We start from the raw sequence: 57671 nt of genomic DNA, 5'->3' as shown, positions 1-57671 counted from the left end.
CCGTTGAGTGCAACTTTGTAAGGACGCGGTTGAGGCATGGGGTTCTCGATAGACGCGGGCAGACGAAATTCTTGTTAACAACACAACCTTGTAGCAGCTGGCGCAGCCTGCGTCCGGCCGCGAAGCGGTCGTGAATCTGACAACGCGTTCTTCAACGTGAACGTAGTGTCTGATTCAACGACCGCGTCGCGGCCGGACGCAGCCTTCGGCAGCGGCTACACAAATTGTGCCTTAGTCTTCCAGCAGCTCTTCAGCCTGACCCAGGATGTTTTCCAGGGTAAAACCAAACTCTTCAAACAAGGCTGGCGCAGGCGCCGACTCGCCGTAAGAGGTCATGCCGATCACGCGGCCTTCCAGGCCCACGTATTTGTACCAGTAGTCCGCATGCGCGGCTTCGATGGCAATACGGGCGCTGACCTGCAACGGCAGAACCGCTTGCTTGTAACCGGCGTCCTGCGCATCGAACACGCTGGTGCAAGGCATCGAAACAACGCGCACATTGCGACCTTGTGCAGTCAGCTTGTCATACGCCTGAACCGCCAGACCGACTTCCGAACCGGTGGAGATCAGGATCAGCTCAGGCTCGCCCACGCAATCCTTCAACACGTAACCGCCACGGGCGATGTCGGCGATCTGGCCGGCGTCACGCTCCTGATGCTGCAGGTTCTGACGCGAGAAGATCAGCGCCGAAGGGCCGTCCTTGCGCTCGATCGCCAGCTTCCAGCAGACCGCCGATTCAACGGCATCGGCTGGGCGCCAAGTGTCGAGGTTCGGCGTGCTGCGCAGGCTGGTCAGTTGCTCGACCGGCTGGTGAGTCGGACCGTCTTCGCCAAGACCGATGGAGTCGTGGGTGTAGACGAACACCACGCGCTTCTTCATCAGCGAAGCCATGCGTACCGCGTTGCGCGCGTATTCCATGAACATCAGGAAGGTCGCGCCGTAAGGCACCAGACCGCCGTGCAAGGCGACGCCGTTCATGATTGCGCTCATGCCGAATTCGCGCACGCCGTAGTACATGTAGTTGCCGCTGGCGTCTTCAGCAGTGACGCCTTTGCAGCCACTCCACAAGGTCAGGTTGGAACCGGCCAGGTCAGCCGAACCACCGAGCAGTTCCGGCAACAACGGGCCGTAGGCGTTCAGCGCGTTCTGGCTGGCTTTGCGGCTGGCAATGGTTTCGCCTTTGGCCGCGATTTCAGCAATATATGCCGAAGCTTTTTCAGCGAAGTCAGCCGGCAGCTCACCGCTCAGACGACGCACCAATTCGTTGGCCAGCTCAGGGAATGCGGCGGAGTAGGCAGCGAAACGCTGATCCCACTCGGCTTCGGCCGCGAGACCGGCTTCCTTGGCATCCCACTCAGCGTAAATATCGGCCGGGATTTCGAACGGGCCATGATTCCACTTCAGTGCTGCGCGGGTCAGGGCGATTTCCGCGTCACCCAACGGAGCGCCGTGGCAGTCTTCTTTACCTTGCTTGTTCGGCGAACCGAAACCGATGGTGGTCTTGCAGCAGATCAGCGTCGGCTGCTCGCTTTTGCGCGCTGTTTCGATGGCGGTCTTGATTTCTTCCGGGTCGTGACCGTCGACGTTGCGGATCACCTGCCAGTTGTAGGCTTCGAAACGCTTCGGCGTGTCATCGGTGAACCAGCCTTCGACTTCGCCGTCGATGGAAATGCCGTTGTCATCGTAGAAAGCGATCAGTTTGCCCAGACCCAGCGTACCGGCCAGCGAGCCGACTTCGTGGGAAATGCCTTCCATCATGCAGCCATCACCCAGGAACACGTAGGTGTGGTGGCCGACAATATTGTGGCCAGGACGGTTGAATTGACCCGCCAGGACTTTCTCTGCCAGGGCGAAACCCACGGCGTTGGCCAGGCCTTGGCCCAGTGGACCGGTGGTGGTTTCAACACCCGGGGTGTAGCTGAATTCCGGGTGACCCGGGGTACGGCTGTGCAGCTGACGGAAGTTTTTCAGGTCTTCGATCGACAGGTCGTAACCGGTCAGGTGCAGCAGGGAATAGATCAGCATCGAACCGTGACCGTTGGACAGCACGAAGCGGTCACGGTCGGCGAACGAAGGATTGCTCGGGTTGTGCTTGAGGTAGTCACGCCAAAGTACTTCGGCGATATCCGCCATACCCATAGGGGCACCCGGATGGCCGCTGTTGGCTTTTTGCACGGCATCCATGCTGAGGGCACGAATGGCGTTGGCACGCTCACGACGGCTTGGCATCGCTGTTCTCCTGGGGATTCTGAATCAAGAGTGAATAATACGAAACGGAAAAAAGGCGAGCATTTTCCCTCACCGACCCGCCTCGGGGCAATGACGGATAGTCATATGGAAGCGTTTTTCCCATGCATAACGAAGGTTTCGACAGGTGAAACCTTTCCGCTGTTCGTTTGAAGGGTAAACCGAAGGTCGGGAAGTGCCACCTATCGAGCAATATCAAAACTTTTTGATATTGCTCTTGCGATGCTCCCGACCCGTGACTAGACTGCCGGCCTTATGAATTTACGCGTGCCTTCCATTCAACATGACGATTGCGATGAGCTGGCGGCCCTGTGTAAGGCCGGCGGCGATCCTCTGCGGCTGAATGTATTGCGCGCGCTGGCCAACGACTCGTTCGGCGTGCTGGAACTGGCGCAGATTTTCGCCATCGGCCAATCCGGCATGAGTCATCACCTCAAGGTGTTGGCCCAGGCCGATCTGGTGGCGACGCGCCGGGAAGGCAATGCAATTTTCTACCGCCGCGCCCTGCCCCACACCGATTTGCTCGGCGGCAAACTGCACGCCGCGTTGCTCGACGAAGTGGACAACCTGACCCTGCCGACCGATGTGCAGTCGCGGATCGGTCAGGTGCATGGCCAGCGCGCAGCGGCCAGCCAGGACTTTTTCTCACGGGTCGCCGAGAAATTTCGCGCCCAGCAGGACTTGATCGCCGGCCTGCCGCAGTACCGCGACAGCGTGGTGGCATTGCTCGACAAGCTGAGTTTCGGCGACGGCGCGACGGCCATCGAAGTCGGCCCGGGCGACGGCGCATTTCTGCCGGAACTGGCGCGCCGCTTCCGCCATGTCACTGCGCTGGACAACAGCCCGGCGATGCTTGAGCTGGCGCGTCAGGTCTGCGATCGGCAAGCGCTGGCTAACGTCAGCCTGCAACTGGCCGATGCATTGAACGGGGTTAATCTTCAGGCCGATTGCGTCGTTCTGAATATGGTGCTGCACCATTTCGCCGCACCGGCCGAAGCGCTCAAGCACATGGCCACTTTGCTGCAACCGGGCGGTAGCCTGCTCGTGACAGAGTTATGTAGCCACAACCAGAGTTGGGCCAGGGAGGCCTGCGGTGATCTGTGGTTGGGGTTTGAACAGGACGATTTGGCCCGTTGGGCCACCGCTGCGGGACTCGTTCCCGGGGAAAGCCTCTATGTAGGCTTACGTAATGGTTTCCAGATCCAGGTCCGCCATTTTCAGCGACCGGCTGGCGACACTCACCATCGGTAAATTCAGGAAAAAATCGAGATGAGCGAATACTCCCTCTTCACCTCCGAGTCCGTGTCCGAAGGGCACCCGGACAAAATCGCCGACCAGATTTCCGATGCGGTGCTGGACGCCATCATTGCCGAAGACAAGTTCGCCCGCGTGGCGTGCGAGACTTTGGTGAAAACCGGCGTGGCAATCATCGCGGGTGAAGTCACCACGTCGGCCTGGGTCGACCTGGAAGAGATCGTGCGTAATGTGATTCTCGACATCGGCTATAACAGCTCCGACGTCGGCTTCGACGGCGCGACGTGCGGCGTGATGAACATCATCGGCAAGCAATCCCCTGACATCAACCAGGGTGTCGACCGCGCCAAGCCTGAAGATCAGGGCGCCGGTGACCAGGGCCTGATGTTCGGCTACGCCAGCAACGAAACCGACGTGCTGATGCCAGCACCGATCACCTTCTCGCACCAGTTGGTGCAGCGCCAGGCAGAAGCGCGTAAATCCGGCCTGCTGCCATGGCTGCGCCCGGACGCCAAGTCGCAAGTGACGTGCCGTTACGAAGGCGGCAAGGTTGTCGGTATCGACGCCGTGGTTCTGTCGACCCAGCACAACCCGGACGTGTCGTACAAAGACCTGCGCGAAGGCGTAATGGAACTGATCGTCAAGCACGTGCTGCCTGCCGAGCTGCTGTCCAAGGACACCCAGTTCCACATCAACCCGACTGGCCAGTTCATCATCGGCGGCCCGGTGGGCGACTGCGGTCTGACCGGACGCAAGATCATCGTCGACAGCTACGGCGGCATGGCCCGTCACGGTGGCGGCGCGTTCTCCGGCAAGGATCCATCGAAGGTTGACCGTTCCGCTGCCTACGCCGGTCGTTACGTGGCCAAGAACATCGTCGCGGCCGGCCTGGCCGAGCGTTGCGAGATTCAGGTTTCCTATGCGATCGGTGTGGCTCAGCCTACGTCGATCTCGCTGAACACCTTCGGCACCGGCAAGATCAGCGACGACAAAATCGTCAAACTGGTTCGCGAAGTGTTCGACCTGCGTCCCTACGCAATCACCACCATGCTCGACCTGCTACACCCGATGTACCAGGAAACCGCAGCGTACGGCCACTTCGGTCGCACCCCGGCAACCAAGACCGTTGGCGACGATACGTTCACCACGTTCACCTGGGAAAAAACCGACCGCGCCGACGCTCTGCGTTCCGCTGCCGGCTTGTAATTTTTCCGGGCGGTACACAAAACCCTGCACGGTTCGCCGTGTGGGGTTTTTTATTGCCCGCGATCGGGCGACCGTTTGATTTTCGCGCTTGGAAACACCAGGCAAAACACCTGCCGCGCCGGGTAGAAAATCCTGACTAACCTTCAAGCATCCCACTGAGCAAGGATGCTCTCGATGCTGCCATACCTGTTTCTCGTACTGCTGGCCTTCACTGTGTCGACTGCCAACGCCAATCCTGACGAATGCCCTGACTGGGCCGCATCCCGCGCCACTCATGAAATCGACGTACTCCAGCAGCAAATCAACCGCTGGGACGACAGCTACCATCGCGATGGTCAGCCCCCGATTGCCGATGAACTCTACGATCAATCTCGCGCGCGGCTGAGCGAATGGCGTCGATGTTTCAACATGGAACACTTCAGCGATCCCTTGCGCACCGCCGGCGGCACCGTTGCGCACCCCATCGCTCACACCGGCCTGGACAAGTTGCGCGATGTTCGCGCCGTCAAAGACTGGCTGCGTGATCGTAGCGATGTCTGGGTCCAGCCGAAAATCGACGGCGTGGCGGTGACGCTGATCTATCGCGACGGTGTGCTGCATCAGGCGATAAGTCGCGGCGATGGCGTCAATGGCCAGGACTGGACCGCGTCGGCGCGGCAGATCGCGGCAATTCCGCAAACCCTGTCTCAATCCACAGATTTGCTGGTGCAAGGCGAGCTCTACTGGCGCCTGAGCGACCATGTGCAAGTCCGAAGCGGAAGTCTCAACGCGCGCTCTACCGTAGCCGGGTTGATGGCACGCAAAGTGTTGCCGCCGGAGCAGGCGGACGGCGTCGGCTTGTTTGCGTGGGACTGGCCGCAGGGCCCGGCGAGCTTGCCCGCACGCGCAGCGGCGCTGGTCGAATTGGGTTTCGCCAACACTGCCCAATACGCTCAACCGATTAGCCGGTTTGCCGACGCCGAGCACTGGCGTGATCACTGGTATCGCTCGGCCCTGCCCTTCGCCACCGACGGCATCGTCCTGCGTCAGAGCCAGCGACCGTCTGCCGAACGCTGGCAGGCAAAAGCGCCTTACTGGGCGGTCGCCTGGAAATACCCGTACGCTCAGGCGCTGGCCGAGGTGCGTAAGGTCAATTTCAAGGTCGGCCGCACCGGCCGCATCACCCCGGTGCTCGAACTCAAACCGCTCACGCTGGACGACCGACAGATCAAACGCGTCAGCGTCAGCTCGCTGCAACGCTGGGCGGAACTGGATGTTCGCCCGGGCGATCAGGTTTCCATCAGTCTGGCGGGCCTGACCATCCCAAGGCTCGACGGCGTGGTGCTGCGAGCCGCCGAACGCCCCGACCTGGCCGCACCTTCGGCGGCCGATTTCCATGCATTGAGCTGCTGGCAACCCACGCCCGGCTGCGAAAGCCAATTCCTCGCGCGATTGACCTGGCTTAGCGGCAAGAAGGGGCTAGCCTTGCCTCATGTCGGACCGGGCACCTGGGAGAAACTTTTAGAAACAGGCCGCCTGAACGGCCTGCTTGATTGGTTGGCCCTCGATGCTCAAGAGCTTGCTACCATTGATGGCTTCGGCGAGCGCAGCAGTGCCCGCCTCTTGAACAGCTTCAACGATGCTCGACAACGCCCGTTTGCGCAGTGGCTCCGCGCCTTGGGTTTGCCTCCGACCGGTCAGGCGGCACTGGCTGATTCTTGGCAGACACTGGCGCAGCGATCAAGCGAGCAGTGGCAAGCCGAGGCCGGCATCGGCCCGGGACGCGCAGCACAGTTGAGTGCATTTTTCCGCGACCCGCAGGTTGTGGCGTTGAGCGAAACATTAAGAGTGGCCGGGGTCGCCGGGTTTTAACCGCCGCCGACGCCGACCAACCGGGAACCCATTGCTGTCGATGAGCTCAAACAGCCCATCCCAAAGCGATCCGACTGCCTTTCACGTGGAGTTTTTATGAAACGATTTTCACCGCTTGCCCTGTTGACCCTTTGCAGCGCGCTGGCCACTCCATTAATGGCCGCTGAAGAAGCCCCGGCCGTCACCGGTTGCGCCGCCAAGAAGCAGACCATCGTCACTCAGATCGAGCAGGCCAAATCCCACGGCAACACCGAGCAGCAAGCAGGCCTGGAAAAGGCGCTGAGCGAAGTCACCGCCCATTGCACCGACGCTTCGTTGAAGAAAGAACGTGAAAACAAGGTGCTCGACGCCAAGCACGAAGTCAGCGAACGTCAGGCAGACCTCGACAAAGCGATGAAGAAAGGCGATCCGGAGCGGATCAACAAACGCAAAGACAAACTCGCCGAGTCGCGCAAGGAATTGCAGAAAGCACTCGACGAACTGGATAAGTAAACCCCGGTGTGAGCGACGGGCTTATGTGGCGAGGGGGCTTGCCCCCGTCAGCAACGCAGCGGTCGTACCCGGGAGAGCGGCCTGCAGAAGAGCCACGCTCTAGGGCTGCTTCGCCGCCCAACGGAGCAGTGGGACGTTTCTCTAAACCCCCTCGCCACCGGAATGTATCGCCTATCAATGATCGCGAAACTCTTTATGGCACGCACTACAGGCATCTTCGACTTTCTGCACCGCAGGCCCCAGGTTGCTGACCTTGTAAGGCTGCACCTTGCTGGCGATCACCAGTTCACCGGTGGCCGCCTCAAGATTGCGGGCCATTTCCTGAAAGCGCGCCTGTTTCTTCCAGACATCATCGGTGGCGCTGGTGTGATCTTCCTCGCGAACCTGTGGAAAATGTTTCCACGGCTCATGGGACAACGCATCAAGCTTCACCGCGCCGTCGGCGAATTTTGCACCGTCAAACGCAATGCGCCCACGCAACATCCCGCCAAGGTCTTCCCCTGTTTTGAGCATCTGCTTGAAGATCGCTTTGCGCTGTCCCAGCGGCGAATTGGGGTCGACACCACCGCACGCAGACAGCGTCAGGCAGGCCAGCAATACAACGGACATTCTTTTAAAAGTCATGGTGGCTTCTGGTCACGGAAACGGCCGCCAGTATCCTCGCGTCACCGGCAAACACCAATAGCCCTATTATCATTACGGGTTGTCTGAGCGCATGGAGCACTCACACGACCGACTAAGGAATCACTCCATGAACAGCCGTTTCAAGGCATGGCGCCCCAGCCTGGCCTGGACTTTCCCGATGGTGGCCGTGCTCGCAGGCTGCACCGGTGGCGATCCCGAAAAACCAAAAACCCACGCCTTGGCGACCTATGCCAGCGCCACTTGGGAGGCTCTGCCAGCGGTGACCGACGCCGACCTGGTTGCCGGCTTCGGTTCGTGGCGCAGCGCCTGCACACGACTCAAGGCCGACCCGGTCTGGGGCGCCACCTGTGCAGCCGCCGCCAATGTGCCGCAGACCGCCAACGACATTCGAGGCTTTCTCAAACAGAACCTCGATGTCTACGGTTTGCGCGCCGCCAAGGACAACCCCAACGGCTTGATCACCGGTTACTACGAGCCGGTTTACCCCGGCAGCCTGACTCAGACCAGCGTCGCCAATATTCCGGTGTACGGGGTGCCGGAAGACATGATCATTGTCTCACTGGACAGCCTCTACCCGGAGCTGAAAGGCAAACGCCTGCGCGGGCGACTCGAAGGCCGCGTGCTCAAACCTTACGACGACGCGGCAACAATCGGAACCAAAGGCGTCAAGGCGCCCGTGGTTGCGTGGTTGACCGACCCGATGAACCTGCAGTTTCTGCAGATTCAGGGTTCTGGCCGAGTCCAGCTCGACAGTGGCCGGCAGTTGCGCATCGCCTACGCGGATCAGAATGGCCACCCCTATCGGCCAATCGGCCGCTGGCTGATCGAGCAAGGCGAATTGAAGAAAGAAGACGTGACCATGGGCGCGATCAGCGACTGGGCCAAGGCCAATCCATCGCGCATCCCCGAATTGCTCGGCAGCAATCCGAGCTACGTGTTTTTCACGCAAAACCCTGATAGCAACGAAGGCCCTCGCGGCTCATTGAACGTGCCGCTGACTGCGGGATATAGCGCTGCAGTGGATCGCAAGGTGATACCACTGGGCAGTCTGTTGTGGCTGTCCACGACCAAACCGGATGGCACCGCGCTGGTACGACCGGTGGCGGCTCAGGACACGGGCGGCGCGATTGCCGGCGAGGTTCGTGCAGACTTGTTCTGGGGTACCGGTGAGGCGGCCGGTCAGTTGGCCGGCGACATGAAACAGCAGGGGCAGATCTGGATGCTGTGGCCTAAAGGCGCGGCGTTACCGCAAGTGCCTCAGGTGGCGGATGCGGTGAAAGCCAAGCCTTGAGTGCTGCAGCGTTTGATCGATAGCTTTCGCGAGTAAGTCCGCTCCCACAGGATTTGCGCAATACCTGTGGGAGCGGGCTTGCTCGCGAAGGGGTCGTCACTAACAGCGCAGATATCTCAGGCAGACACCACAAACAAACTCACAATCAACCCCATCCCCACAAACCACACCAACGAGCGCAAGATCGCCCAATCCGCCAGATAGCAAATGATGTAGAGCAAGCGGCTGGTGATAAACACCACCGACAGCACATTGATCGTCACCAGCTCCGCGTTGCCCGCCAGGTGCGCAACGATCACCGCCGCAGCAAATGCCGGGGTCACTTCAAAACTGTTCAATTGCGCGGCGTGCGCGCGTCGACCCAGACCGTTCAGCGATTCCATGAAATCCCGTGGATCATGGTTGTCCTTGATCCTGAAACCTCCACTGATCTTGGCCACGACCGTGCACACATAAGGCAGGAAAATCGCGATCAAAATGCACCACAGAGCTACCGTCATAGAGCAATCCCTTCTTCAAGTTGTCGAGCGTCGAGACTTCGTCGACGCTGAGCCAGTCAAAACTTCATCACCAATATGCCGATCAATACCAGTCCACAGGCTAAGAGCCGCGGTCTGCCGAAAGGTTCTTTCAAGTAACGCATGCCGAACAGCACGACCAGAATGACACTAATCTCGCGTAACGCCGCCGCTTCGGCAATCGAGCCCAGTTGCATGGCCCACAACACCAGAGCGTAGCTGAACAATACGCAAAACCCGACCGCCAGCCCCAGGCGCCATTGCTCGCGCCAGAACACCTTGAACGCCGGCCGCTTGCGCACCCACGCCAGTAACGGGAATGGCCAGGCGCTGAGCAACGTGACCCAGACCAGGTAGTCCAGCGGGTGCGACCAACGCCGCAGAGCCTGGCCGTCGATGTAGGTGTAGCAGCCGATGCACAGGCCGATCAGCGCCACCACTGGCAACATTGTCCACGGCAAGCGTGCGCCTCCACCGCCCTGCCACAGCAGGCAGAGCATGCCGAACGGGATCAGCAGAATTCCGAATATTTGCTGATTGGTCAGCACTTCGCCGGCAAAGATCAGCGTCAAGGCCAGCACCACCAGCGGCGATAAACCGCGCATCAACGGATACACCAGACCGAGATCGCCGACGCGATAGGCCTGGATCAACAGGTAGCGGTAGAGCAACTCGAACGCCGCCGAAGCGAGAATCCACGGCCAGATTTCAATAGGCGGTAATGCCACGAATGGCAGTGCCACGCCGACCACGAGCAGCGCCACGCTGTCCATGCACGCCACCACCAGCAGCCGTTCGGCGCTGAATTTAATCAGGGTATTCCACGCCGCGTGCAACAGCGCCGCCACCAACACCAACGCCGTCGCAAGCACGGCAAACTCCTTATTGTTTTGCCACCTTGCGCTGTAGGAGCCGGCTTGCTGGCGATGGCGTCTCTGAAATCGCCATCGCCAGCAAGCCGGCTCCTACAGCGCAGTGGATGCATAATTGGTTCGCGATATGTCAGCAGCTGTTTATACTGCACGCGACCACGCCGCATTCAGTTGCGCACAGACTAATTCCAATAATTCCTGTCTTTGTCCGTTCTCGTCGAGAGCGGTCACTGGCATGCGTATGCCTGATCAAAGCGTCAAGACTACCGACAGAGACCTTGCGCATGCCACTCGCTTTATTTGCCCTCGCCGTAGCCGCCTTCGGTATCGGCACCACAGAATTCGTCATCATGGGCCTGTTGCCCGATGTCGCCCGCGACCTTGCCGTGAGCATTCCCGACGCCGGCCTGCTGATCACCGGCTACGCCCTGGGCGTGGTGTTTGGCGCACCGATCCTCGCGATCGGCACCGCCAACATGCCGCGCAAAGCCACGCTGCTGGGCATGACGTTGATGTTCATCCTTGGCAATATTCTTTGCGCGCTGGCGCCCAACTACGCCACGCTGATGGCCGCCCGCGTGGTGACTGCGTTGTGCCACGGGGCGTTCTTCGGCATCGGATCGGTGGTGGCCGCCGGCCTGGTTGCGCCGAACAAGCGGGCCCAAGCGATTGCCATGATGTTCACCGGCCTGACCTTGGCCAACGTGCTCGGCGTACCGCTGGGCACCGCACTCGGGCAATACGCCGGCTGGCGCTCGACGTTCTGGGCGGTGTCAGTGATCGGGGTGATCGCGGCCATCGCGCAATGGCTCTGGCTGCCCAAGGACATCGCCATGGACAAGGCCAACCTCGCCAGCGAATTCAAAGTGCTGGGCAAGGTTAATGTCCTGTTGGCGCTGGGCATGAGCGTGCTGGCCTCGACCAGTCTGTTCAGCGTCTTCACTTATATCGCGCCGATTCTGCAGGACATCACCGGCGTCAGCCCCCACGGCGTGACGATCATGCTGCTGTTGTTCGGCGTTGGCTTGACCGCTGGCAGCATGCTCGGCGGACGCCTGGCCGACAGTCGCTTGCTGCCTTCGCTGGTGGGCATGGCGCTGGCGACGGCAGTCGTATTGGCGGCGTTTACGCAGACCAGTCACTCGGCCATCCCCGCCGCAATCACGCTGGTGTTGTGGGGGATCTTTGCCTTCGCGCTGTGCCCGATTCTGCAATTGCTGATCATCGATCAGGCGCATGAAGCACCCAACCTCGGTTCAACGCTGAACCAGAGCGCATTCAATCTCGGCAACGCGGCGGGTGCATGGATTGGCGGCCTCGTGGTCGCCAGCGGCGCCGACCTTTCCGACCTGCCCTGGACGGGCGCACTGGTCAGCGGCTTGACGGTGCTGACAGCGCTTCTGTTCATTTACCTGCAACGTCGCGGTGCTGCTGCGGTCAATGTGACCGGCTGAATCTTCACGTTACGGCTGCCACCGCAATCGCCAGCAGGCTGGCTCCCACAGGGTTCTGCATCCACCGGAGATCCACTGTGAGAGCTCGCTCCCACAGGGTTTCGCGTAGCCACCCGATGGTGCATCCACCGAATATCCACTGTGGGAGCGAGCCTGCTCGCGATGAAGCTGACGCGGTTCAACTGCCCAAACACAATCCTCCTACCCACCTCCCATCCAAGGACCCCGGATGCTTGAGCTTGTCGCTGCGTTTATCTGCCTCACCACCCTCCTCACTTACGTGAATTTCCGCTTCATCGGCCTGCCGCCGACCATCGGTGTGATGGTCACTGCACTGATGTTTTCCTTGTTGCTGCAAGGCCTGAGCCTGCTCGGCTACCCCGGCCTGGAAGAACGTGTTCAACAGCTGATCGGCCAGATCGACTTCGGTGATCTGCTGATGAACTGGATGCTGTCGTTCCTGCTGTTTGCCGGCGCCCTGCACGTCAATCTCAACGATTTGCGCAGCTACCGTTGGCCCATCGGGCTGTTGGCGACGTTCGGCGTACTCATCGCGACCGCCGTGATCGGCAGCCTCGCCTATTACATCTTTGCCCTGTTCGGGTGGCACGTGAGTTTCCTGTACTGCCTGCTGTTCGGCGCCTTGATCTCGCCGACCGACCCGATTGCCGTGCTTGGCGTGCTGCGCACCGCCAACGCATCCAAGCCGCTGAAAACCACCATCGTCGGTGAGTCGCTGTTCAACGACGGCACTGCGGTCGTGGTATTCACCGTCTTGCTGGGCATCGCGCAACTGGGTGAAACTCCGACCCTCGGCGCCACGGCCATGCTGTTCGCCCACGAAGCGATTGGCGGCGCGCTGTTCGGCGGGGTGATCGGTTATCTCGTGTACCTGATGATCAAGAGCATCGAGCAGCACCAGATCGAGGTCATGCTGACCCTGGCACTGGTGATCGGCGGCTCGGCCATGGCGAGCGAACTGCATGTATCGGCGCCGATTGCGATGGTGGTCGCCGGTTTGATCATCGGCAACCTGGGCCGCAACCTGGCGATGAACGACATGACGCGCAAGTACCTGGACGGTTTCTGGGAGCTGCTCGACGACATGCTCAATGCGTTGCTGTTCGCCCTGATCGGCATGGAGCTGTTACTGCTGCCGTTCAACTGGTTGCACGTTTTCGCCGCTGGATTGCTGGCAATCGCCATTCTGCTGTCACGCTTGTTGACCGTAGCGCCAGCCATCCTGCTGTTGCGACGCTGGCGCACGGTGCCGCGCGGAACGATCCGGATTCTGACCTGGGGTGGTTTGCGCGGGGGTGTCTCGGTGGCACTGGCGCTCGCCCTGCCATTGGGGGAGGAGCGAGACCTGTTGCTGAGCATCACGTACATCGTGGTGTTGTCATCGATCCTGTTGCAGGGCCTGACGATTGGCAAGCTGGTCAAGCGCGTGACCTGCGATGAGCCTGCGCCAGCGGCGCAGGCCGAGCATCACTGATTACGCTTTGTGATCCTGCGGATCAGGCTTCTTGACTTGATCCGCAGATTCCTTCGGCGGCCCACTCTCACTGCGAATCTGCGCATGGCTGATCAGGCCAAAGATGAAGCTGCCGCCGATGATATTGCCCGCCAAAGTAGGCCCGGCGAAAATCAGCCAGAAATCCTTCCAGGGCAATTCGCCGGCGAAGACCAGGTACGACACTTCCGCCGAACCCACCACGATGTGCGTGAAATCGCCGAGCGCCATGAGGTAGGTGATGAGGACGATAATCCACATCTTGGCGCTTTCCATGGACGGGATCATCCAGACCATGGTGGCGATCATCCAGCCGGAAATGATGCCTTTGGCGAACATTTTGCCTGCATCGTTTTCCATGACCTTGCGGCCGATCTCGAGGAAAGCGAGGTCGGTCTTGGTGTCGAAAATCGGCAGGTGCAACATCACGTAAGCGACCAGTATCGTGCCGCAAAGGTTACCCACCAGCACCACTGACCAGAGGCGCATCAACCGGCCAAAATTGTTCAGCGTCGGTTTGGTCATGACCGGCAGTACGGCCGTCAAGGTGTTCTCTGTGAACAGTTGCTGACGGGCGAGAATCACCGCAAGAAAGCCTGCGCAGTAACCAAAACTGGCGATCACCTTGAAGCCTTCGGCGTCCGGCAGCCGTGAATTGAGCAGCCCCATCGCCATCAGCGACAGGCCCATGGTCAAACCGGCAGCCAAGGCCGACCACCACAGGGCGGCGACGCTGCGTTCGAGCTCCTGATCGCCCTGGCTGCGGATAATTTCATGCAGCACCGCAGCGCGCGGTGGCTGATTTTTGTCGACCTCGTGTTTCTCTTGCGCCGAAAGGTTCGGGGTCTTGCCGTCTTTTTGCGTGTCCATATAACTCCGGAACCGGTGGCGTGCGATGAAGGTACGACACGCGCGGTTCGAAGCTGTTCACTGAGCGCAAAACAAAAGAGCTTTCTGTAGGAGCCGGCTTGCTGGCGATCGACTTGGGCTCGGTTATTGCGGTTATTGCGGTGATGCTGATGACGCCTTCGCCAGCAAGCCGGCTCCTACGGACTCGTGTTACTCGGCCTTATCCTCAAACTGGTCTTTGACGTATTTGATCTCGGTGCGGCCGTGCGGTGCCGGCAGGCCGTCTTCACCCAGATTAACGAAGACGATTTTCTCCACCGTCAGGATGCTTTTGCGAGTGATCTTGTTGCGCACTTCGCATTTCAGGGTGATCGAGGTGCGACCGAACTCGGTGGCGGTAATGCCCAGTTCGATGATGTCGCCCTGACGGGATGCGCTGACGAAGTTGATTTCGGAGATGTACTTGGTCACCACGCGCTGATTGCCCAGCTGCACAATGGCGTAGATCGCCGCTTCTTCGTCGAGCCAGCGCAACAGACTGCCACCGAACAGCGTGCCGTTGGGGTTGAGGTCTTCGGGTTTTACCCATTTGCGGGTGTGGAAATTCATATTCACTCCTGACCGTCTTGCCGATTGATGCCGGTCATCATGGCAGAGCCCGGACCAGAGCTCTATTGAGCATCGACTATGGTCTCGATTACCGTTCGGACATTGACCGATAGAAACGCTTTGGAAGATCAGCATAGCCCGCTATAATCGCCACCGTTTCAGAACGGTCATTTTCACTTACGTCCGTTTCCCGCCACCTGTCCGAGGGGCGCTGCAGCAGGTTCGACCTGTCAGGCTCGGATGGGGCGTTGCCTGGCCACGGCCAGACACTAAACGCACAACGGCGCCCATTCGCATACATACGAATGGAGGCTCTTCATGAGCGCTGTTATCACGCCTGCAGATTTTAACGATTACAAAGTTGCCGACATGTCCCTGGCTGCCTGGGGCCGTCGCGAAACCATCATCGCCGAATCCGAAATGCCGGCCCTGATGGGTCTGCGTCGCAAGTATTCCGCCGAACAACCGCTCAAAGGCGCGAAGATCCTCGGCTGCATCCACATGACCATTCAGACCGCCGTGCTGATCGAAACCCTGGTTGCCCTGGGTGCCGAAGTGCGTTGGTCGTCCTGCAACATTTTCTCGACTCAAGACCAGGCCGCTGCTGCCATCGCCGCTGCGGGCATCGCGGTTTACGCCTGGAAAGGCGAAACCGAAGAAGAGTACGAGTGGTGCCTGGAGCAAACCATCCTCAAAGATGGCGCGCCTTGGGATGCCAACATGATCCTCGACGACGGCGGCGACCTGACCGAGCTGCTGCACAAGAAATACCCGGCCATTCTCGATCGCGTTCATGGCGTGACCGAAGAAACCACCACCGGCGTTCACCGCCTGCTGGACATGCTGGCCAAGGGCGAGCTGAAAATCCCGGCCATCAACGTCAACGACTCGGTGACCAAGAGCAAGAACGACAACAAGTACGGTTGCCGTCACAGCCTGAACGACGCGATCAAGCGCGGTACTGACCACCTGCTGTCCGGCAAGCAAGCGCTGGTCATCGGCTACGGTGACGTGGGCAAGGGCTCCGCTCAGTCCCTGCGTCAGGAAGGCATGATCGTTAAAGTGTCCGAAGTTGACCCGATCTGCGCCATGCAAGCCTGCATGGACGGTTTTGAACTGGTTTCGCCGTTCATCGACGGTATCAACGACGGCACCGAAGCAAGCATCGACAAAGCGCTGCTGGGCAAGATCGACCTGATCGTGACCACCACCGGCAACGTCAATGTGTGCGACTCGAACATGCTCAAAGCGCTGAAGAAGCGCGCTGTGGTGTGCAACATCGGCCACTTCGACAACGAAATCGACACCGCTTTCATGCGCAAGAACTGGGCATGGGAAGAAGTGAAGCCGCAAGTTCACAAGATCCACCGCACCGGTCCTGGTTCGTTCGATGCGCAGAACGATGACTACCTGATTCTGCTGGCTGAAGGCCGCCTGGTGAACCTGGGTAACGCCACCGGTCACCCGAGCCGCATCATGGACGGTTCGTTCGCCAACCAGGTGCTCGCGCAGATCTTCCTGTTCGGCCAGAAGTACGCCGACCTGTCGCCAGCCCAGAAAGCCGAGCGCCTGACCGTTGAAGTTCTGCCGAAGAAGCTCGACGAAGAAGTGGCCCTGGAAATGGTCCGCGGTTTCGGCGGCGTGGTCACTCAGCTGACCAAGCAACAGGCTGATTACATCGGCGTCACCGTCGAAGGCCCGTTCAAGCCGCACGCTTACCGTTACTGATCGGCTGACTGGCGATCGCGGTATTCTGATTTACCGCGTTGCCTGAATCGCCAGCAAGCCGGCTCCTACAATTGCGCGGTGTACGCAATTTCAACGTACACCGACAACCTGTAGGAGCCGGCTTGCTGGCGATTGCAGACAAACCGACCCAACAGGTTTACGTGTTTCCAAGGATATGACCATGTCCCAAGACCGTCGCTACAGCTTCGAGTTCTTCCCTACGAAGACCGACGCTGGGCATGAAAAGCTGCTCGCCACTGCCCATCAGTTGGCCACCTACAACCCCGATTTCTTCTCCTGCACTTACGGCGCAGGTGGTTCGACCCGCGATCGCACGCTCAACACCGTGTTGCAGCTTGAAAGCGAAGTCAAAGTCCCTGCCGCCCCGCATCTGTCCTGCGTTGGCGACAGCAAGGCCGACCTGCGCGACCTGCTCGCTCAATACAAATCGGCTGGCATCAAACGCATTGTTGCGCTGCGCGGCGACCTGCCTTCGGGCATGGGCATGGCCAGCGGTGAAATGCGCCACGCCAATGATCTGGTTGAATTCATTCGTGAAGAGACCGCCGACCATTTCCACATCGAAGTCGCCGCCTACCCGGAGATGCATCCGCAAGCGCGCAATTTTGAAGACGATCTGGCCAACTTCGTGCGCAAGGCCAACGCTGGCGCGGACAGTGCGATCACTCAGTACTTCTTCAACGCCGACAGCTATTTCTATTTTGTCGAACGAGTGCGCGCGCTGGGCGTGAACATCCCGATCGTGCCGGGGATCATGCCGATCACCAATTACAGCAAGCTCGCGCGTTTCTCCGATGCCTGCGGTGCGGAAATTCCGCGCTGGATCCGCAAGCAGCTGGAAGCTTACGGCGATGACACCGCGAGCATTCAGCGTTTTGGTGAGCAGGTCATCACCGAAATGTGCGAACGCCTGTTGCAGGGCGGCGCTCCCGGGTTGCACTTCTACACGTTGAACCAGGCTGAAGCGAGTCTGGCGGTGTGGAATAATTTGCAGTTGCCGCGGTGAAGCAGCTGCAAGCTTCATGCTGAGAGCACCAAGCAAGATCAAGAGATCGCAGCCTCGTTTTACTCGACAGCTCCTACGGGCCCCAAGGTGAAATGAGGCGGCGATTTTTTGCTTTTTCGCTGCTTAAAATGTGAAGCAACACACGGAGATAGAGCTTGTGCATGCGGATTCTGGCTCTTTGCGGTTTCTCGTCGTAATCTCCAGCCATGCCTTGGATTGCCCAGTTACTCACCGTGCTGCTATTCACTTGCCTGAGCGTAACTGCCCGGGGCGAGAAACTGCGCATCGTCACCGAGCCATGGGCCCCCTATGTCTATGAACAAGACGGCAAAGCACTGGGCCTGGATTATGAAACGACGGCGATCGTCTTCAAACGACTGGGCATCGAAGTGGATTGGCAATTCCTGCCCTGGAAGCGCTGTCTGTCCATGCTCGAGCAAGGCCAGGCCGACGGCGCGCTGGACATTTTCCACAGCCCCGAGCGCGATGCGTCCCTGCTCTACCCGAGCGAGCCATTGTCCGAAGTGCAGTTCGTGATGTTCTACGCCAACGAGCGCCCTCATCCGTTCCGCACCCTTGAAGACCTGCGCGGCCTGACTGTCGGTACCTCGCCGGGCTACCTCTACAGTGATGACTTTCGTAATTCGACGCTGTTCACCCGTGAGTCCGCGCCCAGCCATGAAGCCAATTTCGGCAAACTGGTGCGGGGACGTATCGACTTGCTGATCACCGACCGCCGCGTCGGCCAGCACTTGCTCGACGAACTGAATATCCGCGACCAGATCAGTGAAAATCCCACCATCATCAGCCAGCAGAGTCAGTTTCTGGCAGTGCGCCGCAATGCCGGCATGGACCTGCTGGTGCAGCGCTTTGGTGCCGAACTCAAGCGCTTCAAACGTGAGCCCGCCTATGCGGAACTGAGCGCGCGATACGAAGCCGGGCCAGCTGCCGGCGCGAACGCCGCCAAGGTGACGAACAGCATCGAAAAAAACCGTTGAGCAGCAGGAAAGCGGCGCGCAGTGATTGCTCTGTTATACTCCGGCCTTCCCGCCAGGCTCACGCCCGGACGCTTGGAACCGTTTAAGGCATCTCGACCCCGCTACAGCGCAGCTTTGCAGCCCGCGCGAGCACTCCAGACAAGCCTTCGTGACCCAGCAGGACCGGACGGGATTGCGTTCCTCTTAAACGCCATTCGCGCCAGGCAAGACTCCCATTGGGCCAAGCCCTAACTAAAACAGGATTACTCATGTCCTTTGCTTCCCTCGGTCTCTCCGAGGCTTTAGTCCGTGCCATCGAGGCGGCGGGCTACACCGAGCCTACTCCGGTGCAACAGCGGGCCATTCCCGCCGTGTTGCAAGGTCGCGACCTGATGGTTGCGGCTCAGACAGGTACTGGTAAAACCGGCGGCTTCGCCCTTCCGATTCTGGAGCGGTTGTTCCCCAACGGTCACCCGGACAAATCCCAGCGCCACGGTCCACGCCAACCCCGCGTGCTGGTCCTGACGCCGACCCGCGAACTGGCGGCTCAAGTACACGAAAGCTTCAAGGTCTATGCCCGTGACCTGAAATTCGTCAGCGCCTGCATCTTCGGCGGCGTGGGCATGAACCCGCAGGTTCAGGCCATGTCCCGTGGTGTCGACGTGCTGGTGGCCTGCCCGGGCCGACTGCTCGACCTCGCCGGTCAAGGCAGCGTTGACCTTTCCCACGTGGAAATCCTCGTGCTGGACGAAGCCGACCGCATGCTCGACATGGGCTTTGTCCATGACGTGAAGAAGGTGCTGGCCCGTCTGCCGAGCAAGCGGCAGAACCTGCTGTTCTCGGCGACGTTCTCCAAAGACATCACCGACCTCGCCGGCAAGCTCCTGCATAACCCGGAACGCATTGAAGTCACGCCGCCGAATACTACGGTCGAGCGCATTGAACAGCGTGTTTTCCGTCTGCCGGCCAACCACAAGCGTTCGCTGCTGGCGCACTTGATCACCGCAGGCGCCTGGGAACAGGTGCTGGTGTTCACTCGTACCAAACACGGCGCCAACCGTCTGGCCGAGTACCTGGACAAACACGGCCTGACCGCCGTCGCGATCCACGGCAACAAGAGCCAGAACGCGCGGACCAAAGCCCTGGCCGACTTCAAGGCCGGTGAAGTGCGCATCCTCGTGGCGACCGATATCGCCGCTCGTGGTCTGGACATCGACCAGTTGCCACACGTGGTCAACTTCGAACTGCCGAACGTCGATGAAGATTACGTTCACCGTATCGGCCGTACCGGCCGTGCCGGTCGTTCGGGCGAAGCGATCTCGCTGGTTGCGCCAGACGAAGAGAAGCTGCTCAAAAGCATCGAGCGCATGACCAAGCAGAAGATTGCCGATGGCGATCTGATGGGTTTCGACTCCAGCGCTGTAGAAGCCGAGAAGCCTGAAGCCCGCGAGCGTCCGGATGTGCGTAACCCGCGCAATCCACGTGGCCCGCGCGGCGATGGTCCGAACGGCGGTGGCGGTGGCGGCGGTCGCAAGGACAAAGGCAAGGACAAGGGCGGCAAGGAAAAACCTGCTGCCACTGGCCGTGGCGATCGTCCGGCGCGTGAGCACAAACCGCGCGAAGGCACACCGGCGCGCGAGCAACAGCGCCCGGCGCCACGTGCGGCTTCCGCTGATCGCGCCCCGGATGAGTTCCTCGACGACGACATCGATAATTTCGGTAATCGCGTTGACTACGTTCCGCAAGCCAAACCGGCCCAAGGCCGTGGTCGCCGTCCGGGTGCCCCGGCACCTGGCACGGCAGCAGGTGCAACTGCAGGCGCAGGTGCTCCACGCGGCGGCAAGCCACAGGGTCGGCAAAGCGGTCCACGCAGCAGCGACGGCGCCAGCACTGGCACCCCGCCCGCCAAGCGCAGCGGCCCACGCAACGGCGCACCACGTGACGGTCAGGCCCGCCGCGAAGAAGGCCGCAGCCGTCGCCCAGCCCGTGACGACAAGCCCCTTTCAGAGCCAGCGGTGCAAAACCCGCGCGGCCCGGCACCGAAGATCATTCATAAGGAGTCGAAAACCGATCGTTTCCCGACGCCTGAACAACTTGATCAACTGCCAGGCCGTCCACGTGGTGAGAAACCGGCATTGCTGACCCGCAATCGCTGATTTTCCCCGCCATGAAAAATGCCCCGGATCGCGAGATTCGGGGCATTTTTGTTTCTCATAAACGGCCATTCACACAGGCTGCGGCCCACCTGGATTCATTGTGGGAGCGGGCTTGCTCGGGAAAGCGGTTGAACATTCAGCATTGATGACGGCTGACCCGGCGCTTTCGCGAGCAAGCCCGCTCCCACAAGGAGATCTCATCGTCCATATGGCTTGTGGCAGGCAAAAAAACGCCCCCGATCGCAAGACCGGGGGCGTTTTGATTCAGTCGCGAAAGTTACTTCGCTTTCACACCTTCAAACGTAACGTACAACTCTACTGCATCGGACGCTGCGCCCAGGTCTTTCTGCTTGCCGAAATCGGAACGCTTGATGCTGGTGGTGCCTTCGAAGCCGGCACGGTAGCCGCCCCATGGATCCTTGCCTTCACCCAGGAAAGTGGCCTTGACCACGATTGGCTTGGTCACGCCTAGCAGAGTCAGATCGCCAGTCACGTCTGCAGTGTCTTTACCCGCAGCGTTCTTGCCGGTGGACTTGACGCTGGTGGAAACGAACGTGGCCTTGCCGAATTTGCCCGCGTTCAGGAAATCACCGCTGGCGATGTGCTTGTCGCGCTCGGCATGGTTGGTGAACACGCTGGCGGTGTTCACGTTGAACTCGATTTTGCTGTCTTCAGGCTTGGCCGCGTCGAAGCTGAACTTGCCGTCGATGTCCTTGAAGGTACCGGTGATGAAGCTGTAGCCCAGGTGGCTGACCTTGAAGTCAACGAAGGCGTGCTGGCCTTCCTTGTCGACGATGTAGTCAGCCGCCATGACGTGACCTGCGGACAGCAGCGCGGAACCGATTGCCAGAGCGGCGAGGGTCTTTTTCAACATGCTTTCTATTCCTTTGGAGTCGAGGTTGAACTTCAGGCTTTGCGACCGAGCATTCGATTCAGGGTCGCATCACGGTCGATAAAGTGGTGTTTCAATGCTGCCAACGCATGGAGCCCGGAAAAAATTACCAGTACCCACGCCAGATAGAAATGAATCAAACCTGCGGTGTCTGCCTGATCCGGTAGTCCGGAAACCAGTGCAGGTACTTCAAACAATCCAAACACCGGAATCCCGACACCGTCTGCGGTGGAAATCAGGTAACCGGCAATCATCACAGCGAACAGACCGAGGTACAGAAAGGAATGGCCGAATTTCGCGCCGATGCGCGTCATGCGGCTATAGCTTTCCAGCGTAGACGGCGGAGGGCTGACGAAGCGCCAGAGCACCCGAAGAATCATCACGGCCAGCAACACCAGACCGACGCTTTTGTGCAGCTCCGGCGCATCTTTGCGCCAGGTGCTGTAGTAGTCGAGACCGACCATCCACAAGCCCGATGCGAACAAACCAAACACTGCCAAGGCCACCGCCCAATGCATGAAAATGCTGACCCAACCATAGCGCGAAGAAGAGTTACGTAGCTGCATTGCCCAAATCCTGTGAGAACTGCGACCAAGACTATCGAGTTATCTATCGAATTAAAGCGGAAAATTTCGCTTTGAAATATCGAGAAATACGATCAAGAGTCTGAAATAAGGGAGTTAAGGAAAGATTAAAGGCGATTTTGTGGCTGGATGTTAGTGGGAAAGGCAATGTGTGAGTGGCGGGTGAAGCTGCCATGCACGCCCGCCCGGTGAATCAACGTTGAGCAAAAACCTCCTGCTAGTTATGAAAGACCGCAGGAGGATGCATGCAATCAAGTTGTACGGATCCAGCAGGCATTTGCGAGCCAGTTGAGTGCCCGAATAACCAGCCAGCTTAGGTTCATCTACCACGCATCCATACAGGGGGACCAATATCGCTATTGCTGCCAGTATCTTCACGGTGCTCTCCAGGTTTTTGAAGAACATAGAACTCCATGCTGGCCCCTATCAATCGCCCCATTGCGATACGCCTGTGGGACGCCTCTGATATCGCGCTGGAGCCTGTAGGACCGATAGATTTGATAGGTGCAGGCAGCGTGTTCGATGTCTCTGGCTGGAATCCGAGCAAAAAAAAAGCGCGACCCCAGGGCCGCGCTTTTCGTGAGGCTGAACGTTACTGAGCGTTGGTCTCAGTCGTCGCCGCCGGTTTGGCCGCTGGCTTTTTCGCCGGCTCTGCCTTCTTCACCGGTGCTTTCGCCGGCGCCTTCTTGGCCTCGGTTTTCGCCGCTGGCTTTTTCACTGGCGCCTTGGCCGGGGCTTTTTTAGCCGGCTCGGTTTTCACCGGCGCTGCAGGTTTCGGCGCTTCGACCGGTGCAGGCGCCGGAACCGGTGCTGGCGCAGGTGCTGGTGCAACCGGAGCCACTGGCGCTGCGGTCTTCACTGGCTCTGGCTTCTTGTCCTCGTCCGAAGAACCACCAAACAGATTCGTGAAGAAGTTGCCCTTCTTCGCCGCTACTGCGCCTGCTGCCGCCGCCGTCGCCGCAGGCACCACCTTCGCCGGCTCAAACGACTTGCCGGCTGCCAGGTCTTCAACTTGAATTGCCGCGCGCTGACCGGTGCGCAATGCGCCTTCCAGCGTGCCCGGGTACAAGGTGTCGGTGTGTTCGCCGGCGAACGCTACACGTTGCAGCGGGCGCTCCCACAGGCGCCAGTACTTGCTGATCTGGCCCGGACCGTAGGCCAGGTAAGCGCCGCCCATCGACGGGTCGGTGCTGTAGCGACGAATTTCGTAACCGGTGAACGAACCGCGCGCCTGTGGATAAAACGCGTGCATGCGAATCAGCACCTGATCGGCCATCTGCTTGTCGCCAAATGCCTGCATCACCCGCGCGTTGTCGCCCGAGAGGTTGATCACCACGTTGGCGCCGCCTTTCAGCGCCGGTTCTACCCACAACATGCCCAGACCGGTGTTGCTGTAGATCTCGCCGGACATGCGCGCCTTGCTTTCCCACACCGGCGTCTTGAATTTCAACAGGACCTGGTCACGCCATCCGTAATTGGTGCCTTTGATCGCGCCCAGATGCTGGGCATCCAGCGCGGGAGTCATCTGGATCTTGTTCAGCGCGCGCAACGGTACCGCTACTACCACGTAATCCGCCTGATAGCCGACGCTGCCGACTTTGACCGTAACACTGTCCTTGGACTGGATGATGGCCGACACCGGCGAGCTGGTCTTGATGGTTTTCAGCTGTTTAACGAACGCCTGAGCCAGCACCGGGCTGCCGCCGAGCAGGCGCGAAGCACGCAAATCACGGTCGGAAACGCCCTGATAGACGCGACCCTGCTGTGCGAAATACAGCAGCGACAGGCGCGAAGGTTCGTCATAGCGGGTACGAATCTGCTGATTGATCAGCTGCCGAGCCGTGGCAGGCAAGGTCAGGCGATCAAGCCAGTTGGAGACGTTGATCTGATCCAGCGCATGCAGCGTGTTGTTGGCTGCCGGGTTCTGCGGATCCTCGATAGAGCGCGCGAGATCGTCGACGGTTTTTTCGTAGCGCTTGAGCGCTTCGGCCGTCGCCGGTTCCTTGGTGGCCAGGTCGGCAGCGGTGTAATACACGCCGTCGATCAGGTAGCTGGGTGTACGCACGAACTCCGGCGCCGGCGTGGTGCTCAGCTTGAACGTCGAGACGTATTTGTTCAGCACCGGTTGCGTCTTGTCGTTGCCGATCCACTCGCTGCTGGCCATGCCGGAGCGACCGCCCAGGCTCGGCTTGGCTTCCAGCAACGTCACCTGCCAGCCTTTGTTCTGCAGTTCATAAGCGGCTGTCAGGCCGGACAGGCCGCCGCCAATCACGATGGCTGTTTTATCCTTGGCCAGCGCGGACACGCTGAACAGCCCCAATATCACCAGCGCACAGGCGCGCAGCCAAGCAGCAGACATTCAGCGAACTCCGGAAATAACGTAAGAAATAACGGTTTTGCGAGTCAGACGACTCCAAGAGCAGCGAAGAATACGTCAGCCATCAAATGGCCGCCAGCAACGTCTATCGGCCTGTTCAAAGTAGTTCGTTCAATACAATAGGTTGTTCCCGGGCGACGCATTGCATAGGCTTGCGCGACTGCATGGCCGCGCCCGGCGCGGATCGCCTCGAGGAGACAGAACATGGGCTTGAACAATCAGTGGATGCAACGCGACCTCGCGGTGCTGTGGCATCCCTGCACCCAGATGAAAGACCACGAGCAACTGCCGCTGATCCCGATCAAACGCGGTGAAGGCGTATGGCTTGAAGATTTCGAGGGCAAGCGCTACCTCGACGCGGTCAGCTCCTGGTGGGTCAACGTGTTCGGCCATGCCAACCCGCGGATCAACCAGCGTATCAAGGATCAGGTCGATCAACTGGAGCACGTGATCCTCGCCGGTTTCAGCCATCAGCCGGTGATCGAACTGTCCGAGCGTCTGGTGAAGATGACACCAGAGGGCCTGACCCGGTGCTTCTACGCCGATAACGGTTCGTCCTGCATCGAAGTCGCGCTGAAAATGAGCTTTCACTACTGGCTCAATCGCGGCCAGCCGAACAAGAAGCGCTTCGTCACGCTGACCAACAGTTACCACGGCGAAACCATGGCGGCGATGTCGGTAGGCGACGTGCCGCTGTTCACCGAAACCTATAAAGCGTTGCTGCTCGATACGATCAAGGTGCCAAGCCCCGATTGCTATTTGCGCCCACAAGGCATGAGCTGGGAAGAACACTCGCGCAACCTGTTCGCCGTGATGGAACAGACCCTGGCCGAGAATCACGACACAGTGGCGGCGGTGATTGTCGAACCGTTGATCCAGGGCGCCGGCGGCATGCGCATGTATCATCCGGTATATCTGAAGCTGCTGCGCGAAGCCTGCGACCGTTACGGGGTGCACTTGATCCACGATGAAATCGCTGTCGGCTTCGGCCGCACCGGCACCATGTTTGCCTGTGAACAGGCCGGCATTCGCCCCGATTTCCTGTGTTTGTCCAAAGCCCTGACCGGTGGGTATTTGCCGCTGGCGGCGTGTATCACGACCGAAGATGTCTACAGCGCGTTTTACGACGACTACCCGACCCTGCGCGCCTTCCTCCATTCGCACAGCTACACCGGCAACCCGCTGGCGTGCGCGGCGGCGTTGGCGACGCTGGATATCTTCGAAGAAGACGATGTGATCGAAAACAACAAGGCCCTTGCCCAGCGCATGGCGACCTCGACCGCGCACCTCGCCGATCACCCGAACGTGGCGGAAGTGCGTCAGACCGGCATGGTGCTGGCCATCGAGATGGTCAAGGACAAGGCGACAAAAGAAGCCTATCCGTGGCAGGAACGCCGTGGCCTGAAGGTTTTTCAGCATGCACTGGAGCGTGGCGCCTTGCTGCGGCCGTTGGGCAGCGTGGTGTATTTCCTGCCGCCTTATGTGATCACGCCGCAGCAGATCGATTTTCTGGCTGAAGTGGCTAGCGAAGGGATCGATATTGCCACCCGTGAGGGCGTCAGTGTGTCGGTGCCGGAAAATTTTCATCCGGGCTTCCGTGATCCGGGCTAGAGCCCGTCACAGCCCCCCGGTTTTAAGGGGATTTATTTTGGCGAGGGGATTTATCCCCGTGGACTGCGCGGCAGTCCCATCTTTTGGGGCCGCTTCGCAGCCCAGCGGGGCGGTGCGACGTTCGCTAAATCCCCTCGCCACAGACGCCCGCCACAAACGTATTTCTGAATCAATTGCTCGAGACCCAGCATGAGACTGTCCCGCTTTTTTATCGACGCCCCCCTGAGCACTGGCGAACACGAATTGCCCGAAGCCCAGGCCCATTACATCAGCCGCGTGCTGCGCATGGCCGAGGGCGATGCCGTGCAATTATTCGACGGCTCGGGCAACGAGTTTCGCGCGACGCTGGCTGAGGTCGGCAAGAAACGCATCGTCGTGCAGATTGATGAAAGCTTCGCCGGGCAAGTCGAGTCGCCGCTGCAGATTCACCTTGGCCAGGGCCTGTCCCGTGGCGAACGGATGGACTGGGCGATTCAAAAAGCCACGGAGTTGGGCGTCAACGAAATCACCCCGATCTTCAGCGATCGCTGCGAAGTCCGCCTCAAGGACGAACGCGCCGACAAACGTCTGATGCACTGGCGCCAGGTGGCGATCAGCGCCTGCGAACAATGCGGGCGTTCGCGCGTGCCGGTGATCCATCCGCCGCTGCTGCTGGCGGACTGGTTGAAGCAGACTGAAGCCGAGTTGAAGCTGGTGCTGCACCCGGTGGCAGAGCCGTTGGTGAGTCATGCAAAACCGGCAACGCTGGCATTTTTGGTCGGGCCCGAGGGCGGACTTACCGATGCCGAGGTCGATCAGGCCAAGGGCGCTGGTTTCCATGCCGCCCGCCTTGGGCCGCGAGTATTGCGCACCGAAACCGCGCCGGTGGTGGCGTTGGCGGTTGCCCAGCAGCTTTGGGGGGATTTCTAAATTAAAAGATCGCAGCCTGCGGCAGCTCCTACGGGGGAATGCGATCCATGTAGGAGCTGCCGCAGGCTGCGATCTTTTGATCTTCTATTCACAAAACATAAAACAGAATCGCCACAAAGTGCAGCACGCTCCCGGCGATGACAAACAAATGCCAGATCCCGTGCGCATGCCGCAACCGGTGATCCAGGGCAAAAAAGATGATCCCCACCGTGTACAAGATACCGCCCGACGCCAGCCACGCGAAACCGGTGCTGCCCAGCGCCGCCAGCAGCGGCTTGACGGCGATCAACACGATCCAGCCCATCACCGCATAAATCACGATCGACAGCACTCGCGCCTCCGACCGCGGCTTGATCTCCTGCAGGATGCCGATCAGCGCCAACCCCCACACAATTCCGAACAACGTCCAGCCCCACGGCCCGCGCAAGGTCACCAGGCAGAACGGCGTATAGCTGCCGGCAATCAGCAGGTAAATCGAAAAGTGATCGACCTTTTGCATGATGGCTTTTCTGCGCCCGCGCACGCTGTGGTAAACGGTCGAAGCGCTGTAGAGCACCATCAAGGTAAACCCGTAAATCGCCACGCTGACGATTTTCCACGGGCTGCCATCCATGCTGGCGATCACCAGCATCCACACCGCGCCGATCGTCGCCGCCACCGCCCCGACCAAATGCGTCCAGGCGTTCAGTTTTTCCCCGTGATACATGTATTACTCACCTCAAAATTTACTGCAAAATCGCGCAAACCGTAGGAGCCGTCTAGTGAAACGAGGCTGCGATTTATTCAAGATCCAAAGATCGCAGCCTCGTTTCACGAGGCAGCTCCCTACATAGCTGCTACATAACATCGTATGCGTGCACAATCGAGTCATTCGAATAAGAGTCACACCCATGTTGATCGACGAAGAGTTGACCCTGAAAAAACTCGAGGTGTTCCTCGCCTTCATGCGCACCGGCAATCTCGCCCGCGCCGCCGCCGAATTGCAGACCAGCAACGTCAGCGTGCACCGGGCAATCCATTCCCTTGAAAGCGCCCTGCGGTGTCCACTGTTCAAGCACGAAGGCCGCAACCTCACGCCACTGGAAAGCGCCTACGTGCTGGAAGAACGGGCGCAAAAGCTGATCCAGGACGTGGTCGAAAGCGTGCGTCTGACCCGCGAAGCGGCTGGCTTCTCCGCAGAACGCTTCAAGTTGGGCTCGTTGTATTCGCTGACAGTGAAGACCGTGCCCCAGCTGATCATGGGCCTGAAAATCCGCCGCAGCGAACTCAACATCGATCTGATCCTCGGCTCGAATTTCGATTTGCTGTACAAGCTCAGGAACATGGAAGTCGACGCGATTCTGGTGTCGCTGAACGACAGCGTCAACGACCCGGACTGCGAGCAGATTCCGCTGTTCTCCGATGACATCTTCCTCGCCACGCCAGCAGATTCCAGGTTTGCTCAACGCTCTGAAGTCGATCTTGCCGAAGTCCGCGACGAGACGTTCATTACCCTGACCCAAGGCTTCGCCACGCACCAGGATGGCAATCGAGTATTCAAGCAGGCGGGATTCGAACCGAAGGTAGCGATGCAGGTCAACGACATCTTCACCCTGCTGAGCATGGTCAGTTCCGGGGTGGGTTATGCGTTGCTGCCAGGGCGGATTGCGGCGGTGTATGAAAACCGCGTGAAGCTGATTCCACTGCAGGAAAAGTATCGATTGCAGCAGCACATTGGCGTGGTGTTTCTGAAGGCCAAGGAGCGTGATCCGAATCTGTTGGCGCTTTTGGCGGAATGTCGGATGTATGCCAATCGGCAGGCCTGAGACCGCGCCGCGCCCTTCGCGAGCAAGCTCGCTCCCACAGGGGAACGCATTCCAATGTGGGAGCGGGCTTGCCCGCGAAGGCGCCCGCCCGGTCGAGACCTACCCGATCAACCCGCGCATGATCAGGTACAGCAGCGAAGGCCCGAGCAGGCAGCCGAGCGCGGTGTAGAACGCTGCGGTCAGGCAACCATAGGGCACCAGTTTCGGATCCGTCGCCGCCAATCCGCCGGCCACGCCGCTGGAGGTGCCCATCAACCCACCGAAGATCACCGCGCTGCGCGGATTGTTCAACCCGATCATGGGCGCCACGAATGGCGTCATCACCATTACCAGAATCGCCTTGATCAGCCCCGCCGCAATCGACAGCGCCATGACTTCCGAACTGGCACCAATGGCCGCGCCTGTCACCGGCCCGACGATGTAGGTCACAGCGCCCGCGCCAATGGTGGTCAGGCTGACCGCATCGGTATAACCAAACGCCATGGCCACCGAGACGCCCGCGATGAATGACGTGCCGACGCCGACGAACAGCGCCAGCACCCCGACGAGGCCAGCGCGTTTGAGTTCATCGACACTCACACCGAAGGCCGTGGCGACGATCGCGAAGTCACGCAACATGGCGCCGCCGAGCAGGCCGATGCCCGAGAGCAGCGGAATGTCGACCACACCTTTTTGCCCACCGGTCAGCGCACCCCCGACGTAAGAAAGGAGCAGGCCGAGCAGAATGGCGATGGCCGAGCCGTGCAGGCGGCCTTTGGTGAATGTGTTGGAAATCCAGTAGGACACCCACATGGTGACGCCGACAATGGCAAACCCACTGATCAATCCGTACCCGGTAATCACCTTCATCAACGATTCGTACATGGCGATCACCCGATTGTGTTTGGTGGAGTGACGGTTTCTGGCGCCTTGTTGCCAATGCGCACCAGCACCGGCACCAACGCGAAGGCAATGACCACGGCCACCGTACCGGCCAGGATCGCCATCGGCCCACCCTTGAGCGCTCCATAAACGTTTTGCTGCGCAGCCATGGCGACCACGATCGGGATGTAAATCGCACTCCAGAACTCCACGCCCTGCTCGGTCTTGCCTTTGAGCCAGCCGGTCTTGTAGAGATAGCTGCCAAGCCCGATCAGCAGCAACATCGCAATACCGACGCCACCCACGTTCGCCGGCACGCCAATCAGCTTGCCGAGCAGTTCGCCAATAAAAATACCGGCCAGGGTACAAAAGGCGAGAAATGCCACACCGTAAATAATCATTGTTGTAGTCCTCAAAGTGCATCGTCGAATGTTGTTTTTGTTGTTCGAAGGCCTGAGTCGGAGTTTAGAGTTGGCGGCTTCCCTCCTCACGCAACAGCGCTTGCAGGGTGTCGAGCCGCGCACCGTCGAAGGCAATCACGGTGCCCTGCTCGAACACCCGGCGCGCCAGCCCGGTCAGCACCGCGCCGGGCGGCAGTTCGATCTGCAGACGCACGCCGCGCTCGTAGGCGCTTTGCACGGTGCCGCGCCAATCGACGACGCGGCACATGTTGAACGCCAGGTCATCGCGCAGCGCTTCTATATCTATGACGGGGCGAGCGCGGCTGCCGCTCAGATAACCCAATGTCGGCGTCTTCAGCGGGACATTGGCGAAGGCTTGCGCCAGTTTTTCTGCCGGCTCATCCAACAGCGGACAGTGCGATGGCACGCTGACCGCCAGTCGTTTCGACAGACCTGCGCCTTGGCTTTTCGCCAAACCGGCGACCGCTTTCATTGCTTCGTCGCTGCCGGCAATTACCACCTGGGTGTCGGCGTTGATATTGGCCAGATACACCGGCGTTGCGTCGCTGTGAACCTGCGCGAGCAAATGTTCCACGGTCGCCAGATCCAGGCCGATGATCGCCGTCATGCCGTAGCCCTGCGGATACGCCTGTTGCATCAATTCACCGCGAAGGCTGACCAGACGCAGCGCAGCGCTGAAGTCCAGGGCCCCGGCCACCACCGCCGCCGGATAGGCACCGATGGATAATCCAGCGACGTAATCCGGCGTCGTGCGTAACTCGCGGGACGCCGCGACACCGGCAATCAGCAGGCAGAGTTGAACCGCCCGCGTCGACTTCAACGCTTCGGTAGAATCGAGGAGCAATGCGTCTTCACCCAGCACGTCACTGGCCTCAGTCACTGTTTCCCGAGGCAGACACTGAAGCATGCCCGGCCGCTGCGCGCCTTGGCCCGGAAACACCAGCAAACTGCTCACGCTGCGTGCTCCTGCGGATTCCACGGATCGGTGACCAGACAGGCTTCGCGGGCATTTTTCAGCAAGACGCGGCGCGCAGATCCGGCCCATTCCCGCAGGGCGACGGCACCGAACGGCGTTTGCAACTGCAGGTCCACAGCACACTCCGCCGTGTCCAGGATCCTCAGCAGTTGCCGGGCCCCAGCACGTGCCAGCGGTTGCGGCGTACGCAGGATCAAATCGAGATCGCTGCCCTCGTGCAAGGCGGCAAACCCACTGGCCAACTCGAACCCGGCGCTGCCGCTGACGCCCCAGACCCAACCGCAACCATCGAGCATCGACCGCAGCTGATGGAGGGCTCGCGTCACCGGCAAATCCCGAGCAATGACAGCATGACAAAGCTCTTCCGGCCTGACGCATCGCTTGACCGAATCGACCCTCATCACCGTTGCATAGCGCTGTTCACGCAAGCGCCCACGCACGCCCACAGCGATGTGGCCGGATGCACTCAGCGCGCGCCGAACCACCACCGGCTGACCGGCGCTGATCGACTCGATCGCCCACTCCGGCGCATCTGCCGGCAACAGCGCCGGGGTCATGCCCCAGAGCAGGTCGTGGGCGAGAAAAGTGTTCACCACTGCGCTCTCAGCAGTTGGCGAACCTGGCTCGATGCCGCGCGATTGTTGGCGCCCAAACGGCCGCTCAAGTCACGACCTTTGACCGCAACATCACTGATCGCAAGGCCCAGGCATTCCTTCACCCGAGTCAGGTCAGCCGTGGTCGGCTGCTCGATCTGCTCCACCGAGAGCGTCTCCCAGAGCAAGCCGAGGCTGGCATAACTGTCGATGTCATACGCCATCGGCGGCACGCTGGCCGCCAGCGCTTCCAGCTCTTCGACGCTACGCAACGTCACCCGCGCCGCCGACGCCTTGCCCATCGCATGCACCATCACGCCCGGATCGCGCAACGCAATCAATCGATTCGCCTGATACCCGTGAGCCAGAAACGCCCCGGACATTGCCTTGCCCACCAGCAGGCCAATCACCGCATGCCCGGCCAAACGCGCGCGGGCGTAACTGTCCGCCGCAGCCGCCAAGGCCTGATGGATGCCGAGGGCTTCTTCGCGGCGACCGTAGGCCTGGCTCGGCACATCGACGATGGCGATCAAGGCGCGCTTGTGAGAGTTGTCAGCGTCCGCCGCGATCACCTCATCGACCGCTTTGGCCAATCCCCAGCCTTCGAGCAAACCGACCTCGCCGTTGCGGGCGCGGACGAAACGATTTTCGGGATCCGCCACTACGGCAATAAAACGGGCCGACTGATCACCCAGCACTGCGTCCGCGACCCTCAGCGAAGCCGGCAAACCGTTCACCGGTTTTCCACCCGCACTCAATGCGTTGAACCAGTGCAAACCTCTCAGGGAATACGAACTCATGAGCGCTCTCCTTGATATAGATCGCGAACCATCGCCGGCTCGATTTGCGGCTCAGCGTCGAGACGCGCCAGGCGTTCCAGGTAATGCGCCGCCTGACGACTGCGCTGTTGCTCAGGCAAACCTTGCTTGAGCAGCTCACTGACCTGCTGCTGAATCTGCTCCACATCATCGGCGACATATCGATCCACCAAGCCGCTGGCAAAACGTTGTTCCCCACCGGTCAGGCTCCAGATAAAAGGGCGGTCGCGGGAATCGTATTCCTCAAGACCCGCCTCCTGCTCGATAACCTGCGGACCGTTCAGACCCAGGCGCGCCTCCCGAGTGACCAGCAAGTAGCTGCACAAGCCGGCGGCAATCGACATGCCGCCAAAGCAGCCCACGCTGCCGGCGACCACGCCAATGACCGGTTGGTACTGACGCAGATCGACAATCGCCGCATGGATGTCGGCAATCGCTGCCAGCCCGAGGTTGGCTTCCTGCAAGCGCACGCCGCCGGTTTCCAGGAGCAACACGGCGCGAGTCGCAATGCCGTTGCGGTTATCTTCGGCGGCGAGCTCCAGCGCACCGGCGATTTTCGCCCCGCCGACTTCACCGAGGCTGCCGCCCTGGAAGGCACCTTCGATGGCAGCAATCACCACCGGCAACCCACCAATACTGCCCTTGCCGATCACCACGCCGTCATCCGCTTGCGGCACCACACCTTGAAGGGCCAGCCATGGCGACATGACGCGCTGAAACGGGTCGAGCAACTCACGGAAAGTACCTGCGTCGAGCAAGGCTTTCGCCCGTTGCCGCGCGCCGAGTTCGACGAAGCTGTGTTTGTTTAACAACGCCGCGCTGTCAGTCATGGCCGATCTCCTCAAAGCCTTGTTCCAGACGCAAGCGCACCACACCGGGCGTCGCACCGAAATCGTGGATATCAATGGCCATCGCCGGCGGCGTCTGCCCGTCGAACATCCGCGTAAACAGATGCTGCCAGCGCTGTTCGCTGCCATTGACCGAGGTCTGCACGGTAATGGTCAGCTTGCCGGCCTGACCCGGTTCGATCAGCACTTCCAGATCGCCCGAGCCGACGCAGCCCACCAGCGTGCGGCCACGGGGCGGCTGCCCGGCGGGGAATTCAAAGGACAAGGTTTCCATCAAAATGCTCCCTGATTGAGGCTGTCAGCCGACTCGATGCGGTCGAGAAACAGGCAGGCGGCGAGTAAGTCCGCAGCACCGCCGGGCGACGCATTCAACTCGATCAATTGTTCGTCCAGTTCATGCAAGCGGCGGCGACCGGCAAGGCTGGCACTGCCACCCGCGTCGAGTACGGCCCGGGCGCCCAGTTGCATCGTGCGCAGGCCCTGTTCACCGGCGCGGTAGAGCACACAGGTGTCGGCCAGTTGGGTCATAATCGCCAGTAACGCATCGAGTCGGGCGTTCTGTTCGCCCTGACCGGCGGCGCGGCTGCTTCTGAGTTGCGGCAACGCGCGCTGGATCACGGCGGGGAAACCGAGCTGGGCTTCTTCACGAGCACCGCGCGCGCCGTAGCGCCGGGCGACTTGCGCGCCGTGGCTCAGAGGACGCGGGGCATTGCGGTCGCCCAATAGCGCCAATCGGGCGGCACGCAACGCCACGGCTCCTGCCGTGTTATTCGAGCAGTCGAGCGCTGCAGCAGTGACCAACAAACCCAATGCCCAAATTGCGCCACGATGGGTATTCACCCCGCCCGTGGTGGCGAGCATCGCTAATTCGCCTTCCCTGCCAATCCGGCCGACAGCTTCACGCAGCGGTAATCCGACTTCGCCAAAAGCAATGGCCGCATCTGCCATTTGCTTGAACGCCGGCCACAACGACAGTGCCGAGGCGTGCATCAGCCCCAGGTGCAGATCGGTATGCGCGCCATTGCCGCGACGGTCTACCAGCGCCGGTTTCGGCGACAGATCCGCCTCGTCGATCAACGCGTCCACCGCGAGATCCGCCAGCCGTTCGGCCAGCGACACAGGTTGGGTTTGCAGGTTGAATGCGTGCATTACCAACTCCTGAATTTGGCAGGCGGGTTGTACAGGCCACCGGACCACTCGACCAGATCGGCCACGCTTTTCGCCGCGAGCAGCTCACGGGTGGCGTCGGTGCGACGGATGCCGAGGTCTTCGGGCAATGCGATCAAGCCTTCGCGACGCATACGCGCGGTGTCTTTCGGGTTGTGGCGCAAGCCGATGGCGGTGACCCCGGCGACGGCCGCAATCATCGCCTGACGTTCTTCCAGCGAGCGCGCCTTGTACAAATAGGCGATGCCTTCCTCGGTCAGCAAGTGCGTGACGTCATCGCCGTAGATCATGATCGGCGCCAGCGGCATGCCGCTTTTCTTCGCCACCTCGACCGCGTCGAGGGTTTCGACAAAGGTCGGTTTACCGCCCTCCTGGAAGGTCTCAACCATTTGCACCACGAGTTTTTTGCCGCGTTCGAGCAAGGGCTCCGGCGCATCGCCGTGGCGCATGTCGAGCCATGCCGGAGTGCCGTGACGACGACCGCGCGGATCGTGGCCCATGTTTGGCGCACCACCGAAACCGGCAATACGGCCACGGGTAACAGTTGAGGAATGGCCGTCGCCGTCGACCTGCAGCGTCGCGCCGATGAACAGGTCCACCGCGTACTGCCCGGCGAGTTGGCTGAACATCCGGTTGGACCGCAGCGAGCCGTCACGACCGGTAAAGAACACATCCGGCCGGGCGGCGATGTAATTTTCCATGCCCAGTTCGGTGCCGAAACAATGCACGCTTTCGACCCAGCCGCTTTCAATCGCCGGAATCAGGGTCGGGTGCGGATTGAGGGTCCAGTTGCGGCAAATTTTGCCCTTCAGGCCGAGGGATTCGCCGTAGGTCGGCAGGATCAGTTCGATGGCGGCGGTGTTGAAACCGATGCCGTGGTTCAGGGATTGGACGTTGTGTTTTTCGTAGATTCCGCGAATCGCCATCATCGCCATCAACACATGCACGGGCTTGATGTGCCGTGGGTCGCGAGTGAACAACGGTTCAATGTAGAACGGTTTGTCGGCCACCACCACGAAATCGACCCAGGACGCCGGAATGTCCACGCGCGGCAGGTCAGTGACGTCGTCCACCAGTTGGTTAACTTGAACGATGACGATGCCATCGCTGAAGGCCGCCGGTTCAATCAACGCCGGCGTGTCTTCGGTGCTCGGGCCGGTGTAGATATTGCCCGCACGGTCCGCCATGAAACCGGCTGAAAGCACGACATTGGGAATCAGGTCCACTACCAACCGCGCGTACAGCTCGATGTAGGTATGGATCGCGCCGATTTCCAGCAGACCGTCTTCAAGCAACTGGCTGATGCGCAGGCTTTGGGTGCCGGCGAAAGAGAAATCGAGCTTGCGGGCGATGCCGCGTTCAAACAGATCCAGGTGCTCGGAGCGACCGACACTGGGCATGATCATGTGCAGGTCATGCAGCTTGGCCGGATCGGCTTTGGCCAGCGAGCGGGAGAGGAAATCCGCCTGCTTCTGATTGTTACCCTCCAGCACCACTCGGTCGCCGGGCAAGATCAACGCTTCCAGTGCGGCAAGGATGTTGTCGGTGGGCAGCACCACGCCGTCGGCCAGCCCTTTGACCAACGCCAGTCGCCGCTGCTTCTCGCTGCGCCGCCGGGTCCATCGCGAGTCGGGGGTTATTGTTGTTGTCATGACCACTCCACGGGGTTCGCTGTGTGGGGGTCACCTTAGGAGTGTTGGATGGGGGCATCAATCAAGCCGGGAGACGAATCGTTACGGTCAGGGTAATGGTTAATGAATGTTTTGACGCCTTCGCGGGCAAGCCCGCTCCCACAGGTATGGCGTCTGCCGAAAGTTTTTTGCCGAGTACAAACCTTGTGGCAGCGGGCTTGCTCGCGATGGGGCCCGTAGTAACACGACAGAATCGTGATCAGTCGACTAACCCGGCACTCATCAGCAACGCCTCCAGCGCCAGCAAATCCGGGACTTTGGCCACCTGCTCGCCGACCTGCACCGCCGCCTGCTCCAGCGCACACAGCGGCACATCCACATAGCTCAACTGGCTGTCGAGCTTGTACGACCGCGGAATGCCCTGCACCAGCAACGCGATGAACTTCAGTTCCGGGCGCCCGCCGAGGGCATTGAGGATGACGATCCGCGCGCGTTCGCCGATAACGATTCTGCTGCCGCATGCCGATTCGAAACTCAGCAGGGGAATCTGCCGATTGCGCCACGTTACCCGCCCCAGGTACCACGGTGGCGTATCGAGATCGAACGCCGCCGGCTGATAGTCGATCAACTCGGCGATGGCCACGTTGGGCAGGATCAGGTTGCGGTCCGCCAAAGGTAATAACAATCCGGTCAGTTGGCTGGAGCGATGTTCAAGCATGGGACTTGCTCCACAAGGCGATGCTGTCGAGCAGCACCGATTCCTGATACGGCTTGCCGAGGTAATCGTTGACGCCGATGGCCATGGCGCGGTCGCGGTGTTTTTGCCCGGTGCGCGAAGTGATCATGATGATCGGCAGATGCTGCAAGCGCTCGTCGGCGCGCACTTGTGTGGCTACTTCGAAACCGTCCATGCGCGGCATTTCGATGTCCAGCAGCATCAGGTCGGGCAGATGCTCTTCAAGCACCAACATGGCGTCGACGCCGTCCTTGGCGGTCAGCACGGTCATCCCGTGGCGTTCAAGCAAACGGCTGGTAACCTTGCGTACCGTGACCGAGTCGTCGACCACCAGCACCAGCAATGGCTTGTGCGCTTCGACCTCGACGTTGTGAGCCCGCGGCAGTTGCGGCAGCCGCGCCTGCATCGCCCGAATCGGCGCCAGCAGGTCGAGAATCAGCACTACCCGGCCATCGCCCAGGATCGTCGCCCCGGACAAACCTTGCACCGCCGCAAACTGCGGGCCCAGACTCTTCACCACAATCTCGCGGGTGCCGGCCATCGCGTCGACCTGCACGGCAATGTGGCGCTCGTTGCACTGCACCAGCAACACCGGCAACGGCTGGCTCTGGCCTGACAGTTTCGGGCGCGTACTGGTTTTCAGCAGTTCACCCAAATAACACAATTCATAGTGCTGCCCGGCGTATTGGTAGGTCGGTGGATCGAGCCGGTAATGCCCTTCCAGTTCATTGGGCAGCACCCGCACGATACCGTCGATAGTGTTCAGCGGGATCGCGTATTGATCCTCGGCGCATTGCACCATCAACGCGCGATTGACTGAAACGGTAAACGGCAGGCGGATGCGAAAGTGCACGCCCTGCCCCGGCACCGAGTCAATGCTCATGCTGCCGCCGAGTTGCCGCACCTCTTCGTGGACGACGTCCATTCCCACGCCGCGACCGGAAATCTGGGTGATTTTTTCGGCGGTGGAAAAGCCCGGCCGCAGGATGAACTGCAGCACGTCGCGGTCACTGATGTCGCTGTCGGGCTCGAGCAAACCGCGCTTGATCGCCTTGCGCCGCACCGCATCCAGCGGCACACCGGCACCGTCGTCGCGAATGTCGAAAATGATGTCGCCGCCTTCGCGCAACAGGTCCAGGGTGATCCGGCCCTGGGCCGGTTTCCCCGCCGCCACCCGCACATCGGCGGCTTCCAGACCATGATCTACGGCGTTGCGCAGCATGTGTTCCAGCGGCGCGGCCATGCGCTCGAGCACATTGCGGTCCATCTCGCCTTCAGCGTTGCCAACGACAAATGCCACGTCCTTGCCCAGTTCGCTGGAGACCTGGCGGACGATGCGCTTCAAGCGCGGCAGCATCCGCTCGAACGGCACCATCCGCGTGCGCATCAAGCCTTCCTGCAACTCAGTGTTGATGCGGCCCTGCTGTTGCAGCAGGTTTTCCGCATCCTGATTGCGCCGGTCTAAGGTTTCCTTGAGGTCGAGCAAGTCAGAGGCGGATTCGAACAACGCGCGGGACAATTGCTGCAACTGCGAATGCCGGTCCATTTCCAGCGGATCGAATTCCTCGTAGCCCGAACGTTCGGCATCGGCGTGCTGGCGGCTGAGAATGCGCCCTTGAGTTTCCGTGTCGAGCCTGCGCAATTGGTCACGCATGCGCTCGATGGTGGTTTCCATTTCGCTGAGAGCCACTCGCGCATCGTTGACCTGTTGTTCGATCCGGCCACGGAAGATCGAGGTTTCCCCGGCGAGGTTGACCAGATCATCGAGCAGTTCTGCGGACACCTTGACCATGTCCGCGCCGGTATCGGCTGATGGAGAAGGGGTTTCCACTTTCGCCGCTGCGAGCGGCGCGACAATTTGCGGCTCAACCCGCTGGCTGAAATTCCTGATCGCCTCGATCAACTGATCCGCAGGCAGCGGTGGTTGCTCGGCGCGGACGGCGTCGAGCATTTGCGCGAGTCGGTCGTGGCAGCTCTGCAACAGCGCAATTAACGCGGGTGACGGTTGCAGGCTGCCGGCGGACAAACCTTCGTAGAGAAATTCCAGCTCGTGCGCGAGGTCGCCGATCGGCGCGATTTCGACCATCCGCGCGCCGCCCTTGAGTGTATGCAAGTCGCGCAGCAGGGTTTCGATTTCCTGTCGACTGGACGGTTCGGCCTGCCAGCGCAACAGTGCGGCGCCGGAGTTTTCGATGATGTCGAAACCTTCCTCGAGGAAGATCTCGAGCAGCTCCGGGTCGTGCCCGGGCGAGTCATCGGTGCCGGCCGGCTCGGCAGTTTCCGCGGTGATGATGTTGCCCTGACGAAATTCGCGGATCGCCTCGATCAGCTCGTGCTGATCAGCCATAGGCGCGTGGTTCTGCAACTGTTCCAGCAGCTGCGCGAGCCGGTCATGGCTGAGTTGCAGCAGTTGCGCCAAGGCTTCGCTGTGGTTGTAGCGGCGATCGACGAGTCCCTCGTAAAGGCTTTCCAGCTCATGGGCGAGATCACCGACCGGCTCGACCTCGGCCATTCGCGCACCGCCCTTGAGGGTGTGCAAATCACGCTGCAACGACAACAGCGGCGCGGCATTGTCCGGGTCGCCGAGCCAGCGCTGCAAAGCCTGGCCAGCGCTTTCGAGAATATCTACCGCCTCTTCGAGGAAGATCGAGACGATCTCGTCGTCCAGCTCGACTGCACGATCCCTTGTGGGAGCGAGCCCGCTCGCGATGGATTTATAAACGCCACGGTTATCCTTCGGTAATGCGTCATCGTTGACGTCCATCGCGAGCAGGCTCGCTCCCACAGGGGGGAGCGTGTTTTCAAGTTCGGCGGTGGCGCTGCCCAGTTCGCGAATGCTCAGGGTGCGGCTGCCGTCGCTGCGAATCAGCCCCGTCGCCGAGGGATCAAGTCCCTCATCGAGCAATTCGCGCAGTGCTCGCGTGCGTTGCGGTTGCGCGCTGACTTCCTGGCCGGCGGCCAGCTGATCGAGCATGTTGATCAGCGCCTCGTGGGCGCTTTGAGCTTCATGGAAAAACCGCTCGCTGACCGCCAGGCTGCTTTCTTCGACCGCGCCATACAGGTCGAGCAAAGCTTCACAGAGTTCGTCCACCGGCTGCAGATCCGCCAGGTGCGCGCCTTCGCCGAGGGTGGTCAGTTCGTCCAGCAACGCGCTCAATTCCTGGCGCTCGCCGGGATGCTGCTGCCAGCGCTGCAACAGGCTTTCGGCGTCGAGCAGAATGTCCATGCCCTGAGCCAGGAAATTGTTGATCAACTGCGGGTCGCGTTTGGTCCGCAACGCGCTGCTTGGCGCGCGCAGATGTGTTTCCAGGCGTGCGTCGAGCAGCGCCTGAGTCCGCGCAATCAACGACGCAGCCCCGGGAATTTCCGCCTGCGGATCGACCTTGAGCTGGCGCAGCCCGACACGAAACACGCCCTCGGCTTCCAGCAGCAATTCGACCTCATCGAGGTCAAGGGCAATCAGGTGCGCCTTGTACTCTCGGGCCATCTGGTCGAGCGGTGTAGCCAGCTCGGCAATCGGCAGTACACCGGCCATCGAGGCACTGCCCTTGAGCGTGTGCAAGGCGCGTTGCAATTCGTCACTGGCCTGCAACGGCAGATGCTCGGCGGCCTGATCGAGAAAACGGTTAAGGCTGGCCAAATGCGTTTCGGCCTCGTTGCGAAAGATCTCCAGCAGCAGCGGATCGAGGGCGGCGACATCCTGTACGTCCTCGTCAGCCAGTGGCTGATGCCCCTTGGCGAGCGCGTGAGCGCGGGCGGCCAACTGATCAACATCGTTGCGCTGGCGCTGAGCATTGGCGGCAAAATCCGCGACCAGTTGCGGCAGCCGATCAAGCACATCGGCCAGCAGTTGTTGCACGGCGGGCTCAGGCGCGACGCTGTTTTCGAGCACACGATTGAGCAGGTTTTCCACGGCCCAGGCCAACTCGCCGAGGACCAGCGCCCGGACCATTCGGCCGCTGCCCTTGAGCGTATGGAACGCTCGGCGCAATTCGATCAGCGCAGGCTTGTCGCCAACGCTGGCGACCCAGCGCGGCAGATATTCACGAATTGTCTCCAGCACTTCGTCGGTTTCTTCGAGGAAGACTTCGCGCAGCTCCTCATCCACCGGCGCTTCGTCCGTTGGCGGCGGCAACAAGCTGCCCGGTGTGTTCAGCGCCGGCGGGTTGAGCGTCGACACGGGGCTGGCGAGCACTTGCGCCAGGGTCTGCACAACCTCGGGATCGTCCAGTTCCTGCTGGTCTTGCATCACCAGCGCTTCACTCGGGCTGAGCACATCCTCAAGCACCGGCACATTGTGTTCACTGGGAAAATAGCCCAACGCTGCCAGGCTTTTTTCGGCGACATCGAGCAGGTGATCACCCGCGGCTTCGGGGTCGTCGCTGAGGCGCTCCAGGTAATATTCGAGACTGGAAATGGCGTCTGCCAGGCTGTCGAGTTGCTCCCAGCCGGGCTGATCGAGATCGAGCAGAAGATGCTCGCGGATGAAGTGGTTGCAGGTCTCGATCAGGCTCGCCGCACGGCTCAACGGGATCATCGCCAGCGCGCCGCGCACTTGCGTGAGCAACGCCGGCAATGGCTGCAGTGGCTGCGGGTCCCAGTCGGCGTCGATGTACTCAACGATCATGTCTTTGGCTTGCTGCAAACAGATGCGCGCTTCCTTGATCACAATCTGATGGATCTGCGTCAGGTCAGTGGTGGGCAGGCGGCTTTCTTCCTGGCTCTCCGGCTCGACGGTGCCGACCATGCCGGACAGCGTCGCCTCGACGTAAAGCAAGGCTCCGGCGACGTCCATCAGGATCGCATCGTTGGGTTCGCGCTGGCCTTGGGCGAGGCTCAGGACCACGGCCAGTTGATCGATGATGACTTTGCGTGGCTGGCCGAAACCGAGCACGGCCAGGGTGTCGGCGATCTGCCGCAGCGGAGCGAGCAGGCTGTCGAGGTCCGACGCATGCTGACGGTCGCTGCGCACGAACAGGTCGAGGCGTTCCTTGACCCGCACCAATTCTTCGCACAGCGCTGCGAGCACCGAGCGCATGGCATCGCGGTCGGGCCCGGCGAGCCGCGCGCGTTCTTCGTCGACCATTGCGCTGTCAGGCAGCGCATCGTCCAGTGCGTAGCGATCTTTCATGGTCAGCATCTGCCCGGTGGGGTGTTCGGCTTTGGCAATATAAAACAGCAAGCTCTTGAGCAGCTCCGGCGGTGCCGGTTGATTGATGCCGCGAATACCCTGTTCGAGCAGGCGCTTGAGTTCTTTGTCGGCGTCCTTGAACAGACTGCGCAAGGCCGGGCTGTTGGCGATCCAGCCGCCGCGCATGCCTTCGACCAGCGCCGACGCCACTTGCCACAGCGGGCTCAATGGCGCGTTGGCGCACAGGGCTTCGAGGCGTGAGAATACTTTGCTTAAATAACCGAGATTAGTGTCGCTATCCTGTTCGCGGAGTAATCCGACCAGCGCCATCTGCAACATCTGGCGCAATTTGCGCAACACGCTCGGCAGATCCGCCGGCTCCAGCAGCGCCAGCGATTCTTTATCCAGGGGCGGCACGTCTGGCAATTGAGGTGTGAACAGGCTGGTCTCCGACAGCAGGCTGTCGCCGCGAGCGCTGCGCAGATCGTTAATCAGTGGCAGCACCACCAGCGGCAAGTCTCGGCGTGCGCCTTGCACGCGGTCGAGGTAAATCGGCAGTTGCCCCAAAGCCTGCATCAACAGGTGAATGGCTTCGTCGCGGTGACTGACCCGGTTGCCCAGCAGGGCGCGGGTCAGGTGCTCCATTTCTTCGGCGAGCAGCGCCGCGCCGTAAAACTCGACCATCTGCAACGCGCCATGGACCTGGTGGACGCACGCCAGACACTCATCAAGTGCGTGCGTCGCCTGCGGGTCATCCAGCAGCGTTTCGATCGCTTGATGAGCGACTTTCAGCGTTTCGGCAATCTCGCCTTTGACCCACTCGAGGGCCACATAGTCGTGCCGATCACCCATAACTGCTCCACATCACTGCTCTATTCGAAAAAACATGCGCCTGCAGGCGCTTCACGCTTTGTCTGCGACCGGCAACGTGAAACCGGACACCGACCGCCGCAGCTCGCTGGCCATCTTCGCCAGATTACCAATGCTGTCAGCCGTGGCGGTTGAGCCCGACGAAGTCTGCGTGGTGATCTGCTGGATCACATCCATCGTCAGGGAAATCTGACCGGCCGACGACGTCTGTTGTTGCGCCGCGTTGGAGATACTCTGGATCAACGCCGCGAGGGTTTTCGACACGCCTTCGATTTCTTCCAGGGCCACCCCGGCATCCTGCGCCAGACGCGCGCCGCGCACCACTTCGGTGGTGGTCTGCTCCATGGAAATGACCGCTTCGTTGGTGTCGGTCTGAATCGCCCGCACCAGCGTTTCGATCTGCCGCGTGGCGGCGGACGAGCGCTCGGCCAGGCGCTGCACTTCGTCGGCGACCACGGCAAAACCACGTCCGGCATCACCGGCCATCGATGCCTGAATCGCTGCGTTGAGGGCGAGGATGTTGGTTTGATCGGCAATGTCGTCGATCAGGCTGACGATGTCGCCGATTTCCTGCGAAGACTCGCCGAGGCGCTTGATGCGTTTCGCCGTGTCCTGAATCTGTTCGCGAATGTTGTCCATGCCATGAATGGTGTTGTGCACCACTTCGTTGCCTTTGTTGGCGATCTCCACCGAACGCTCGGCCACCGCCGAAGACTCGGCCGCGTTCGCCGAGACCTGGTCGATGGAGTGCACCATGTCGTTGATCGCCGTGGAGGCGTCGGAGATTTGCTGCGCCTGATGCTCGGAGGCCTGCGCCAGGTGCATGGCGGTCGCCTGGGTTTCCTGCACGGCGGCGGCGACCTGGCCGGCGGTCAGGTTGATCGTCGCGACCAAATCACGCAGTTGGTCCACGGAATAGTTAATGGAGTCGGCGATGGTCCCGGTGAAGTCTTCGGTCACCGAGGCCGTGACCGTCAGGTCGCCGTCGGCGAGGTCTTCAATCTCATCCAGCAGGCGCATGATCGCGTTCTGGTTGCGCTCGTTCTTCTCGGCGGTTTCACGCAATTGGCGGTTGGTCTCGCGCACCATGACCAAACCGATGAGGATGATCGAGGTCAGTGCCAGCAAGCCCAATACGTAGCCGCCGATAGTGTCCAGATCACGCCCGCCTGCAAGATTTTCAAAGCCTGTGGCCAGGTGGGAAGCTTCATCGAGCAGGGTTTGCGAGAGGCTGAAAATGTTGGTGGCCGATTCGCGAACCTTGAACAGCTCCGGCGAGGTTTCGAGGATTTCATCCACCGAGCCGGAGACGAATTCAAACAGCTCGGAAATTTCCACCAGTCGAGCGCGGGCTTCGCGGTCTTCGACCTGACTGACCCTCAGCGTCTGGTTTCCCTGCAACATGCCGTTGAGCACCTGACCAAACCGGGCCGCGTCTCGACCGAAGGCATCGGCGGCCTGTTGCGAGTTTTCATCGCCCGACAACACGGTGTTCACCGCGCCGAGGATCCGCTCGGCCAGCAGCGACTGACGCTGGGCCATGGCCACCTGCGCGGACGGCGCGCCCCGCTGCAGAAGGGTTTCCACGACTTTCTCGTACTCGACCTGCAATTGCGGCACCGTCTCGGCGAGTGTCGCGGCCACTTGGTGCAGGGACAATACGGTCTGTTCGCTGGAGAGAATGGCGTCGGTGTTTTTCAGCAGGCGCTCCCAGTCCATTTGCACCGCGCGCATTTCCGGGCGCACGGTGGACGGCGCTGGCGGCAGGCCAGTGGCTGGGTCGCCTTTCTTCAGATAACCCCAGCGCCGGGCAAAATCATTGCGCGCATCGCTGAGCAACTTGAACGCGGCGGCCTTGCCGGAGGCGGCTTCGGTGGCATTCTTGGCAATGCGCTGGGACAGCACGCGCAGTTCACCGGCGTGCCCGATGTACTGCTTGTCGTACGTCGCCTGGGTGTTGAGGTGAGCGAAGTTGGCGAACAGCAGCATGATGAACACGATCAGCGCGATAAAAAGCGCGACGATTTGCGAACGACTGCGCGAAGCTTCCGGCTTGCCTGTTTTTGCTTTTATCATCGGTAACCAACACCCTTTAAAGCTTGCCGAAGGACCTGTGGGAGCGAGCCTGCTCGCGATAGCGGTGGCTTAGTCGACATCTATGTTGGCAGTGAGTCCGTGATCGCGAGCAGGCTCACTCCTACAAGGTCTGCGTTTAAATCGCGACATGTCGGAAGTCTTGCGACTGCACCAACGCAAACGGGCTGAATACCTGCCAGGTCTGTTCGCGCTGGAATCTGCCGCTGATAAACGCCGACATCGGCCCGTGCAGGTCATCCATCAACACCGGCTCCAGCGTGTCTTGGGCAAAGTGTTGGAGACCGAACACTTCATCGACCAGCAACCCGGCGAATACCTCATTATGTTCCACCACCAACACGCGCCGTTGTTTACGCGACGACGACAGTTCCTGACCGACAAACGCGCACAGATCCATGATCGGCAACAACCGCCCGCGCAGGTTCGCCACACCTTTGACCCAAGGCTTTACCCCGGGCAGCTGGGTGAATCCGGGTTCATGCAGCACTTCGCCGATCTCGCCCATGGGCGCGACGTACCCGTGTTCCCCGAGGCGAAAACCGATACCGCTCCAGCGGTCCTGTCGGCTCGGCTGGGACGGCAAATCCGCCGCCAGCAAACGACAGCGCTGATCGATCTGCAGCAGCAGTTCGAATGCGGTCAGCGATTCGCTCATGGCCGACTGATCAAGGGGTCAGCACTTTGTTCAGGGTGGCGATCAGGGTTTCTTCATCGACCGGTTTCGTCAGGTAATCCTTGGCGCCCTGGCGAGTGCCCCAGACCTTGTCGGTGTCCTGATCCTTGGTGGTGATGATGATCACCGGGATGTGCCCGGTGTCCGGGTCTTTGGTCAGCTGACGCGTGGCCTGAAAACCGTTGAGGCCGGGCATGACGATGTCCATCAGCACCGCGTCGGGTTTTTCCTGGCGAGCCAGGGCCACGCCGTCGGCGCCGTTTTCCGCTTTCAACACTTCATGGCCATGCTTTTCCAGCATGCCAGTCAGTTTGTACATTTCGGTCGGCGAATCATCGACGATCAGAACTCGTGCCATGGTTTTCCCCATTTTTCTTGTCGACGCCGGGCCCGCTGGCCAAGCGTCATGGTGCGTGTCCTACTGCGGCAGAACGGCGGCGAAGCCCGGTACATGGGCCTGTATCGCGTTCAGCAGTTCATCCTTGCTGAACGGCTTGGTCAAAAACTGATCGGAGCCGACGATGCGACCCTTGGCCTTGTCGAACAGCCCGTCCTTGGACGACAGCATAATCACTGGCGTCGACTTGAACGCGCTGTTGTTCTTGATCAGCGCGCAGGTCTGATAGCCATCCAGGCGCGGCATCATGATGTCGACAAAGATGATCCCGGGATGATGGTCGGCAATCTTCGCCAGCGCATCGAAACCGTCGATGGCCGTGATCACTTCACACCCCACATTCTTCAAAAGCGTTTCAGCGGTGCGGCGAATCGTTTTTGAATCGTCGATCACCATGACCTTCAAGGCGCTGGAATGCTGTTCCATAAATGCTCTACCGTCGCCTTTTGCGAATCACTATGTCCGTTTGCCGTTTACCGGCGGCCTAAAACCCTTGATGCTCAAGGGCCAGCACTGCATCGCAGCCTTTTTAGCACAGTCTCCAAAACCAATCTATCGACTGACCGTCACAGTGGTTTTTCCTTGACCGGGAACACACTCAGCGCCACTCTGACGCCACTTTTATACGGCCATTCGGCCTGATCTTCTGTAGGAGCGAGCCTGCTCGCGATGGTCGCCAACGGTGACGCGTCCTGGCAGGTTAAACGCGGTGTTTTGCAGTCCATCGCGAGCAGGCTCGCTCCCACAGGGATCGGCACAGGCCTCATCTATTTTCAGAGGAGTTACCCATGAGCGTTCGCGTCGGGATTGTCATGGACCCTATCGCCAGCATCTCCTATAAAAAGGATAGCTCGCTGGCCATGCTGCTGGCTGCGCAGAAGCGCGGCTGGGAACTGTTCTATATGGAACAGCGCGATTTGTATCAGGGTGAAGGCGAAGCCCGGGCGCGCATGCGTCCACTGAAAGTGTTCGCCAACCCGGAAAAATGGTTCGAGCTCGAAGCCGAGACCGACGCATTGCTGAGCGATCTCGACGTGATCCTGATGCGCAAGGATCCGCCGTTCGACATGGAGTTCGTCTACTCCACCTACCTGCTGGAACAGGCCGAGCGCGCGGGCGTGTTGATCGTCAACAAGCCGCAAAGCCTGCGCGACTGCAATGAAAAACTGTTCGCCACGCTGTTTCCGCAGTGCACCCCGCCGACCGTGGTCAGCCGCCGCGCCGACGTGCTGCGTGAATTTGCCGCCAGACACGGCGACGTGATCCTCAAGCCGCTGGACGGCATGGGCGGCACTTCGATCTTCCGTCACCGCGCGGGCGACCCTAACCTGTCAGTGATTCTCGAAACGCTGACCGCGCTGGGCACTCAACAAATCATGGGCCAGGCCTACCTGCCAGCGATCAAGGACGGCGACAAGCGCATCCTGATGATCGACGGCGAGCCGGTGGATTACTGCCTGGCGCGAATCCCTGCGGCGGGCGAAACACGTGGCAACCTGGCCGCTGGCGGTCGTGGCGAAGCGCGTCCGTTGAGCGACAAGGATCGCTGGATTGCCGCGCAAGTCGGCCCGACCCTGCGCGAGAAAGGCCTGCTGTTCGTCGGCCTCGACGTGATCGGCGAACACCTGACGGAAATCAACGTCACCAGCCCGACCTGCATCCGCGAGATCGACAATGCCTTTGGCACCGACATCGGCGGCCTGCTGATGGATGCGATAAATCGCCAGCTGCAAGCCGCAAGCTCCAAGCCACAAGCTTGAAGCCAAGCGACAAGCTCTAACTTGCAGCTTGCAGCTTGTAACACGCAGCTGCCCCTGTGCATCTTGTCGCTTGAAGCTTGCCGCTTGAAGCTAAAAACCAACATTGCGTTATCATGCCGAGCTCATTAAAACGCGATGTTGGTTTTTGCCCCATGACACTTCCGTCCGATCTGCCCGCTGAACTCGCCCACCGTGGCGTGCGCCCGGCCGATCGTCTCGGTTTTACCCTGTTTCTTGCAGCGCTGATTCATTTGGCGTTGCTGCTGGGCATCGGCTTTACCATGGTCGAGCCCAAGCAGATCACCCGCACGCTGGAAATCACCCTGGCCACGTTCAAGAGCGAAAAGACGCCGGAAAAGGCCGATTTCCTCGCCCAGGAAAACCAGCAAGGCAGCGGCACCCTGGACAAGAAGGCGGTGCCCAAGACCACCGAAGTTGCGCCGTTCCAGGACAACCAGGTAAAGAAAGTCACGCCGCCTCCGGCCGCCAAACCAGAAGTTCAGGAAGCGCCGCCCAAGGCTGCCGTGACCACCGTTGCGCCTAAACCGAAAAAAGCCCCGACCAAGACCGAAGCACCCAAGACCGAACCGAAGCCGGCAATTGCCGCGCCGACGTTTGACAGCTCGCAGCTGTCCAGCGACATCGCCAGCCTCGAAGCGGAACTGGCCAACGAACAACAGTTGTACGCCAAGCGCCCGCGCATCCACCGCTTGAGCGCCGCCTCGACCATGCGCGACAAAGGCGCCTGGTATAAGGACGAATGGCGCAAGAAGGTCGAGCGCATCGGCAACCTCAACTACCCCGACGAAGCGCGACGCAAACAGATCTACGGCAATTTGCGCCTGATGGTCTCGATAAACCGCGATGGCTCGCTGTACGAAGTGCTGGTGCTGGAGTCATCCGGGCAACCGCTGCTGGATCAGGCGGCGCAGCGCATCGTGCGCCTCGCGGCACCGTTCTCGCCGTTTACCGGGGACTTGTCGGACATCGATCGGCTGGAAATCATCCGCACGTGGAAGTTCGCGCGTGGGGACAAGCTTTCAAGTAATTAAGCACGACACGATTCCTGTAGCAGCTGGCGAAGCCTGCGTCCGGCTGCGAAGCAGTCGTAATCGCCATAGGGTGATGTGTTCTGCCAGTTTGCGAGGACTGCGTCCTCGAACGCAGGCTTCGCCAGCTGCTACGGAGGTGCGATCGCATTTTCCTACGCATCCCCGGCTTGTCAGTTCGCCCCTCCAACGCCACACTAGCGCTCATGAAGAACGTCAGCCCCAGCTACCTCAAGCACCAATTCCTGATCGCCATGCCACACATGGCCGACCCGAATTTTGCGCACACCTTGACCTACATCGTCGAGCACACCGCCAATGGTGCTATGGGTCTCATCGTCAACCGTCCGCAAGAGCTGAGCCTGGCCGATATTCTCGAGCAACTGCGACCCGACATCGAGCCGCCAGCACTCTGCCAGCATGTGCCGATATTCATCGGCGGCCCGGTGCAGACTGATCGCGGATTTGTCCTGCACCCGTCCGGAAAAACCTTCCAGGCGACCGTTGATCTGGAAGGCGATCTTTCCCTGTCGACCTCCCAGGACGTGCTGTTCGCCATCGCCGATGGCATGGGGCCAGCGAAAAGCGTGATTGCCCTCGGCTACGCCGGTTGGGAAGCCGGCCAGCTTGAGGCCGAACTGGCCGACAACGCCTGGCTGAACTGCCCGTTCGACGCCGACATCCTGTTCAACACCAGCAGCGAATTGCGCCTCGAAGCCGCCGCCAAACACCTCGGCGTCAACCTCAGCCTGCTGACCAGCCAGGCGGGGCACGCCTGATGGCCCTGCGCCTGATTCTGGGTTTTGACTACGGCACCAAACAGATCGGCGTAGCGGTCGGCCAGGTGATTACCGGCCAGGCCCGCGAGCTGTGCACCTTGAAAGCGCAAAACGGGGTTCCCGACTGGAACCAGGTCGAAGCGCTGATCAAGGAATGGAAACCCGACGCCGTAGTGGTTGGTTTGCCGCTGAACATGGACGGCACGCCGAGCGAAATGTGCCTGCGCGCCGAGAAATTCGCCCGCCGCCTCAATGGCCGCTACAACCTGCCCTTCTATACCCACGATGAACGCCTGACCACCTTCGAAGCCAAGGGTGAACGTCGCGACCGTGGCGGACAAAAAGGCAGTTACCGCGACAACCCGGTCGATGCCATCGCCGCCGCCCTGCTGCTGCAAGGCTGGCTCGACGAAAACACCGCACTGTTCGAATCCTGAAGAGTCGCCTGCGCGTCTCTCTTAGCTGCAACAACCCGAGCCACACCTCAAGCAACACCGGCTCGGGCCCAAGAAGGAGCAACCATGAGCCTGCCCAATCCCGCCGAACTGATCAGCCAGATGGCGATCCGTCTCACGGAACATCTGCACCATCGCGGTATCAGCGAACCACGCTACATCGGCATTCGTACCGGCGGCGTCTGGGTCGCCCAGGCGCTGCTCGATGAGATGGGCAGCGACTCGCCTCTCGGCACGCTGGACGTTTCCTTTTACCGCGACGACTTCAGCCAGAACGGCCTGCACCCGCAAGTCCGCCCGTCGGCCCTGCCGTTCGAGATCGAAGGCCAGCATCTGGTACTGATCGACGACGTGCTGATGAGCGGCCGCACCATCCGCGCGGCCCTCAACGAACTGTTCGACTACGGCCGCCCGGCCAGCGTGACACTGGTCTGCCTGCTGGACCTGGACGCCGGCGAACTGCCGATCCGCCCGAACGTTGTCGGCGCGACCCTGGCCCTGGCGGCCAATCAACGCGTGAAACTGTCCGGCCCGGAACTCAAGCTCGAATTCCAGGATATCGCCCCTTAAACCTGCCCTATTGAGAGTCCCCCTCGCGATGACGCCTCTAGAAACCAAGCGCCCGCTGCAGCTCAATGATCAGGGCCAGCTGCGCCATTTCCTCTCGCTCGACGGCTTGCGCCGCGAGTTGCTGACGGAAATCCTCGACACCGCTGACTCATTCCTCGAAGTCGGCGCCCGGGCGGTGAAGAAAGTCCCGTTGCTGCGCGGCAAGACCGTGTGCAATGTGTTCTTCGAGAACTCCACCCGCACCCGCACCACCTTCGAACTGGCGGCCCAGCGGTTGTCGGCGGACGTCATCACCCTCAACGTGTCGACGTCCTCGGCGAGCAAGGGCGAAACCCTGCTCGACACCCTGCGCAATCTCGAAGCCATGGCCGCTGACATGTTTGTCGTGCGTCACGGCGACTCCGGCGCCGCACACTTCATCGCCGAGCACGTGTGCCCGCAGGTGGCGATCATCAACGGCGGTGACGGCCGTCACGCGCACCCGACCCAAGGCATGCTGGACATGCTGACGATCCGTCGACACAAGGGTGGTTTTGAAAACCTCTCGGTGGCGATCGTGGGCGACATTCTGCATTCGCGGGTCGCGCGTTCGAACATGCTCGCTCTGAAAACCCTCGGTTGCCCGGACATCCGCGTGATCGCACCGAAGACCCTGCTGCCGATCGGTGTCGAGCAATACGGCGTGAAGGTGTACACCGACATGACCGAAGGCCTTAAAGACGTCGACGTGGTGATCATGCTGCGCCTGCAGCGCGAACGCATGACCGGCGGCCTGCTGCCGAGCGAAGGCGAGTTCTATCGCCTGTTCGGCCTGACCACCGCGCGCCTGGCCGGCGCCAAACCGGACTGCATCGTCATGCACCCGGGCCCGATCAACCGTGGCGTGGAGATTGAGTCGGCGGTGGCCGATGGTCCGCATTCGGTGATCCTCAATCAGGTGACCTACGGGATCGCCATTCGTATGGCCGTGTTGTCGATGGCCATGAGCGGGCAGACCGCCCAGCGACAATTAGAACAAAGCCAATTCGACCAGGAGAACGCCCAGTGAAGCTCAGCATCCTCGGCGCTCGCGTCATCGATCCCGTCAGCGGGCTGGATCAAGTCACCGATATTCACGTTGAAGCTTGCAAGATCATCGCGATCGGCGCCGCGCCGGCGGGCTTCGTTGCTGTCGACACGATCGACGCTCATGGGCTGATTGCAGCGCCGGGGCTGGTCGATCTCAACGTTGCCCTGCGCGAACCGGGTTACAGCCGCAAAGGTTCGATTGTCAGCGAAACCCGCGCCGCCGCCGCTGGCGGTGTGACCAGCCTGTGTTGCCCGCCGAAGACCAAACCGGTGCTCGACACCTCGGCAGTGGCCGAACTGATCCTGGACCGTGCCCGTGAGGCCGGTAATGCCAAGGTGTTCCCCATCGGGGCGCTGAGCAAGGGCCTGGACGGTGAGCAGTTGGCCGAACTGGTCGCCTTGCGCGATGCCGGCTGTGTGGCCTTCGGCAACGGGCTGGAAAGTTTCCGCAACACGCGCACGCTTTGCCGGGCGCTGGAATACGCGGCAACATTCGACCTGACAGTGATGTTCAATTCGCAGGACCATGACCTGGCCGAAGGCGGCCTGGCGCATGAAGGCCCGACCGCCAGTTTCCTGGGATTGCCGGGCATTCCTGAAACGGCTGAGACCGTGGCGCTGGCCCGCGATCTGCTACTGGTCGAGCAAAGTGGCGTGCGTGCTCACTTCAGCCAGCTCACCAGTGCGCGCGGCGTTGCGTTGATCGCTCAGGCCCAGGCGCGTGGTTTGCCGGTGACCGCCGATGTGGCGCTGTATCAGCTGATTCTGACCGACGAGGCGCTGATCGACTTCAGTAGCCTTTATCACGTGCAACCGCCGCTGCGGACCCGCGCGGATCGTGAAGGCCTGCGCGAAGCTGTGAAATCCGGGGTGGTTTCGGCCATTTCCAGCCATCACCAGCCGCATGAGCGGGACGCCAAACTGGCGCCGTTCGGTGCGACCGAGCCGGGCATCAGCAGCGTTGAACTGTTGCTGCCTCTGGCGATGACGCTGGTCGAGGACGGTTTGCTGGATCTGCCGACGTTGCTTGCACGTCTGAGCGCCGGGCCAGCCGAGGCACTGCGCCTGCCGGCGGGTAAGCTGGCGGTAGGCGGGCCGGCGGACATCGTGCTGTTCGATCCGGCGGCTTCGACCGTGGCCGGCGAAACCTGGCTGTCCAAGGGTGAAAACTGCCCGTTCATTGGGCATAGCCTGCCGAGTGTGGTGCGTTACACGCTGGTGGATGGGCGGATTAGCCACCAGGCTTAAGTCCGCTCCTCGGCAATCGCCAGCAAGCCGTCTCCTACAGGTGTCACACGATTTCTGTAGGAGCCGGCTTGCTGGCGATGCTTTTACTGGAAAGCACCGCGGTTCTGCGCGTTGCGCACAGACACCTGATCATTCAGCGTCCAGAAGTCATACAGAACCCCCAGAAAGAACAGCCCGCCCGTCACCAGGTACAGCAACCCGCTGATCCACTTGCCTTGATACATCCGGTGCACACCGAACACGCCGAGGAACGTCAGCAGAATCCACGCGACGTTATATTCGATAGGTCCGGCCGTGAAACGCAGATCCGCTTCACGGTCCATGGCCGGAATCAGGAACAGGTCGATCAGCCAGCCGATGCCCAGCAACCCGAATGTGAAGAACCAGATCGTCCCGGTCACTGGCTTGCCGTAATAGAAGCGGTGGGCGCCGGTAAAGCCGAGAATCCACAGCAAATAACCAATGAGTTTGCTGTGCGTGTTCTGACGCGGAACGGGATGTTGATAGGTGTTCATTTAAGCCTCGATGCACACGATAGATAAATATTGTTGAATTCTTTGTGACTTTTTTACAAGCGGCCGACGTACGGTCGTCCACACTGTGAGTCTGTTAAAGCCTTGTCGCTCTTAACTTTTGTCCGACAAGACGACGAATTCGAGTTTGTTTGGTTCCCCTGGCCCATGGCCGAATCGACAAACGGGCCCGGAATCGGCAAAAAAGCTGTTATAAAGTTGCGCGCTAACCTATATGAGCCCTGCCGAATGCGTCCATTTTTCAAGACATGGCTAACCATCTGCCTGTTAATGCCACTGGCCGCCCACGCCACCAATCGTGAGCAACGTCTTCCCAACGTCAATGGTTTCACCCCTAAATCCCATGTTTCTGCTCCAGCGAGCAAGAACAAGCAAACTGCAAAACGTCCGACTCAGCTGAGCAAAGCCAACAGCAAACTTGTGCCTCCGATGGGGACCAAGGAAAGCAGCAACGTGTTGAGCCGCGCGGTAAACGTGCTCGGTACGCCTTATCGTTGGGGCGGCAGCAGCCCAAGTAAAGGCTTCGATTGCAGCGGGCTGGTGAAATACGCGTTCAACGACGCCACTTTTGACCTGCCACGCACTTCCAATGCCATGGCCACAGGGCATGGCGAGAAGGTCGATCGCAAGGACCTGAAACCGGGCGACCTGATTTTCTTCAATATCAAGAGCCGTCGGGTCAATCACGTCGCCATTTACCTTGGCAACGACCGCTTTATCCATGCGCCTCGCCGTGGCAAGTCGGTGACCATCGATACACTCAAGAAGCCTTACTGGCAGAGCCATTACGTGGTTGCCAAGCGTGTTCTGCCGAAAGAGAAGAGCAGGCTTCAGGTTGTTCAGCGCTGATTGTTGATGCTCTAAAGACGAGCACATGTGGCGAGGGAGCTTGCTCCCGCTGGGCTGCGGAGCGGCCCAGAAAAAAGAATGCGAGCGCTGCGCACTCGAGCGGGAGCAAGCTCCCTCGCCACAGTCTGCATCCCTGCGAATCCTGCATCCCTGCAATCCGCCTCAAAAATTATCCGGCGTGCGCGCCTTCTCCCGCGCATGTTCGCGAGTGATCAAGCCCTTGCTCAGCAAATCCTTCAAGCACATATCCAGCGTCTGCATCCCCAGATTCCCGCCGGTTTGAATCGACGAGTACATCTGCGCCACCTTGTCCTCGCGAATCAGGTTACGGATCGCCGAAGTGCCGAGCATGATTTCATGCGCGGCAATACGCCCGCCGCCCACCTTCTTTACCAGCGCCTGCGAGACCACGGCCAGCAACGATTCGGACAACATCGAGCGCACCATCGACTTCTCGTCGCCCGGGAACACGTCCACTACCCGGTCAATGGTCTTTGCCGCTGACGTAGTGTGCAGGGTGCCGAACACCAAGTGACCGGTTTCGGCCGCCGTCAGGGCAAGGCGAATGGTTTCCAGGTCACGCATTTCACCCACCAGAATCACATCCGGGTCTTCGCGCAACGCCGAGCGCAACGCGGTGGAAAAACTGCGGGTATCACGGTGGACTTCGCGCTGATTGATCAGGCATTTGCGCGATTCGTGCACGAACTCGATCGGATCTTCGATGGTGAGAATGTGGTGATGGCGATGGTTGTTCAGGTAATCGATCATCGCCGCCAGGGTTGTCGACTTGCCGGACCCGGTCGGACCCGTCACCAGCACCAGGCCACGGGGCGACTCGGTAATGCGGCGAAACACTTCGCCCATGCCCAGGTCATCCATGGTCAATACTTTCGACGGGATGGTCCGGAACACCGCGCCCGCACCGCGATTCTGATTGAACGCATTGACCCGAAAACGCGCCACGCCGGGCACGTCGAAGGAAAAGTCGGTTTCCAGATTCTTTTCGAAGTCCACCCGCTGGGTGTCGTTCATGATGTCGTAGATCAGCTCTTGAACCTGCTTGTGATCCAGTGCCGGCAGGTTGATGCGCCGCACATCACCGTCGACGCGGATCATCGGTGGCAGGCCGGCTGACAGGTGCAGGTCGGACGCGCCTTGTTTGGCGCTGAAAGCCAGCAGCTCAGTGATATCCATAGCGCTCCTCAATTCCAGTAGAATGCCGCGAACTCTGACCCGCTGGCGCACATTGAATGTCCACGATAGCAGACAACATCGCTCAGGTTACTTCGCGCATACACGCCGCAGTCCTCGCCGCCCACCGCGATGCGCACAGCGTGCAACTGCTGGCAGTGAGCAAGACCAAGCCGGCCGAGGCGCTGCGTGAAGCCTGTGCCGCCGGTATCCGCGACTTTGGCGAGAACTATCTGCAGGAAGCCTTGAGCAAACAGCTCGAGTTGGCGGACCTGCCCTTGATCTGGCACTTCATCGGCCCCATTCAGTCGAACAAGACTCGCGCAATTGCCGAGCACTTCGCCTGGGTGCATTCCGTGGATCGTTTGAAAATCGCACAACGCCTGTCCGAACAACGCCCCACCGATTTGCCGCCACTGAACATCTGCATTCAGGTCAACGTCAGCGGTGAAGCCAGCAAATCCGGCTGCACCCCTGCCGATCTGCCGGCGCTGGCCAAGGCCATCAGCGAACTGCCCCGCCTCACGTTGCGCGGGTTGATGGCGATTCCCGAGCCGACTGAAGACCGCGCCGCACAGGATGCCGCCTTTGCTGCCGTACAAAGCCTGCAGGCCAGCCTCAATCTACCGCTCGACACACTTTCCATGGGCATGAGCCACGACCTCGAATCGGCCATCGCCATGGGCGCTACGTGGGTTCGTGTCGGTACGGCCCTGTTTGGGGCCCGCGACTATCATCAGCCTTGATCCATGGCCGCCTCTTCTCTTTATAAGGACCTGACATGAGCAACACTCGTATTGCCTTCATCGGTGCCGGCAACATGGCCGCCAGCCTTATCGGCGGGCTGCGTGCCAAGGGCCTGGATGCCGGACAGATCCGCGCCAGCGATCCGGGCGCAGAGACTCGCACCAAAGTGCAGGCCGAACATGGCGTCGACGTCTTCGCGGACAACGCAGAAGCCATCAAAGATGCGGACGTCGTGGTACTGGCGGTCAAACCCCAGGCGATGAAAGCCGTCTGCGAGGCGATCCGTCCGAGCCTGAAACCGACCCAACTGGTCGTCTCAATTGCCGCCGGCATTACCTGCGCCAGCCTGAACAACTGGCTCGGCGCCCAGCCGATCGTGCGCTGCATGCCCAATACCCCGGCGCTGCTGCGTCAGGGTGTGAGCGGCTTGTTCGCCACCGCTGAAGTGACGGCGCAGCAGCGCCAGCAGGCGGAAGAACTGCTCTCTGCAGTCGGCATCGCCTTGTGGCTGAATGAAGAACAGCAGCTGGACGCGGTCACTGCGGTGTCCGGTTCCGGCCCTGCGTACTTCTTCCTGTTGATCGAAGCGATGACCGCCGCCGGCGTCAAGCTTGGCCTTCCGGCAGACATCGCGGCACAACTGACCGTGCAAACCGCTCTGGGCGCCGCGCACATGGCGGTGGCCAGCGAAGTCGACTCGGCTGAACTGCGTCGCCGCGTGACCTCACCGGCGGGCACCACGGAAGCTGCAATCAAGTCATTCCAGGCCGGGGGCTTCGAAGCCCTGGTTGAAAAAGCACTCGGCGCCGCTGCGCACCGCTCGGCCGAAATGGCCGAACAACTAGGTCAATAAGGAGCCTTACATGATTGGATTGAACACTGCAGCGGTCTACGTGCTGCAAACCCTCGGCAGCCTGTATTTGCTGATTGTGCTCCTGCGCTTCGTACTGCAACTGGTGCGCGCGAACTTCTACAACCCTCTTTGCCAGTTCATCGTCAAAGCCACACAACCGCTGCTCAAGCCTCTGCGCCGGATCATTCCGAGCATGTTCGGTCTGGACATGTCCTCGCTGGTGCTGGCCATCCTGGTGCAACTGGCGCTGATGGCCCTGACGCTGCTGCTGACTTACGGCACCACCGGTAACCCGCTGCAATTGTTCATCTGGTCGTTGATCGGCGTGACCGCGCTGTTCCTGAAGATTTTCTTCTTTGCGCTGATCATCAGCGTCATCCTGTCTTGGGTCGCGCCCGGCAGCCACAACCCTGGCGCTGAACTGGTGAACGACATCTGCGAGCCGGCTCTGGCGCCGTTCCGCAAGATCATTCCGAACC

Annotated in this window: 52 protein-coding genes, 1 pseudogene and 1 riboswitch (2 of these 54 cut by a window edge); of the genes and pseudogenes, 25 read left to right on the top strand and 28 right to left on the bottom strand. The window is 60.5% G+C overall.

What is annotated here, in order from left to right; translation table 11 throughout:
* Both epd and tkt read right to left on the bottom strand, forming a co-directional pair.
* Positions 1-38 carry the beginning of an erythrose-4-phosphate dehydrogenase gene (gene epd, locus ACYZTS_RS09225; protein ID WP_461995471.1) on the bottom strand. Its footprint begins 1018 nt before the window's first position, so only the first 38 of its 1056 coding nucleotides appear in the window; it begins with the start codon at positions 36-38; the stop codon falls past the left edge of the window.
* A gap of 193 nt (positions 39-231) precedes the next feature.
* Entirely contained in the window at positions 232-2229 is a 1998-nt protein-coding gene (gene tkt / locus ACYZTS_RS09220) for a transketolase (protein ID WP_461995469.1), read from the bottom strand.
* A 273-nt stretch (positions 2230-2502) separates the two neighbouring features.
* Here tkt and ACYZTS_RS09215 point away from each other — a divergent pair, with 273 nt between their 5' ends.
* The 4 genes from ACYZTS_RS09215 (at position 2503) to ACYZTS_RS09200 (ending at position 7050) form a co-directional block, all read left to right on the top strand.
* Positions 2503-3498: an ArsR/SmtB family transcription factor gene (locus ACYZTS_RS09215; protein WP_028623288.1), complete on the top strand. Its 996-nt coding sequence runs from the start codon at positions 2503-2505 to the stop codon at positions 3496-3498.
* Between the two features lie 18 nt (positions 3499-3516).
* Positions 3517-4707 (top strand): methionine adenosyltransferase, encoded by a 1191-nt coding sequence (gene metK / locus ACYZTS_RS09210; protein ID WP_028623287.1) that lies wholly within the window; start codon positions 3517-3519, stop codon positions 4705-4707.
* A gap of 174 nt (positions 4708-4881) precedes the next feature.
* Positions 4882-6558, top strand: coding sequence for an NAD-dependent DNA ligase LigB (gene ligB / locus ACYZTS_RS09205; protein WP_461995466.1), 1677 nt, complete (start codon positions 4882-4884; stop codon positions 6556-6558).
* 96 nt (positions 6559-6654) lie between these two features.
* Positions 6655-7050, top strand: coding sequence for a DUF1090 domain-containing protein (locus ACYZTS_RS09200; RefSeq protein WP_461995464.1), 396 nt, complete (start codon positions 6655-6657; stop codon positions 7048-7050).
* A 174-nt stretch (positions 7051-7224) separates the two neighbouring features.
* Here ACYZTS_RS09200 and ACYZTS_RS09195 read toward each other — a convergent pair whose 3' ends face one another.
* Entirely contained in the window at positions 7225-7674 is a 450-nt protein-coding gene (locus ACYZTS_RS09195; protein WP_461995462.1) for a c-type cytochrome, read from the bottom strand.
* 127 nt (positions 7675-7801) lie between these two features.
* Between ACYZTS_RS09195 and mltA the strand changes: the two genes are divergently transcribed.
* Positions 7802-8986, top strand: a complete 1185-nt coding sequence (mltA, locus tag ACYZTS_RS09190; protein WP_461995460.1) for a murein transglycosylase A — start codon at positions 7802-7804, stop codon at positions 8984-8986.
* Positions 8987-9102: 116 nt separating this feature from the next.
* On the opposite strand, the gene ACYZTS_RS09185 is transcribed toward mltA, so the two are convergent.
* Positions 9103-9486, bottom strand: a complete 384-nt coding sequence (locus ACYZTS_RS09185) for an MAPEG family protein (RefSeq protein WP_461995458.1) — start codon at positions 9484-9486, stop codon at positions 9103-9105.
* 56 nt (positions 9487-9542) lie between these two features.
* Positions 9543-10376, bottom strand: a complete 834-nt coding sequence (locus tag ACYZTS_RS09180) for an EamA family transporter (protein WP_461995456.1) — start codon at positions 10374-10376, stop codon at positions 9543-9545.
* Between the two features lie 284 nt (positions 10377-10660).
* Here ACYZTS_RS09180 and ACYZTS_RS09175 point away from each other — a divergent pair, with 284 nt between their 5' ends.
* Entirely contained in the window at positions 10661-11830 is a 1170-nt protein-coding gene (locus ACYZTS_RS09175) for an MFS transporter (protein WP_028623280.1), read from the top strand.
* 229 nt (positions 11831-12059) lie between these two features.
* Positions 12060-13325 (top strand): cation:proton antiporter, encoded by a 1266-nt coding sequence (locus tag ACYZTS_RS09170; RefSeq protein ID WP_028623279.1) that lies wholly within the window; start codon positions 12060-12062, stop codon positions 13323-13325.
* Here the strand turns inward: ACYZTS_RS09170 and ACYZTS_RS09165 are convergent, their stop codons facing one another.
* The gene (locus ACYZTS_RS09165; protein ID WP_028623278.1) at positions 13326-14213 is read right to left on the bottom strand and encodes a formate/nitrite transporter family protein; all 888 of its coding nucleotides are present in this window, start codon (positions 14211-14213) and stop codon (positions 13326-13328) included.
* A gap of 189 nt (positions 14214-14402) precedes the next feature.
* Positions 14403-14801 carry an acyl-CoA thioesterase gene (locus ACYZTS_RS09160; RefSeq protein WP_028623277.1) on the bottom strand — a complete coding sequence of 133 codons (399 nt, stop codon included), beginning with the start codon at positions 14799-14801 and terminating at the stop codon, positions 14403-14405.
* A 197-nt stretch (positions 14802-14998) separates the two neighbouring features.
* Positions 14999-15097, top strand: a riboswitch (S-adenosyl-L-homocysteine riboswitch).
* 22 nt (positions 15098-15119) lie between these two features.
* On the opposite strand from ACYZTS_RS09160, the gene ahcY reads away from it, so the two are divergent.
* The 4 genes and pseudogenes from ahcY to ACYZTS_RS09140 all read left to right on the top strand — a co-directional run bounded on the left by ahcY (position 15120) and on the right by ACYZTS_RS09140 (position 20689).
* Complete coding sequence (ahcY, locus tag ACYZTS_RS09155) at positions 15120-16529, top strand: adenosylhomocysteinase (protein WP_461995452.1); 1410 nt, start codon at positions 15120-15122, stop codon at positions 16527-16529.
* 181 nt (positions 16530-16710) lie between these two features.
* Entirely contained in the window at positions 16711-17556 is an 846-nt protein-coding gene (gene metF, locus ACYZTS_RS09150) for a methylenetetrahydrofolate reductase [NAD(P)H] (RefSeq protein ID WP_461995450.1), read from the top strand.
* A gap of 206 nt (positions 17557-17762) precedes the next feature.
* Positions 17763-18579 (top strand): annotated as a pseudogene (locus ACYZTS_RS09145) (substrate-binding periplasmic protein).
* Positions 18580-18802: 223 nt separating this feature from the next.
* Positions 18803-20689 carry a DEAD/DEAH box helicase gene (locus ACYZTS_RS09140; protein ID WP_028623274.1) on the top strand — a complete coding sequence of 629 codons (1887 nt, stop codon included), beginning with the start codon at positions 18803-18805 and terminating at the stop codon, positions 20687-20689.
* A gap of 277 nt (positions 20690-20966) precedes the next feature.
* Here ACYZTS_RS09140 and ACYZTS_RS09135 read toward each other — a convergent pair whose 3' ends face one another.
* The 3 genes from ACYZTS_RS09135 to ACYZTS_RS09125 form a co-directional block, all read right to left on the bottom strand.
* Positions 20967-21563: a YceI family protein gene (locus ACYZTS_RS09135; RefSeq protein ID WP_461995448.1), complete on the bottom strand. Its 597-nt coding sequence runs from the start codon at positions 21561-21563 to the stop codon at positions 20967-20969.
* A gap of 32 nt (positions 21564-21595) precedes the next feature.
* Positions 21596-22147, bottom strand: a complete 552-nt coding sequence (locus tag ACYZTS_RS09130; RefSeq protein ID WP_461995446.1) for a cytochrome b — start codon at positions 22145-22147, stop codon at positions 21596-21598.
* 610 nt (positions 22148-22757) lie between these two features.
* Positions 22758-24524, bottom strand: a complete 1767-nt coding sequence (locus ACYZTS_RS09125) for a flavin monoamine oxidase family protein (RefSeq protein WP_461995444.1) — start codon at positions 24522-24524, stop codon at positions 22758-22760.
* Positions 24525-24746: 222 nt separating this feature from the next.
* Between ACYZTS_RS09125 and ACYZTS_RS09120 the strand changes: the two genes are divergently transcribed.
* On the top strand, positions 24747-26153 hold the full coding sequence (locus tag ACYZTS_RS09120; protein ID WP_461995442.1) for an adenosylmethionine--8-amino-7-oxononanoate transaminase: 1407 nt from the start codon (positions 24747-24749) through the stop codon (positions 26151-26153).
* Between the two features lie 189 nt (positions 26154-26342).
* Positions 26343-27062, top strand: coding sequence for a 16S rRNA (uracil(1498)-N(3))-methyltransferase (locus ACYZTS_RS09115; protein WP_461995440.1), 720 nt, complete (start codon positions 26343-26345; stop codon positions 27060-27062).
* A gap of 88 nt (positions 27063-27150) precedes the next feature.
* On the opposite strand, the gene trhA is transcribed toward ACYZTS_RS09115, so the two are convergent.
* Complete coding sequence (gene trhA, locus ACYZTS_RS09110; protein ID WP_461995438.1) at positions 27151-27768, bottom strand: PAQR family membrane homeostasis protein TrhA; 618 nt, start codon at positions 27766-27768, stop codon at positions 27151-27153.
* Between the two features lie 184 nt (positions 27769-27952).
* Between trhA and ACYZTS_RS09105 the strand changes: the two genes are divergently transcribed.
* Positions 27953-28867: a LysR family transcriptional regulator gene (locus tag ACYZTS_RS09105; protein ID WP_028623266.1), complete on the top strand. Its 915-nt coding sequence runs from the start codon at positions 27953-27955 to the stop codon at positions 28865-28867.
* 99 nt (positions 28868-28966) lie between these two features.
* On the opposite strand, the gene madM is transcribed toward ACYZTS_RS09105, so the two are convergent.
* From madM to pilG, 15 genes are all read right to left on the bottom strand, one after another.
* Complete coding sequence (gene madM / locus ACYZTS_RS09100) at positions 28967-29731, bottom strand: malonate transporter subunit MadM (RefSeq protein ID WP_028623265.1); 765 nt, start codon at positions 29729-29731, stop codon at positions 28967-28969.
* A gap of 5 nt (positions 29732-29736) precedes the next feature.
* The gene (gene madL, locus ACYZTS_RS09095; RefSeq protein WP_028623264.1) at positions 29737-30129 is read right to left on the bottom strand and encodes a malonate transporter subunit MadL; all 393 of its coding nucleotides are present in this window, start codon (positions 30127-30129) and stop codon (positions 29737-29739) included.
* A 64-nt stretch (positions 30130-30193) separates the two neighbouring features.
* Positions 30194-31105: a malonate decarboxylase subunit epsilon gene (gene mdcH / locus ACYZTS_RS09090; protein WP_461995435.1), complete on the bottom strand. Its 912-nt coding sequence runs from the start codon at positions 31103-31105 to the stop codon at positions 30194-30196.
* Positions 31102-31722 (bottom strand): malonate decarboxylase holo-ACP synthase, encoded by a 621-nt coding sequence (locus tag ACYZTS_RS09085; protein WP_461995433.1) that lies wholly within the window; start codon positions 31720-31722, stop codon positions 31102-31104. The genes mdcH and ACYZTS_RS09085 overlap by 4 nt, the downstream gene beginning before the upstream one ends.
* Positions 31716-32519 (bottom strand): biotin-independent malonate decarboxylase subunit gamma, encoded by an 804-nt coding sequence (gene mdcE / locus ACYZTS_RS09080; RefSeq protein ID WP_028623261.1) that lies wholly within the window; start codon positions 32517-32519, stop codon positions 31716-31718. Before mdcE ends, ACYZTS_RS09085 begins: the two co-directional genes overlap by 7 nt.
* Positions 32516-33367, bottom strand: a complete 852-nt coding sequence (locus tag ACYZTS_RS09075; RefSeq protein WP_028623260.1) for a biotin-independent malonate decarboxylase subunit beta — start codon at positions 33365-33367, stop codon at positions 32516-32518. The genes mdcE and ACYZTS_RS09075 overlap by 4 nt, the downstream gene beginning before the upstream one ends.
* The gene (locus ACYZTS_RS09070; RefSeq protein ID WP_028623259.1) at positions 33360-33659 is read right to left on the bottom strand and encodes a malonate decarboxylase subunit delta; all 300 of its coding nucleotides are present in this window, start codon (positions 33657-33659) and stop codon (positions 33360-33362) included. The genes ACYZTS_RS09075 and ACYZTS_RS09070 overlap by 8 nt, the downstream gene beginning before the upstream one ends.
* Positions 33659-34534 (bottom strand): triphosphoribosyl-dephospho-CoA synthase, encoded by an 876-nt coding sequence (locus tag ACYZTS_RS09065; protein WP_461995430.1) that lies wholly within the window; start codon positions 34532-34534, stop codon positions 33659-33661. Before ACYZTS_RS09065 ends, ACYZTS_RS09070 begins: the two co-directional genes overlap by 1 nt.
* Positions 34534-36204, bottom strand: coding sequence for a malonate decarboxylase subunit alpha (mdcA, locus tag ACYZTS_RS09060; protein ID WP_461995428.1), 1671 nt, complete (start codon positions 36202-36204; stop codon positions 34534-34536). The genes ACYZTS_RS09065 and mdcA overlap by 1 nt, the downstream gene beginning before the upstream one ends.
* A gap of 238 nt (positions 36205-36442) precedes the next feature.
* Positions 36443-36901, bottom strand: coding sequence for a chemotaxis protein CheW (locus tag ACYZTS_RS09055; RefSeq protein ID WP_461995426.1), 459 nt, complete (start codon positions 36899-36901; stop codon positions 36443-36445).
* Entirely contained in the window at positions 36894-42902 is a 6009-nt protein-coding gene (locus ACYZTS_RS09050; protein WP_461995424.1) for an Hpt domain-containing protein, read from the bottom strand. Before ACYZTS_RS09050 ends, ACYZTS_RS09055 begins: the two co-directional genes overlap by 8 nt.
* A gap of 51 nt (positions 42903-42953) precedes the next feature.
* A complete protein-coding gene (locus tag ACYZTS_RS09045) occupies positions 42954-44996 on the bottom strand; it encodes a methyl-accepting chemotaxis protein (RefSeq protein ID WP_461995422.1) in 2043 nt (680 codons plus the stop codon).
* Between the two features lie 136 nt (positions 44997-45132).
* Positions 45133-45672 carry a chemotaxis protein CheW gene (locus tag ACYZTS_RS09040; protein WP_461995420.1) on the bottom strand — a complete coding sequence of 180 codons (540 nt, stop codon included), beginning with the start codon at positions 45670-45672 and terminating at the stop codon, positions 45133-45135.
* A 10-nt stretch (positions 45673-45682) separates the two neighbouring features.
* A complete protein-coding gene (gene pilH, locus ACYZTS_RS09035; protein WP_461995418.1) occupies positions 45683-46048 on the bottom strand; it encodes a twitching motility response regulator PilH in 366 nt (121 codons plus the stop codon).
* Between the two features lie 60 nt (positions 46049-46108).
* The gene (gene pilG, locus ACYZTS_RS09030) at positions 46109-46513 is read right to left on the bottom strand and encodes a twitching motility response regulator PilG (RefSeq protein WP_028622965.1); all 405 of its coding nucleotides are present in this window, start codon (positions 46511-46513) and stop codon (positions 46109-46111) included.
* Between the two features lie 362 nt (positions 46514-46875).
* On the opposite strand from pilG, the gene gshB reads away from it, so the two are divergent.
* The 7 genes from gshB to ACYZTS_RS08995 all read left to right on the top strand — a co-directional run bounded on the left by gshB (position 46876) and on the right by ACYZTS_RS08995 (position 53016).
* Positions 46876-47847 (top strand): glutathione synthase, encoded by a 972-nt coding sequence (gene gshB, locus ACYZTS_RS09025; RefSeq protein ID WP_461995416.1) that lies wholly within the window; start codon positions 46876-46878, stop codon positions 47845-47847.
* Positions 47848-47999: 152 nt separating this feature from the next.
* Positions 48000-48899, top strand: coding sequence for an energy transducer TonB (locus ACYZTS_RS09020; RefSeq protein ID WP_028622963.1), 900 nt, complete (start codon positions 48000-48002; stop codon positions 48897-48899).
* 203 nt (positions 48900-49102) lie between these two features.
* Positions 49103-49675 carry a YqgE/AlgH family protein gene (locus ACYZTS_RS09015; RefSeq protein ID WP_028622962.1) on the top strand — a complete coding sequence of 191 codons (573 nt, stop codon included), beginning with the start codon at positions 49103-49105 and terminating at the stop codon, positions 49673-49675.
* Positions 49675-50112 (top strand): Holliday junction resolvase RuvX, encoded by a 438-nt coding sequence (gene ruvX, locus ACYZTS_RS09010; RefSeq protein ID WP_003213744.1) that lies wholly within the window; start codon positions 49675-49677, stop codon positions 50110-50112. Before ACYZTS_RS09015 ends, ruvX begins: the two co-directional genes overlap by 1 nt.
* Positions 50113-50196: 84 nt before the next feature.
* Complete coding sequence (gene pyrR / locus ACYZTS_RS09005) at positions 50197-50700, top strand: bifunctional pyr operon transcriptional regulator/uracil phosphoribosyltransferase PyrR (protein WP_028622961.1); 504 nt, start codon at positions 50197-50199, stop codon at positions 50698-50700.
* Between the two features lie 28 nt (positions 50701-50728).
* Entirely contained in the window at positions 50729-51748 is a 1020-nt protein-coding gene (locus tag ACYZTS_RS09000; RefSeq protein WP_028622960.1) for an aspartate carbamoyltransferase catalytic subunit, read from the top strand.
* The gene (locus ACYZTS_RS08995) at positions 51745-53016 is read left to right on the top strand and encodes a dihydroorotase (protein WP_461995412.1); all 1272 of its coding nucleotides are present in this window, start codon (positions 51745-51747) and stop codon (positions 53014-53016) included. The genes ACYZTS_RS09000 and ACYZTS_RS08995 overlap by 4 nt, the downstream gene beginning before the upstream one ends.
* A gap of 83 nt (positions 53017-53099) precedes the next feature.
* Here ACYZTS_RS08995 and ACYZTS_RS08990 read toward each other — a convergent pair whose 3' ends face one another.
* Positions 53100-53531, bottom strand: a complete 432-nt coding sequence (locus ACYZTS_RS08990) for an NINE protein (protein WP_150581415.1) — start codon at positions 53529-53531, stop codon at positions 53100-53102.
* A gap of 246 nt (positions 53532-53777) precedes the next feature.
* On the opposite strand from ACYZTS_RS08990, the gene ACYZTS_RS08985 reads away from it, so the two are divergent.
* Entirely contained in the window at positions 53778-54398 is a 621-nt protein-coding gene (locus ACYZTS_RS08985; protein ID WP_028622957.1) for a C40 family peptidase, read from the top strand.
* Between the two features lie 162 nt (positions 54399-54560).
* On the opposite strand, the gene ACYZTS_RS08980 is transcribed toward ACYZTS_RS08985, so the two are convergent.
* Positions 54561-55595 carry a type IV pilus twitching motility protein PilT gene (locus tag ACYZTS_RS08980; RefSeq protein WP_028622956.1) on the bottom strand — a complete coding sequence of 345 codons (1035 nt, stop codon included), beginning with the start codon at positions 55593-55595 and terminating at the stop codon, positions 54561-54563.
* Positions 55596-55651: 56 nt separating this feature from the next.
* Between ACYZTS_RS08980 and ACYZTS_RS08975 the strand changes: the two genes are divergently transcribed.
* The 3 genes in view from ACYZTS_RS08975 to ACYZTS_RS08965 are tightly spaced (at most 35 nt apart) and all read left to right on the top strand, a layout consistent with a single transcriptional unit that may run on beyond the window.
* Entirely contained in the window at positions 55652-56338 is a 687-nt protein-coding gene (locus ACYZTS_RS08975) for a YggS family pyridoxal phosphate-dependent enzyme (protein WP_461995409.1), read from the top strand.
* A gap of 35 nt (positions 56339-56373) precedes the next feature.
* Positions 56374-57192 (top strand): pyrroline-5-carboxylate reductase, encoded by an 819-nt coding sequence (proC, locus tag ACYZTS_RS08970; RefSeq protein WP_461995408.1) that lies wholly within the window; start codon positions 56374-56376, stop codon positions 57190-57192.
* A 10-nt stretch (positions 57193-57202) separates the two neighbouring features.
* Positions 57203-57671, top strand: partial view of a YggT family protein gene (locus ACYZTS_RS08965; RefSeq protein ID WP_028622953.1) — the 5' portion only. Its footprint extends 122 nt past the window's final position; the window shows 469 of its 591 coding nt (coding positions 1-469); it begins with the start codon at positions 57203-57205; the stop codon falls past the right edge of the window.

The sequence above is a fragment of the Pseudomonas sp. TMB3-21 genome (genome assembly GCF_054898145.1).
This window is presented reverse-complemented; position numbering and strand designations above follow the sequence as displayed.

Bases quoted from the DNA above. Each gene is read 5' to 3' on its own strand.
- ACYZTS_RS09185 (WP_461995458.1), bottom strand. From the start codon at position 9,486: ATGACGGTAGCTCTGTGGTGCATTTTGATCGCGATTTTCCTGCCTTAT.
- ACYZTS_RS09215 (WP_028623288.1), top strand. From the start codon at position 2,503: ATGAATTTACGCGTGCCTTCCATTCAACATGACGATTGCGATGAGCTG.
- ahcY (WP_461995452.1), top strand. From the start codon at position 15,120: ATGAGCGCTGTTATCACGCCTGCAGATTTTAACGATTACAAAGTTGCC.
- ACYZTS_RS09120 (WP_461995442.1), top strand. From the start codon at position 24,747: ATGGGCTTGAACAATCAGTGGATGCAACGCGACCTCGCGGTGCTGTGG.
- ACYZTS_RS09175 (WP_028623280.1), top strand. From the start codon at position 10,661: ATGCCACTCGCTTTATTTGCCCTCGCCGTAGCCGCCTTCGGTATCGGC.
- ACYZTS_RS08985 (WP_028622957.1), top strand. From the start codon at position 53,778: ATGCGTCCATTTTTCAAGACATGGCTAACCATCTGCCTGTTAATGCCA.
- ACYZTS_RS09105 (WP_028623266.1), top strand. From the start codon at position 27,953: ATGTTGATCGACGAAGAGTTGACCCTGAAAAAACTCGAGGTGTTCCTC.
- gshB (WP_461995416.1), top strand. From the start codon at position 46,876: ATGAGCGTTCGCGTCGGGATTGTCATGGACCCTATCGCCAGCATCTCC.
- ACYZTS_RS09200 (WP_461995464.1), top strand. From the start codon at position 6,655: ATGAAACGATTTTCACCGCTTGCCCTGTTGACCCTTTGCAGCGCGCTG.
- ACYZTS_RS09160 (WP_028623277.1), bottom strand. From the start codon at position 14,801: ATGAATTTCCACACCCGCAAATGGGTAAAACCCGAAGACCTCAACCCC.
- ACYZTS_RS09070 (WP_028623259.1), bottom strand. From the start codon at position 33,659: ATGGAAACCTTGTCCTTTGAATTCCCCGCCGGGCAGCCGCCCCGTGGC.
- madL (WP_028623264.1), bottom strand. From the start codon at position 30,129: ATGATTATTTACGGTGTGGCATTTCTCGCCTTTTGTACCCTGGCCGGT.
- ACYZTS_RS09020 (WP_028622963.1), top strand. From the start codon at position 48,000: ATGACACTTCCGTCCGATCTGCCCGCTGAACTCGCCCACCGTGGCGTG.
- madM (WP_028623265.1), bottom strand. From the start codon at position 29,731: ATGTACGAATCGTTGATGAAGGTGATTACCGGGTACGGATTGATCAGT.
- ACYZTS_RS09125 (WP_461995444.1), bottom strand. From the start codon at position 24,524: ATGTCTGCTGCTTGGCTGCGCGCCTGTGCGCTGGTGATATTGGGGCTG.
- ACYZTS_RS08975 (WP_461995409.1), top strand. From the start codon at position 55,652: ATGTCCACGATAGCAGACAACATCGCTCAGGTTACTTCGCGCATACAC.
- mdcA (WP_461995428.1), bottom strand. From the start codon at position 36,204: ATGACAACAACAATAACCCCCGACTCGCGATGGACCCGGCGGCGCAGC.
- tkt (WP_461995469.1), bottom strand. From the start codon at position 2,229: ATGCCAAGCCGTCGTGAGCGTGCCAACGCCATTCGTGCCCTCAGCATG.
- pyrR (WP_028622961.1), top strand. From the start codon at position 50,197: ATGAGCCTGCCCAATCCCGCCGAACTGATCAGCCAGATGGCGATCCGT.
- pilG (WP_028622965.1), bottom strand. From the start codon at position 46,513: ATGGAACAGCATTCCAGCGCCTTGAAGGTCATGGTGATCGACGATTCA.
- ACYZTS_RS09130 (WP_461995446.1), bottom strand. From the start codon at position 22,147: ATGCAGCTACGTAACTCTTCTTCGCGCTATGGTTGGGTCAGCATTTTC.
- metF (WP_461995450.1), top strand. From the start codon at position 16,711: ATGTCCCAAGACCGTCGCTACAGCTTCGAGTTCTTCCCTACGAAGACC.
- ACYZTS_RS08980 (WP_028622956.1), bottom strand. From the start codon at position 55,595: ATGGATATCACTGAGCTGCTGGCTTTCAGCGCCAAACAAGGCGCGTCC.
- ACYZTS_RS08990 (WP_150581415.1), bottom strand. From the start codon at position 53,531: ATGAACACCTATCAACATCCCGTTCCGCGTCAGAACACGCACAGCAAA.
- proC (WP_461995408.1), top strand. From the start codon at position 56,374: ATGAGCAACACTCGTATTGCCTTCATCGGTGCCGGCAACATGGCCGCC.
- mltA (WP_461995460.1), top strand. From the start codon at position 7,802: ATGAACAGCCGTTTCAAGGCATGGCGCCCCAGCCTGGCCTGGACTTTC.
- ACYZTS_RS09165 (WP_028623278.1), bottom strand. From the start codon at position 14,213: ATGGACACGCAAAAAGACGGCAAGACCCCGAACCTTTCGGCGCAAGAG.
- ACYZTS_RS09075 (WP_028623260.1), bottom strand. From the start codon at position 33,367: ATGACTGACAGCGCGGCGTTGTTAAACAAACACAGCTTCGTCGAACTC.
- trhA (WP_461995438.1), bottom strand. From the start codon at position 27,768: ATGTATCACGGGGAAAAACTGAACGCCTGGACGCATTTGGTCGGGGCG.
- ACYZTS_RS09055 (WP_461995426.1), bottom strand. From the start codon at position 36,901: ATGCTTGAACATCGCTCCAGCCAACTGACCGGATTGTTATTACCTTTG.
- ACYZTS_RS09015 (WP_028622962.1), top strand. From the start codon at position 49,103: ATGAAGAACGTCAGCCCCAGCTACCTCAAGCACCAATTCCTGATCGCC.
- ACYZTS_RS09135 (WP_461995448.1), bottom strand. From the start codon at position 21,563: ATGTTGAAAAAGACCCTCGCCGCTCTGGCAATCGGTTCCGCGCTGCTG.
- ACYZTS_RS09170 (WP_028623279.1), top strand. From the start codon at position 12,060: ATGCTTGAGCTTGTCGCTGCGTTTATCTGCCTCACCACCCTCCTCACT.
- ACYZTS_RS09045 (WP_461995422.1), bottom strand. From the start codon at position 44,996: ATGATAAAAGCAAAAACAGGCAAGCCGGAAGCTTCGCGCAGTCGTTCG.
- ACYZTS_RS09065 (WP_461995430.1), bottom strand. From the start codon at position 34,534: ATGCACGCATTCAACCTGCAAACCCAACCTGTGTCGCTGGCCGAACGG.
- metK (WP_028623287.1), top strand. From the start codon at position 3,517: ATGAGCGAATACTCCCTCTTCACCTCCGAGTCCGTGTCCGAAGGGCAC.
- mdcE (WP_028623261.1), bottom strand. From the start codon at position 32,519: ATGAGTTCGTATTCCCTGAGAGGTTTGCACTGGTTCAACGCATTGAGT.
- ACYZTS_RS09195 (WP_461995462.1), bottom strand. From the start codon at position 7,674: ATGACTTTTAAAAGAATGTCCGTTGTATTGCTGGCCTGCCTGACGCTG.
- pilH (WP_461995418.1), bottom strand. From the start codon at position 46,048: ATGGCACGAGTTCTGATCGTCGATGATTCGCCGACCGAAATGTACAAA.
- ruvX (WP_003213744.1), top strand. From the start codon at position 49,675: ATGGCCCTGCGCCTGATTCTGGGTTTTGACTACGGCACCAAACAGATC.
- ACYZTS_RS09140 (WP_028623274.1), top strand. From the start codon at position 18,803: ATGTCCTTTGCTTCCCTCGGTCTCTCCGAGGCTTTAGTCCGTGCCATC.
- ACYZTS_RS09115 (WP_461995440.1), top strand. From the start codon at position 26,343: ATGAGACTGTCCCGCTTTTTTATCGACGCCCCCCTGAGCACTGGCGAA.
- ACYZTS_RS09000 (WP_028622960.1), top strand. From the start codon at position 50,729: ATGACGCCTCTAGAAACCAAGCGCCCGCTGCAGCTCAATGATCAGGGC.
- ACYZTS_RS09040 (WP_461995420.1), bottom strand. From the start codon at position 45,672: ATGAGCGAATCGCTGACCGCATTCGAACTGCTGCTGCAGATCGATCAG.
- ligB (WP_461995466.1), top strand. From the start codon at position 4,882: ATGCTGCCATACCTGTTTCTCGTACTGCTGGCCTTCACTGTGTCGACT.
- ACYZTS_RS09050 (WP_461995424.1), bottom strand. From the start codon at position 42,902: ATGGGTGATCGGCACGACTATGTGGCCCTCGAGTGGGTCAAAGGCGAG.